The 55,732-nt window shown below is 70.9% G+C and carries 57 protein-coding genes (2 of these 57 running past the window's edge); 27 read left to right on the top strand and 30 right to left on the bottom strand.

All coding sequences use genetic code 11. The annotated features are described in order from the left end of the window. The 4 genes in view from ACZ6MZ_RS17965 to ACZ6MZ_RS17950 are tightly spaced (at most 7 nt apart) and all read right to left on the bottom strand, a layout consistent with a single transcriptional unit that may run on beyond the window. Positions 1-664, bottom strand: the 5' portion of a protein-coding gene (locus ACZ6MZ_RS17965) for an LLM class flavin-dependent oxidoreductase (RefSeq protein ID WP_469352869.1). 542 nt of this gene lie to the left of the window's left edge; the window shows 664 of its 1,206 coding nt (coding positions 1-664); its start codon is at positions 662-664; its stop codon lies beyond the left edge, outside the window. Next, positions 661-1,539: an arylamine N-acetyltransferase family protein gene (locus ACZ6MZ_RS17960; RefSeq protein ID WP_469352867.1), complete on the bottom strand. Its 879-nt coding sequence runs from the start codon at positions 1,537-1,539 to the stop codon at positions 661-663. The genes ACZ6MZ_RS17965 and ACZ6MZ_RS17960 overlap by 4 nt, the downstream gene beginning before the upstream one ends. 7 nt (positions 1,540-1,546) lie before the next feature. Continuing rightward, positions 1,547-2,860: an FAD-dependent oxidoreductase gene (locus ACZ6MZ_RS17955; RefSeq protein WP_469352866.1), complete on the bottom strand. Its 1,314-nt coding sequence runs from the start codon at positions 2,858-2,860 to the stop codon at positions 1,547-1,549. Further along, complete coding sequence (locus ACZ6MZ_RS17950) at positions 2,853-3,425, bottom strand: flavin reductase family protein (RefSeq protein ID WP_469352864.1); 573 nt, start codon at positions 3,423-3,425, stop codon at positions 2,853-2,855. The genes ACZ6MZ_RS17955 and ACZ6MZ_RS17950 overlap by 8 nt, the downstream gene beginning before the upstream one ends. 382 nt (positions 3,426-3,807) lie before the next feature. Here ACZ6MZ_RS17950 and ACZ6MZ_RS17945 point away from each other — a divergent pair, with 382 nt between their 5' ends. From ACZ6MZ_RS17945 to ACZ6MZ_RS17900, 10 genes are all read left to right on the top strand, one after another. Further along, on the top strand, positions 3,808-4,635 hold the full coding sequence (locus tag ACZ6MZ_RS17945; RefSeq protein WP_469352863.1) for a 2-amino-3,7-dideoxy-D-threo-hept-6-ulosonate synthase: 828 nt from the start codon (positions 3,808-3,810) through the stop codon (positions 4,633-4,635). Positions 4,636-4,681: 46 nt separating this feature from the next. Beyond that, positions 4,682-5,833 (top strand): 3-dehydroquinate synthase II family protein, encoded by a 1,152-nt coding sequence (locus tag ACZ6MZ_RS17940; protein ID WP_469352861.1) that lies wholly within the window; start codon positions 4,682-4,684, stop codon positions 5,831-5,833. A 68-nt stretch (positions 5,834-5,901) separates the two neighbouring features. Then, positions 5,902-7,335, top strand: a complete 1,434-nt coding sequence (locus ACZ6MZ_RS17935; protein WP_469352859.1) for a class I adenylate-forming enzyme family protein — start codon at positions 5,902-5,904, stop codon at positions 7,333-7,335. A gap of 11 nt (positions 7,336-7,346) precedes the next feature. Further along, the gene (gene fabV, locus ACZ6MZ_RS17930; RefSeq protein WP_469352857.1) at positions 7,347-8,603 is read left to right on the top strand and encodes an enoyl-ACP reductase FabV; all 1,257 of its coding nucleotides are present in this window, start codon (positions 7,347-7,349) and stop codon (positions 8,601-8,603) included. A gap of 31 nt (positions 8,604-8,634) precedes the next feature. Beyond that, positions 8,635-8,907: an acyl carrier protein gene (locus ACZ6MZ_RS17925; protein WP_384327855.1), complete on the top strand. Its 273-nt coding sequence runs from the start codon at positions 8,635-8,637 to the stop codon at positions 8,905-8,907. Next, on the top strand, positions 8,904-9,194 hold the full coding sequence (locus tag ACZ6MZ_RS17920) for a hypothetical protein (RefSeq protein WP_469352856.1): 291 nt from the start codon (positions 8,904-8,906) through the stop codon (positions 9,192-9,194). Before ACZ6MZ_RS17925 ends, ACZ6MZ_RS17920 begins: the two co-directional genes overlap by 4 nt. Next, complete coding sequence (locus tag ACZ6MZ_RS17915; RefSeq protein WP_469352854.1) at positions 9,184-10,377, top strand: beta-ketoacyl-[acyl-carrier-protein] synthase family protein; 1,194 nt, start codon at positions 9,184-9,186, stop codon at positions 10,375-10,377. The genes ACZ6MZ_RS17920 and ACZ6MZ_RS17915 overlap by 11 nt, the downstream gene beginning before the upstream one ends. After that, positions 10,374-11,126: a beta-ketoacyl synthase chain length factor gene (locus tag ACZ6MZ_RS17910; RefSeq protein ID WP_469352852.1), complete on the top strand. Its 753-nt coding sequence runs from the start codon at positions 10,374-10,376 to the stop codon at positions 11,124-11,126. Before ACZ6MZ_RS17915 ends, ACZ6MZ_RS17910 begins: the two co-directional genes overlap by 4 nt. Beyond that, positions 11,123-11,548, top strand: a complete 426-nt coding sequence (locus tag ACZ6MZ_RS17905) for a PaaI family thioesterase (protein ID WP_389786428.1) — start codon at positions 11,123-11,125, stop codon at positions 11,546-11,548. The genes ACZ6MZ_RS17910 and ACZ6MZ_RS17905 overlap by 4 nt, the downstream gene beginning before the upstream one ends. A 59-nt stretch (positions 11,549-11,607) precedes the next feature. Then, a complete protein-coding gene (locus ACZ6MZ_RS17900) occupies positions 11,608-12,477 on the top strand; it encodes a MaoC/PaaZ C-terminal domain-containing protein (protein WP_389786426.1) in 870 nt (289 codons plus the stop codon). Positions 12,478-12,526: 49 nt separating this feature from the next. Here the strand turns inward: ACZ6MZ_RS17900 and ACZ6MZ_RS17895 are convergent, their stop codons facing one another. The 5 genes from ACZ6MZ_RS17895 to ACZ6MZ_RS17875 all read right to left on the bottom strand — a co-directional run bounded on the left by ACZ6MZ_RS17895 (position 12,527) and on the right by ACZ6MZ_RS17875 (position 16,803). Then, positions 12,527-13,186, bottom strand: a complete 660-nt coding sequence (locus ACZ6MZ_RS17895; protein ID WP_469352850.1) for a TetR/AcrR family transcriptional regulator — start codon at positions 13,184-13,186, stop codon at positions 12,527-12,529. Positions 13,187-13,289: 103 nt separating this feature from the next. Further along, on the bottom strand, positions 13,290-14,027 hold the full coding sequence (locus tag ACZ6MZ_RS17890; protein WP_469352848.1) for an SDR family NAD(P)-dependent oxidoreductase: 738 nt from the start codon (positions 14,025-14,027) through the stop codon (positions 13,290-13,292). A gap of 86 nt (positions 14,028-14,113) precedes the next feature. Further along, positions 14,114-15,052, bottom strand: a complete 939-nt coding sequence (locus tag ACZ6MZ_RS17885) for an alpha/beta hydrolase (RefSeq protein ID WP_469352846.1) — start codon at positions 15,050-15,052, stop codon at positions 14,114-14,116. A 205-nt stretch (positions 15,053-15,257) separates the two neighbouring features. Continuing rightward, positions 15,258-15,896, bottom strand: a complete 639-nt coding sequence (locus ACZ6MZ_RS17880; protein WP_469352844.1) for a maleylpyruvate isomerase family mycothiol-dependent enzyme — start codon at positions 15,894-15,896, stop codon at positions 15,258-15,260. Continuing rightward, positions 15,889-16,803: an alpha/beta hydrolase gene (locus tag ACZ6MZ_RS17875; protein ID WP_469352842.1), complete on the bottom strand. Its 915-nt coding sequence runs from the start codon at positions 16,801-16,803 to the stop codon at positions 15,889-15,891. Before ACZ6MZ_RS17875 ends, ACZ6MZ_RS17880 begins: the two co-directional genes overlap by 8 nt. A gap of 85 nt (positions 16,804-16,888) precedes the next feature. Here ACZ6MZ_RS17875 and ACZ6MZ_RS17870 point away from each other — a divergent pair, with 85 nt between their 5' ends. Beyond that, positions 16,889-17,524: a TetR/AcrR family transcriptional regulator C-terminal domain-containing protein gene (locus ACZ6MZ_RS17870; protein ID WP_469352840.1), complete on the top strand. Its 636-nt coding sequence runs from the start codon at positions 16,889-16,891 to the stop codon at positions 17,522-17,524. 54 nt (positions 17,525-17,578) lie between these two features. Here the strand turns inward: ACZ6MZ_RS17870 and ACZ6MZ_RS17865 are convergent, their stop codons facing one another. Continuing rightward, a complete protein-coding gene (locus tag ACZ6MZ_RS17865; RefSeq protein ID WP_469352837.1) occupies positions 17,579-18,514 on the bottom strand; it encodes an AfsA-related hotdog domain-containing protein in 936 nt (311 codons plus the stop codon). 553 nt (positions 18,515-19,067) lie between these two features. Then, complete coding sequence (locus ACZ6MZ_RS17860) at positions 19,068-19,775, bottom strand: SDR family NAD(P)-dependent oxidoreductase (protein WP_469352835.1); 708 nt, start codon at positions 19,773-19,775, stop codon at positions 19,068-19,070. 102 nt (positions 19,776-19,877) lie between these two features. Here ACZ6MZ_RS17860 and ACZ6MZ_RS17855 point away from each other — a divergent pair, with 102 nt between their 5' ends. Continuing rightward, positions 19,878-20,714 carry a helix-turn-helix transcriptional regulator gene (locus tag ACZ6MZ_RS17855; RefSeq protein WP_469352833.1) on the top strand — a complete coding sequence of 279 codons (837 nt, stop codon included), beginning with the start codon at positions 19,878-19,880 and terminating at the stop codon, positions 20,712-20,714. A 27-nt stretch (positions 20,715-20,741) separates the two neighbouring features. Here the strand turns inward: ACZ6MZ_RS17855 and ACZ6MZ_RS17850 are convergent, their stop codons facing one another. Next, entirely contained in the window at positions 20,742-21,230 is a 489-nt protein-coding gene (locus tag ACZ6MZ_RS17850) for a hypothetical protein (protein ID WP_469352831.1), read from the bottom strand. 407 nt (positions 21,231-21,637) lie between these two features. On the opposite strand from ACZ6MZ_RS17850, the gene ACZ6MZ_RS17845 reads away from it, so the two are divergent. The 6 genes from ACZ6MZ_RS17845 to ACZ6MZ_RS17820 all read left to right on the top strand — a co-directional run bounded on the left by ACZ6MZ_RS17845 (position 21,638) and on the right by ACZ6MZ_RS17820 (position 28,765). After that, positions 21,638-22,696, top strand: a complete 1,059-nt coding sequence (locus ACZ6MZ_RS17845; RefSeq protein WP_469352829.1) for a WD40 repeat domain-containing protein — start codon at positions 21,638-21,640, stop codon at positions 22,694-22,696. A 361-nt stretch (positions 22,697-23,057) separates the two neighbouring features. After that, positions 23,058-24,845, top strand: coding sequence for a hypothetical protein (locus tag ACZ6MZ_RS17840; RefSeq protein WP_469352827.1), 1,788 nt, complete (start codon positions 23,058-23,060; stop codon positions 24,843-24,845). A 74-nt stretch (positions 24,846-24,919) separates the two neighbouring features. Then, positions 24,920-25,636 (top strand): GntR family transcriptional regulator, encoded by a 717-nt coding sequence (locus ACZ6MZ_RS17835; RefSeq protein WP_469352826.1) that lies wholly within the window; start codon positions 24,920-24,922, stop codon positions 25,634-25,636. An 85-nt stretch (positions 25,637-25,721) separates the two neighbouring features. Further along, positions 25,722-27,050, top strand: a complete 1,329-nt coding sequence (locus ACZ6MZ_RS17830) for an MFS transporter (RefSeq protein WP_469352824.1) — start codon at positions 25,722-25,724, stop codon at positions 27,048-27,050. A 33-nt stretch (positions 27,051-27,083) separates the two neighbouring features. Further along, complete coding sequence (locus tag ACZ6MZ_RS17825) at positions 27,084-28,445, top strand: acyclic terpene utilization AtuA family protein (RefSeq protein WP_469352822.1); 1,362 nt, start codon at positions 27,084-27,086, stop codon at positions 28,443-28,445. Positions 28,446-28,447: 2 nt separating this feature from the next. Then, complete coding sequence (locus tag ACZ6MZ_RS17820) at positions 28,448-28,765, top strand: DUF4387 domain-containing protein (protein ID WP_386875318.1); 318 nt, start codon at positions 28,448-28,450, stop codon at positions 28,763-28,765. A gap of 464 nt (positions 28,766-29,229) precedes the next feature. Here the strand turns inward: ACZ6MZ_RS17820 and ACZ6MZ_RS17815 are convergent, their stop codons facing one another. Next, positions 29,230-29,994 carry a hypothetical protein gene (locus tag ACZ6MZ_RS17815; RefSeq protein WP_469352820.1) on the bottom strand — a complete coding sequence of 255 codons (765 nt, stop codon included), beginning with the start codon at positions 29,992-29,994 and terminating at the stop codon, positions 29,230-29,232. After that, a complete protein-coding gene (locus ACZ6MZ_RS17810; protein ID WP_469352818.1) occupies positions 29,903-30,559 on the bottom strand; it encodes a HEAT repeat domain-containing protein in 657 nt (218 codons plus the stop codon). The genes ACZ6MZ_RS17815 and ACZ6MZ_RS17810 overlap by 92 nt, the downstream gene beginning before the upstream one ends. A gap of 223 nt (positions 30,560-30,782) precedes the next feature. Between ACZ6MZ_RS17810 and ACZ6MZ_RS17805 the strand changes: the two genes are divergently transcribed. After that, positions 30,783-31,391, top strand: a complete 609-nt coding sequence (locus ACZ6MZ_RS17805; RefSeq protein ID WP_469352817.1) for a TIGR04222 domain-containing membrane protein — start codon at positions 30,783-30,785, stop codon at positions 31,389-31,391. On the opposite strand, the gene ACZ6MZ_RS17800 is transcribed toward ACZ6MZ_RS17805, so the two are convergent. From ACZ6MZ_RS17800 to ACZ6MZ_RS17790, 3 genes are read right to left on the bottom strand one after another with little or no spacing between them, the layout of a single operon-like run. Beyond that, entirely contained in the window at positions 31,320-31,682 is a 363-nt protein-coding gene (locus ACZ6MZ_RS17800) for a hypothetical protein (protein ID WP_469352815.1), read from the bottom strand. The genes ACZ6MZ_RS17805 and ACZ6MZ_RS17800 overlap by 72 nt on opposite strands. A 17-nt stretch (positions 31,683-31,699) precedes the next feature. After that, the gene (locus ACZ6MZ_RS17795; protein WP_469352813.1) at positions 31,700-33,007 is read right to left on the bottom strand and encodes an SWF or SNF family helicase; all 1,308 of its coding nucleotides are present in this window, start codon (positions 33,005-33,007) and stop codon (positions 31,700-31,702) included. Beyond that, the gene (locus tag ACZ6MZ_RS17790; protein ID WP_469352811.1) at positions 33,004-35,976 is read right to left on the bottom strand and encodes a DEAD/DEAH box helicase; all 2,973 of its coding nucleotides are present in this window, start codon (positions 35,974-35,976) and stop codon (positions 33,004-33,006) included. Before ACZ6MZ_RS17790 ends, ACZ6MZ_RS17795 begins: the two co-directional genes overlap by 4 nt. Before the next feature lie 280 nt (positions 35,977-36,256). Between ACZ6MZ_RS17790 and ACZ6MZ_RS17785 the strand changes: the two genes are divergently transcribed. Together ACZ6MZ_RS17785 and ACZ6MZ_RS17780 are read left to right on the top strand one after the other, a co-directional pair. After that, complete coding sequence (locus ACZ6MZ_RS17785) at positions 36,257-37,336, top strand: fatty acid desaturase family protein (RefSeq protein ID WP_469352809.1); 1,080 nt, start codon at positions 36,257-36,259, stop codon at positions 37,334-37,336. Between the two features lie 69 nt (positions 37,337-37,405). Continuing rightward, positions 37,406-37,588, top strand: a complete 183-nt coding sequence (locus ACZ6MZ_RS17780) for a hypothetical protein (RefSeq protein ID WP_384181913.1) — start codon at positions 37,406-37,408, stop codon at positions 37,586-37,588. An 82-nt stretch (positions 37,589-37,670) separates the two neighbouring features. On the opposite strand, the gene ACZ6MZ_RS17775 is transcribed toward ACZ6MZ_RS17780, so the two are convergent. From ACZ6MZ_RS17775 to ACZ6MZ_RS17760, 4 genes are all read right to left on the bottom strand, one after another. Beyond that, a complete protein-coding gene (locus ACZ6MZ_RS17775; protein ID WP_469352807.1) occupies positions 37,671-39,050 on the bottom strand; it encodes a tannase/feruloyl esterase family alpha/beta hydrolase in 1,380 nt (459 codons plus the stop codon). A gap of 166 nt (positions 39,051-39,216) precedes the next feature. Continuing rightward, positions 39,217-40,101 carry a hypothetical protein gene (locus tag ACZ6MZ_RS17770; RefSeq protein WP_469352805.1) on the bottom strand — a complete coding sequence of 295 codons (885 nt, stop codon included), beginning with the start codon at positions 40,099-40,101 and terminating at the stop codon, positions 39,217-39,219. A 106-nt stretch (positions 40,102-40,207) separates the two neighbouring features. Further along, a complete protein-coding gene (locus ACZ6MZ_RS17765) occupies positions 40,208-40,498 on the bottom strand; it encodes a hypothetical protein (RefSeq protein ID WP_469352804.1) in 291 nt (96 codons plus the stop codon). Positions 40,499-40,680: 182 nt separating this feature from the next. Further along, on the bottom strand, positions 40,681-41,280 hold the full coding sequence (locus ACZ6MZ_RS17760; protein WP_469352802.1) for a class I SAM-dependent methyltransferase: 600 nt from the start codon (positions 41,278-41,280) through the stop codon (positions 40,681-40,683). 166 nt (positions 41,281-41,446) lie between these two features. Here ACZ6MZ_RS17760 and ACZ6MZ_RS17755 point away from each other — a divergent pair, with 166 nt between their 5' ends. Further along, on the top strand, positions 41,447-41,848 hold the full coding sequence (locus tag ACZ6MZ_RS17755) for a YciI family protein (protein WP_384181899.1): 402 nt from the start codon (positions 41,447-41,449) through the stop codon (positions 41,846-41,848). A 42-nt stretch (positions 41,849-41,890) separates the two neighbouring features. Beyond that, on the top strand, positions 41,891-43,126 hold the full coding sequence (locus ACZ6MZ_RS17750) for an RNA polymerase sigma factor (protein WP_469352800.1): 1,236 nt from the start codon (positions 41,891-41,893) through the stop codon (positions 43,124-43,126). A gap of 31 nt (positions 43,127-43,157) precedes the next feature. Here the strand turns inward: ACZ6MZ_RS17750 and ACZ6MZ_RS17745 are convergent, their stop codons facing one another. Further along, positions 43,158-43,781 carry a CGNR zinc finger domain-containing protein gene (locus ACZ6MZ_RS17745; protein ID WP_469352799.1) on the bottom strand — a complete coding sequence of 208 codons (624 nt, stop codon included), beginning with the start codon at positions 43,779-43,781 and terminating at the stop codon, positions 43,158-43,160. Positions 43,782-43,926: 145 nt separating this feature from the next. Here ACZ6MZ_RS17745 and ACZ6MZ_RS17740 point away from each other — a divergent pair, with 145 nt between their 5' ends. After that, positions 43,927-44,628, top strand: coding sequence for an SDR family oxidoreductase (locus tag ACZ6MZ_RS17740; RefSeq protein ID WP_469352797.1), 702 nt, complete (start codon positions 43,927-43,929; stop codon positions 44,626-44,628). A 45-nt stretch (positions 44,629-44,673) separates the two neighbouring features. Here ACZ6MZ_RS17740 and ACZ6MZ_RS17735 read toward each other — a convergent pair whose 3' ends face one another. Continuing rightward, complete coding sequence (locus ACZ6MZ_RS17735; RefSeq protein ID WP_384181888.1) at positions 44,674-45,102, bottom strand: PPOX class F420-dependent oxidoreductase; 429 nt, start codon at positions 45,100-45,102, stop codon at positions 44,674-44,676. A gap of 140 nt (positions 45,103-45,242) precedes the next feature. Here ACZ6MZ_RS17735 and ACZ6MZ_RS17730 point away from each other — a divergent pair, with 140 nt between their 5' ends. Further along, entirely contained in the window at positions 45,243-45,656 is a 414-nt protein-coding gene (locus ACZ6MZ_RS17730; RefSeq protein ID WP_384181885.1) for a roadblock/LC7 domain-containing protein, read from the top strand. A 121-nt stretch (positions 45,657-45,777) separates the two neighbouring features. Then, a complete protein-coding gene (locus tag ACZ6MZ_RS17725) occupies positions 45,778-46,749 on the top strand; it encodes a DUF6397 family protein (protein ID WP_469352794.1) in 972 nt (323 codons plus the stop codon). Between the two features lie 69 nt (positions 46,750-46,818). Here the strand turns inward: ACZ6MZ_RS17725 and ACZ6MZ_RS17720 are convergent, their stop codons facing one another. Then, positions 46,819-47,790, bottom strand: coding sequence for an NADP-dependent oxidoreductase (locus tag ACZ6MZ_RS17720; RefSeq protein WP_389786327.1), 972 nt, complete (start codon positions 47,788-47,790; stop codon positions 46,819-46,821). A gap of 199 nt (positions 47,791-47,989) precedes the next feature. Continuing rightward, positions 47,990-48,964: a fibronectin type III domain-containing protein gene (locus tag ACZ6MZ_RS17715; protein ID WP_469352792.1), complete on the bottom strand. Its 975-nt coding sequence runs from the start codon at positions 48,962-48,964 to the stop codon at positions 47,990-47,992. A gap of 216 nt (positions 48,965-49,180) precedes the next feature. Between ACZ6MZ_RS17715 and ACZ6MZ_RS17710 the strand changes: the two genes are divergently transcribed. Beyond that, positions 49,181-49,975 (top strand): SDR family NAD(P)-dependent oxidoreductase, encoded by a 795-nt coding sequence (locus tag ACZ6MZ_RS17710; protein WP_469352791.1) that lies wholly within the window; start codon positions 49,181-49,183, stop codon positions 49,973-49,975. Between the two features lie 56 nt (positions 49,976-50,031). Here the strand turns inward: ACZ6MZ_RS17710 and ACZ6MZ_RS17705 are convergent, their stop codons facing one another. The 5 genes from ACZ6MZ_RS17705 to ACZ6MZ_RS17685 all read right to left on the bottom strand — a co-directional run. After that, on the bottom strand, positions 50,032-50,775 hold the full coding sequence (locus tag ACZ6MZ_RS17705) for a carbonic anhydrase (protein ID WP_469352789.1): 744 nt from the start codon (positions 50,773-50,775) through the stop codon (positions 50,032-50,034). Between the two features lie 107 nt (positions 50,776-50,882). Beyond that, positions 50,883-51,917: a phosphotransferase family protein gene (locus tag ACZ6MZ_RS17700; protein WP_469352787.1), complete on the bottom strand. Its 1,035-nt coding sequence runs from the start codon at positions 51,915-51,917 to the stop codon at positions 50,883-50,885. Further along, positions 51,914-52,969 (bottom strand): LacI family DNA-binding transcriptional regulator, encoded by a 1,056-nt coding sequence (locus tag ACZ6MZ_RS17695; RefSeq protein ID WP_469352785.1) that lies wholly within the window; start codon positions 52,967-52,969, stop codon positions 51,914-51,916. The genes ACZ6MZ_RS17700 and ACZ6MZ_RS17695 overlap by 4 nt, the downstream gene beginning before the upstream one ends. 105 nt (positions 52,970-53,074) lie before the next feature. Next, a complete protein-coding gene (locus ACZ6MZ_RS17690) occupies positions 53,075-54,577 on the bottom strand; it encodes a rhamnulokinase (RefSeq protein ID WP_469352783.1) in 1,503 nt (500 codons plus the stop codon). 158 nt (positions 54,578-54,735) lie between these two features. Further along, on the bottom strand, positions 54,736-55,732 hold the end of the coding sequence (locus ACZ6MZ_RS17685; RefSeq protein ID WP_469352782.1) for a bifunctional aldolase/short-chain dehydrogenase. Its footprint extends 1,055 nt past the window's final position; 997 of the gene's 2,052 nt are visible here — the last part of the coding sequence; its start codon lies beyond the right edge, outside the window; it ends in the stop codon at positions 54,736-54,738.

Raw genomic sequence — 55,732 nt, 5'->3', positions numbered from 1 at the left:
CCTCCTGCGCGTACGCCCACTGGCGGCGCAGGTCCGGCGCGGTCCCGCCGGGCCGGGGCGAAGCGAAGGACAGCGGGCTCAGCCCATGACGGCCGGCCAGTTGCATGCTGTGCGGGGACGCCGCGCTGGAGATGGCGACCTCGATCCCCTCGCGGTGGTACGGCCGGTGCTGCAACCGCGCGTCGCGGACGGTGAACCAGTCCGTCTCCCGGGTCACCGGCGCCCGGCCCGCGAGCAGTCCGAGGACGACTTCGAGCGACTCCCCGGTCATCCTGCGCTGTTCGCCGGGTGCGATGCCGAGCATGTGCGCGTCGCCGGGGGAGGAGCCCGCGCCCACGCCGAGCATCACCCGGCCGCGCGTCATGTGGTCGAGCTGGACGATGCGCGAGGCCACCATGAACGGATGGTGGTAGGGGAGGCTGGTCACGCCGGTGCCGAGCTTGATGTGCCGGGTGCGTTCCGCCGCCGCCGCGAGAAAGATCTCGGGTGAGCCGATGGTGCCCCAGCCGCCCGAGTGGTGTTCCCCGACCCAGGCTTCGGCGAAGCCGAGCTGGTCGAGCCACTCGACCAGCTCCAGGTCCCGCCACATCTGGAGGGTCGGGTTCTCGCCGGGCGGGTGGAGGGGCGACAGGAAAGCTCCGAAGCCGATGTGCGGCCTGGTCATACGCGTATCTCCTCGTGGTTTCCTGCCCCGGGGTGCTCACCGGGGGGCGCGGCGGGGATACGGTCCCCGACCAGCCGTTGCCAGATACGTGCGCCGCGCTCCGCGAGCTGCGGATGGCCCTCGAACACCGTCGCCAAGGCGGCGCGGCACGCGGCCGGGGTCTCCACCTTGCTGCTGCGTTCCGTACCGTGGGCCGTCTCGATGAGCAGGTCGTTGACGAGGGTGACCTTGCCTTCGGACGTCACGCGCGAGCACATCAGGGTGCGCGGGATCGGTGAGTCGTTCTCCGGCTTCAGGTAGAGATCCAGGATCTCGCCGAAGTGCCGGGCGCCGCGCGGGTCGAGGGTGAACCGGTGGATGGGGGCCCACCGGCCGCTCGTGCCCCTGCGCTGCGCGGTGAACTCCGCACCCTCCTGGTGCACACGGAAGTCCCATCCCCGTTCGCGCCGTACGGCGCCGTCGAGGCCGACCGGTCCGACCGCCGTGAGCTGCGAGTAGGCGACGTCGACGAGCCAGCGTGCGTGGTCGAGGCGGACCAGGAGCACCATGTGGTCGCCGGTGTCCGTGTACGTGCGGTCCTGCGGCAGCCACGGCCGCGAGGCCAGGGTGGTGACGTCGTACCCGAGGGTGGCGAGGAGGGCGGCGAAGAGGTTGTTGACCTCCATGCACGCCCCGCCCTGACGACGGGTGACCACCTTCTCGAAGACGCCGGCGGCGTCGATGGCGGGCTTGATCCCGTCCGGCCCGTCCAGCAGCTCGAAAGGGACGCTCCGTACATGCGCCCAGCACAGGGCCCGCAGCACCTTCATCGTGGGCTCCAGCGGGCCCTCGTATCCGATGCGCGCCAGGTACGCGGTCAGATCCAGGTCTGCCACGCGCCACTCACCTGCCAGCACCGGGCAGGTGAGCGGCGCGGGCGAGCGTCTCGCGGATCTCCGGCTGACCGAGGGCCAGCGGAGCGAAGTCCGGCAGGTGGCCACCGCCTCCGGAGCTCTGGTCACCGCTTCCGGAACTCTGGCCGCCGGTGCCAGAACTCTGGCCGCCGCTCTGGGGATTCCGCGCGGCCAGTGCGCTCAGGTGCGCTTCCTGCATGTCCTGGAACGCCGACACGAACGGTCTGCGCTTCTGTTCGAACCGCTTCAGCGGAGCGCTGTCGGAGCGGGCCAGCGCCTCGTCACAGGCCTCGGCGAGACAAGCGGCGTCCTGGAGCGAGAGATTCAGCCCCTGTCCGCCGTAGACATGGACGCCGTGCGCGCTGTCGCCGACGAGCAGGACGTTCCCGGCGACCCAGCGTTCCGGGCGGACGATGTGGTGGGGGAACTCCCTGATCTGATCCCAGCCATGGGTGTGGGCACGGATCCAGTCGGCCGCCTCGGGGACACCCTCCGCGTAACGGTCCACCAGCGCCGACAGCTCTCCCCCGGTGGCGCGTTCGGCCTGTTCGGGCCCGGTGATCCAGACGAAGAGAAGCTGACCGTCCGCGATGGGCGTGCCGAGCATGTAGCCGTCGGCGGTGAAGAAGGCACGCATCACCCCGCCCCAGAACGCCGGCATGGGCACCCGGAGTTCGAGATATCCGCGGGGGAACGCCTTCACTTCCGAGGAGATGCCGGCCATTTCACGGACCGCGGAGCGCTTGCCGTCGCAGCCGACGACCAGGGAGGGGTGGAGCGTACGCGTCCCCTCACCGGTCTCCAGCCGTACGCCTCGCAGGCCGGGGTCTTCTCCGTCGCGCTCGGGCAGGCCGTGCACCGTGGCCTCGTAGACGATGTCGACGCCGGGGGTGCGGCGCACGGCGTCGGTGAGGACGTCCCGCAACTGCGTGATGGACACGGGCAGCGCGTAGGCGACCGGGGCCGCGGGCAGGTCGGCGTAGGCATACGCGGCGACGGTCGAACCGCCCGCGGACACCTCGCCATGCGTCACGGGCGTCGTGTTCTTGGCCAGATCGGGCAGCAGCCCGAGGCCGTCGAGCACTCCGAGGGTGGCCGGCTGGAGGATGGGGCAGATTCCGTTACCGGGCGACGGCTCGGGAGCGGGCTCGCGCTCGATGAGCAGCACGCGCCGCCCGCGCTGCCCGAGCAGCAGCCCGAGCAGGAGGCCGGCCGGTCCCGCACCGACGATGGCGACCTCCGGACCGGCCTCGCCGGCTTCCGGGAGAGGACTCGTCGCGGAGTCCGTGAACGGTTCAGGCATGGGTGCTCTCCACCTCGCGTGGCCGGCCGAAGGCCGGTACGGAAACGTTGTCGGCGAGCCGGGCGTACCCGCTCGTGTAGAAGACGAGCGGCTTGCGTCCGGCCCGCCCCTGATGGACGGCCGTCACCCGGCCCAGGACGAGCGTGTGGTCCCCGCCGGGGTATGTGGCTTCCACACCGCACTCGAACGCGGCCAGCGCCTCGGCGGCCAACGCGTCCTCACTGGCTCCGGTACACGAGCCGAGCCGGTCGAACGCCTCCGCACCACGGGGCCGGTCCTGGCGCGAGAAGAGCACCGACAGATGCTGCTGCTCCTCGGAGAGCACGCTCACGGAGAACGTGCCCCCGTCCCGCAGCCGCTGGTGCAGCCGGCCGGCGGTGCGCACACTCACCAGGAGCAGCAGGGGGTCGAGCGAGACCGACGTCATCGAATTGGCGGTCATCGCCTCGGTGGACGCTGCCGTGCCGCAGGCGACGACGGTGACACCGGTGCAGAACCGGCCCATGGCCTGACGAAAATCTGCCCGTTCCGACCGGATTCGCTCGTGGTCAATGGCCGAACTCATAGGGCGCCCACCTTCCTCTCAGTCGTGGACGCCATCCTTCATTACCTGCGAAAGAGCACAAGTCCCATCGGTACAGGTCGAATACACAGGCATATTCAGCGCCTCCATAACACCTGCCCGACCGGATGAGTACGGGGTACCCGTTCAGGGCGGCCAATTGGCCTCACCGGCCGGCCACTCACGTCCAGTCAGCCCTTTGTGCCGCACGGAGGAGGGGGGTTTGCCTCCTTGACCGGGCCCCGCCGGATTACCTAAATTCCTCGGCATCCGCTGCGCCACAGGAACAGGAAGCGGTCCTACCCGAATGCGTGGCGCCATCGGCCGAAAGTCAGCCCCGGGTGTCCGCGGAAGAATTTATCGTCCATGAAGGGCGGCCATTCACATGCCCAGATCCCTTTCCAGCGGAAGGGAACTACGTTTCAGTCGGCTCTCCCGCAGAGGCGACGAGCGGTATCTGTTCATTCCGCTGGACCACTCCGTTTCCGACGGACCGGTCGTCGACGCCGATGGATTCGACCGTCTCATGGGCGCGCTCGTCGCGGGCGGCGCCGACGCGGTCATCGTCCACAAGGGCCGGGCCCGCGCCATCGATCCGCGCCACCTGCGGGAGTGCGCACTGATCATCCATCTCAGCGCGGGCACGGCCCGGGCGGCCGACCACCACGCCAAGGTGCTCGTCGGCAGCGCGGAGGACGCGGTGCGGCTCGGCGCCGACGCTGTCAGCGTGCACGTCAACGTGGGCTCCGAGACCGAGAATCAGCAGCTCGCCGACCTCGGCCTGATCGCGACCGAGTGCCAGCGGTGGAGCCTGCCGTTGCTCGTGATGATCTACGCCCGCGGACCGCGGGTCGTGAACTCCCACGATCCCGACCTGCTCGCCCATGTGGTGAACATCGCCGCCGACCTGGGCGCCGACCTGATCAAGACGTCCGCCGCCGTACCGATGAGCAGGATGGCCGATGTCGTGGCGAGCTGCCCGGTCCCGGTCCTGGTGGCCGGCGGCCCGCAGGACGGCAAGGACCTCCTGCTGTACGCCCAGACCGCACTGGACGCCGGGTGCAGCGGACTGGCCGTCGGCCGACGGGTGTTCAGCAGTCCTGACCCCGAGCGTCTCGTGCGGGAACTCGCCGACACCGTTCACCCGCGGCGTGACCAGGTCGGGCTGCCGCTCTCCGTGTCCGAGCTGTACGACACGGCCACCTCCTCCTGATCCGGCCCGCGCCCCGCGTCGCTTCCACTCCTCCTGAGGGACTCCTATGAAATTCGCCTGGATCGACATCCGTTCCGTCGCCCCCGCACAGGTCGCCGCCGTCGTCGACGCGGCCATACACGCCCGGCTCGACGGTATCGTCGACTCCCGCACCGAGATCCTGGCCACCCTGCCGCCCACGATGAGGAAGGTGCTCCTGCCGGCCGGGCCCGACGCCTGGAAACACCAGGAGCCGGACAGCACACCGGCCGAGGACGGCCCCACCGCCTCGCCCGTGGACCTCGTCGCCGTCCCGGTCACCGACGACGCCGATCTCAACGGCCTGCGCCTCAAGCACCTGTCGGGCGAGAAGGGCGCGACCGCCTATGTCGAGGTCATCGACCAGTACACGCTCGACCTCGCCTGCGGCGCCGCCAGTGTCCTCCCGTACACCGTGGTGAACTTCCGCGACCCGACCAAGATCCCGCTGGAGATCGTCATCGCGGCCGCCGACCGCTCCGAGGGCCAACTGGTCTGCGAGGTCACCTCGCTGGAGGAGGCCGAGATCGTCGTCGGCGTACTGGAGAAGGGCTCCGAGGGCCTGATGATGGCGCCGACGGGCGCCGATGACGTCTTCCGGCTCGCCGAGCTGCTGGCGATCAGGACCGAGCCGCTCGACCTCACCGCGCTGACGGTCGAGTCCATCGAGCACTCCGGCATGGGTGACCGCGTGTGCGTCGACACCTGCACCCACTTCGAGAAGGACGAGGGCATCCTCGTCGGCTCGTACGCACACGGTTTCGTGCTCTGCGTCAGCGAGACCCACCCGCTGCCCTACATGCCGACGCGCCCCTTCCGTGTCAACGCCGGCGCCCTCCACTCCTACACGTACGGAGTGGACAACCGCACCAACTACCTCAGCGAGCTGCACGCCGGGTCGACGGTCCTGGGCGTGGGCGCCGACGGCCGTACCCGCCGAATCGCCGTCGGCCGGGTCAAGCTGGAGTCCCGGCCGCTGCTGACCATCAGGGCGACGTCCCCGGACGGCATCGAGGTCAGCCTGACCGTCCAGGACGACTGGCACGTACGGGTCCTCGGCCCCGGCGCCACCGTCCTCAACGTCACCGAACTCAAGGCCGGTGACCAGCTGCTCGGTTACACGCCGACCGACAAACGGCACGTGGGCTGGCCCGTCGCCGAGTTCTGCATCGAGAAGTAGCCGACCGCTCGGGTGCGCCCCGCTCCGGGCGCGCACCCGCGGCACCGAGTCCGGAAAGTGGGATCTCCATGGAGAACGCGCCGCTCAAAAGCTGGATCGCGGACAGGCTGGCGGGGCAGGCCGAGGAAACGCTCTGGGCCCACGCGCGGTCCGGGGTGACCTGGGGCCGACTGCGCTCGAAGGTGACGGAACTGGAACGGCTCTTCGAGATCCAGGGCGTCAAGTCCGGCTCGACCGTGGCCGTCCAGATGGTGCCCAGCTTCACCTATCTGTGGACGGTCCTCGCGCTGTGGTCGCGCGGGGCGCAGATCATGCTCATGGATCCACGGCTCACCAGGATCGAGGTGGACCGGCTGCTCACCCTGTGCGAACCGCAGTATCTGATGAGCTCGGGGTCCTCCGGAGCGGTCCGCGTCGTCTTCCAGGACGAGTGCGAGATCCAGGTCGAGGTCCGTCGCGGCGGCCACCCGGCTGTCACCCCGCACGCGCTGCTCCAGTTCAGCTCCGGCTCCACCGGCCACCCGAAGATCATCGGCCGCACCGCCGGCTCGCTGCTCGCGGAGGTCGGCCGCTTCGGCGGGCTGCCGGAGATGCCCCGGGCCGGAGAACGGGTACTGCTGGGAAACTCCCTGACGCACTCGTTCGGACTGATCGGCGGTGTGCTCCACGCACTCGCCGTGGGCGCCGGCCTTCTGTTCACGGTCAACGGCCGGCCCCGGACGCTGCTCTCCACTCTCGCCGACGCCGAGGCGCAGGTCCTGTTCGGCGTCCCGTTCCACTTCGAGCTTCTCACCCGGATCTCCGACGAGGTGCCTCTCCCGCACCTGCGGCTGGCCGTCTCCGGCGGTGAAGCCATCCGCCCCGAGGTGTACCGGCGGTTCAAGGAGCGGTACGGGGTACGGATCGGCCAGGCGTACGGCATGACAGAGACCGGGATCATCGCCACCGACCTGACGGGCGCGCACGAACCGCCCGCGGTGGGCTTCCCGGTCCCCGGCACCGAGATCCGGGTCCGCTCGGGCGAGCTTTACGTCCGTACGGACGAGTCCCCCTACCTGTACGCGAACGACGTCGGCAGCCGGTACACGGACGGCTGGCTGCGCACCCACGATCTGTGTGACGTCGACGACAGGACCGGTGTCCTGTCCGTCCATGGACGCACCGACTCCCTGGTGGTGATCGGCGGGCTCAAGGTGGACCTCGGGGAGGTCGAACTGGCTCTGGCCGAACACCCGGACGTCACCGAGGCCGTGGTCCTCTTCACCAGCACCATCGAGGCGTTCGTCGGCACGAACGGCAGGACCACCGCCAGAGAACTCCACACCTGGTGCTCCGAGAGACTGAGCCAGTACAAGATCCCGCGCCGCTTCCAGCTCGCGCCCGCCGTTCCCCGTACGAGCAACGGAAAGCTCGTACGCAACCGCGAGCTGCTGCTGACCCGGATGAGCGCGCAGGCATCGTCGCCGTCGTCGCCGCTCGGACTGAGCGAGGCCGGAAAGTGATCGTCACTCCCATGCTGCGCGGCGCTCTGTGCGCCAACGCCCATCCGGACGGCTGCGCGGAGCGCGTACGCCGGGACATCGCGTACGTACAGCGGCGGCCGGAGCTCACCTGCGCGGACCGTCCGCGTTCGGTCCTCGTGGTCGGGGGTTCGGCCGGCCTGGGGCTCGCCACCCGGATCGCCGTCTCCTTCGGCGCCCGCGCCGCCACCCTGAACGTGTGCCAGGAGAGCCCCGGCACAGCCACCCGCACCGGGACCGCCGGCTGGTACAACACGGCCGCCCTGGAGAAGGAGTCCCGCCGCGCCGGGCTGTATGCCCGTACCGTCGTCGGCGACGCGTTCAGCGACGAGGCCAAGGACCGAACGGCCCGGACCATCCGCGAGGACCTCGGCACGGTGGACCTGGTCGTCTACAGCGTGGCGGCGCCGCGGCGCACCGATCCGGAGACCGGCCAGGTGCGGCGCTCCGCTCTCAAGACGCTCGGCAAGCCGTTCACCGCCAAGACGTTCGACAGCTCCACCGGCACGGTCGGCCTGGCGACGGTGGAGCCGGCGTCCGACGAGGAGGTCCGCGACACGGTCGCCGTCATGGGCGGCGACGACTGGCGCCGCTGGATGGACACACTGGGCCGCGCGGGCGTCCTCGCGCCCGACGTCACCACGCTCGCGTTCAGCTACATCGGCAACGCCGCGCTCGCACCGACGTACCGCGCCGGAACCCTGGGGCGGGCCAAGGAGCACCTCGAAGCGACCGGACGCATACTCGACGCCGGACTCCGCCCCGGTGGACGCGCCCTCACCGCCGTGATGCGGGCCATGGTCACCCAGGCCAGCCAGGTCATCCCCGCCCAGACGCTCTACACCGTGGTACTCGGCCAAGTGATGAGCGAGCTCGGCCTTCAAGAAGGTCCGATCGAGCAGGCACACCGGCTGCTCACCGAACGGCTGTACCCGCGCACGGCTCACGGGATGACGGCCGGCACCCACCGTCCCACGACGGACGGGCTGGGACGGCTGCGGCTGGACGACCTGGAACTGCGGCCGGACGTTCAGGCGGAGGTCGACCGCCGGCTCGGGCTCGCGGACAGCGCCACCATCGGACAGCTCGGCGCCCCCGCCTCGTACCGCGCGGAATCGCTGGCCCTCAACGGCTTCGGACTGCCCGGTGTCGACTACGCGGCGGACACGGATCCCGTCCGTGAACTCTTCAACCACGTGCGGGTGAACGGCGCGCCCGCGGTCGCGCGGCGCCACGTCCCCCGGAGCTGAACCAACTCGCCCACCGACAAGGAGAACCGCTGTGGAGTCACAGATCCGCTCGTTCGTCATCGGCATCATCGGCGAGATCGACCCGACCGTGGACGACACGGTCTCCGACGACCTGCCGCTCGGTCCCGGCGGTCTCGAACTGGAATCTCTCGCCCTCGTTGAACTCCTTGTGCAGGTGGAGCACGAGTACGGGGCCGAGATCCGGGACGAGGATCCGGCCGCCCAGCCGACCGCCACGCTCGGAGAGTTCGTCGCGGCGGTCGCCCGGAGCAGGGACGGCGTGTCCACGGAGACGACCGCGTGATCACGACCGACGAGATCCGCAGGCTGCTCACACACCATCAGATCGTGCCCGCCTCGCTGGAAGAGCTGGGCGAGGACACACCGATCACACTCGACTCGCTGGCACTGGTGTGGTTTCAGCACGTACTGGACGAGGAGCACGGTATCGGCGTCGACCCGTACGGCGCGGACCTCGACCACTTCACCTCGGTACGCGGCATCCACACGTTCCTTTCGGCAGCCGGGCCCGCGGGGAACGCCGCAGAGCCACACGCCGGGACCGCGAACGGTGGCCCCGATGCCCACTGACATCAGGATGCCCACTGACATCAGGGTGACGGGGTATCAGACCTTCACCGCGTTCGGCGCCGGCGCCGGTGTGCTGCGGGACCATGTGTTCACCGGACGCTCCGCGTTCGCGCCGGTCGAGCGCTTCGACACCGGCCCGTTCCGCAACGCGTACGGCGCCACCCACGGCGGCCGGGACACTCCGCCCCGGCAGCTCGAGACCATCCTCGACTGCGCGCGCGGGGCGCTGGCCGCGGCCAAACTGGCCCCGGCGGCCGTGGACGGGCGGCGGGCCGCGGTACTCATCGGCACCCAGGGCGACTTCACCGGCATCCACCACTTCTGGCAGGACACCGCGGCCGACCGGGATCCTGACCCTGCCGACACGCACCGCAGCTTCGCGGGAGGCATACCCGCGGCGGTCGCCGCGGCACTCGGATTCACCGGAGCCAGGCTGGCCTTCATCAACGCGTGCGTCGCCTCGGCCAACGCGGTCATCCACGCGTGCCGTCTGATCGCGGCCGGCCAGGCCGATGTCGCCGTCGTCGGTGGTGTGTATCTGGTCGACGAGGAGCAGTTCGCCAAATTCGACTCCGGGCGCACCTTCGCCAAGGACGGACGGCTGCGTCCGTTCGCCCGGGGACGCAGCGGGATGCTGCTGGGTGACGGCGCCGCGGCCCTCGTCCTGGAGTCGGAGGAGCACGCGCTGCGCCGTGGGGCCAGGAGCCTGGCCCGTATCCCCGGCTTCGGCATGGCCGCCGACGCCCACCATGTCGTACAGCCGCATCCGAAGGGACTCGGGATGAGCCGGGCGATCGGACGCGCCCTGGACAGGGCGGCTGTCGCGCCCGAGGAGATCCCGTACGTCAACGCGCACGGCACCGGTACCCGGCTGAACGACCCGGCCGAGACCGCGGGCCTGCACGCCGCGTTCGGCGCGCACGCCCCCCGGCTCATGGTCAGCTCCACCAAGAGCATGACCGGACACATGCTGGAGGCCACCGGCGCGGTGGAACTCGTCATCAGCCTCATGGCGCTGGAATCCCAGACCGTGCCGCCCACCGCCGGATTCGACGAGCTCGACCCCGAGTGCGATCTCGACTACGTGCCGAACGAGCCGCGGCCGGCGGAGCTGCGCCGAGTGCTCTCGCTGAACGCCGGTTTCGGCGGACTGAACACCGCGATCATCCTGGAGCAGTTGTGAGAGCACCCGCAGTCCCGCACCCCGCCGACCCCGGAGAAGCCCGCGCCGGCGGGCCGTCGCCGCGCGTGGTCGCGGCGGCGAGCCTCGCACCGGGCGCGGAGGGGACCGAGCTGCCGGCGGTGCCCGGGTTCATCGCCTCCAGCTTCAACCCGCTGGTGCGGGAGACCGTACGGCGCTGCCTCGGCGAGCCGGGAGACCCCGCGCGTCCGAATCCGCTCATCGCGCCGTACGCCGACAGGACGGCGCTCGTCCTCGCCACCGTGGCGGGCGACGCCACGACCTCGGACCTGGCGAGCCGGAAGCTGGTGAGCGGACGGGTACACAATCCGCTCCTCTTCTTCCAATCGGTCACCACGTCGATCCTGGGACATCTCACCATCGAGTACGGACTCACCGGACCGGTCTCCTGTCTGGCCGCGGACAGCGACGTCGGCGAGGAGGCGCTGCGGGCGGCCGAGCTGCTGCTGGAGGACGAGGACCTCGATCAGGTGCTCGTCATCGCGGTGGAGCTGGCCGCCAACCCCCGTACTACGGCCGCCTTCGGCCATCTCGCCGCCTCGGGCGGCACAGGACGGCCGCCGGAGGGCGATCACGCGGTGGCGCTCCTCCTGCGGGGCGCCGGGGGCGCGGGCATCGCGCTGCCGGGGCCCGGGGACAGGCAGGGGTGGCCCGACCCCGGATCGTTCCGGGCTCTGGCCGCGCTCGCCGAGCGGGTATCAGCACAAGCCGCGCGAGGAGAAGAGGCATGAAGCAGTCACTGGCTGAGCTCATGGCCGGTTTGCCGACGGAGCTGGCGGCGGAACAGCTCATCCACCGGCTGGGCATAGAAGTCACGGAGTGGACCCGGGAGCGCGTGGTCGCGACCATGCCCGTGGCCGGGAACCGTCAGCCGTACGGACTCCTGCACGGCGGCGCGAACGCCGCGCTCGCCGAGACGCTCGGTTCCCTCGCCGCGGGCGCGTATGTGGCGCCGGACGGGATGCTCGTCGGGCTCGAACTGAGCTGCACGCATCATCGGGCCGCCCGCCAGGGGCTGGTGACGGGTGTCTGCGAACCGCTGCACCAGGGAACCCAGGTCGGCACCTACCAGGTGACGATCAGGGACGACCGGGACCAGCTCGTCTGCACCGCGCGGCTGACGTGCCTGCTGCGCAAGCGGCCGGGGCGCTGACCCGTGGCCGGGCTTTCTCGAGGGCAGCAGCGTGAGGACCACAGCATGAGGACCACAGCGTGGTGACCGGCCGGCATCAGGTGACCGGTCCCGATGTCGTACGGTTCCGCTCCCTGCTGGCCGGGGCGGACAGATCGCTCCTGGGCGGACCGGGGCGCGCCGGGGGTGCCGGCGGAGCGCCGTCACCGCTCGGGCTGCTGGCCGCCCTCGCGCTGCGTGTGAGTGACCGTCTGCTGTCAGCTACGGGGCTTCGCGACGGCGTGGTGCCGATCCACGGTGCGCAGCGGCTCCGGGTGCTGCGGCCCGTGCTCGCCGGGGACGTGCTTCTCTCCACCGCCTCCGTCGCGTCGGTGAAGCCGCTCGGCGCGGGGATCGCCACGGAGGTGGTCGTGGGGTTCACGGCCGAGACCGGCGATGTGCTCGCGGAATCCACCGCGCTGCTGGTGCACGGCCCTCCGCCGACGGGCCCGACTCCTGCCGCCGGGCCTGCCCGGCCGGGCGGCACGCCTGCCGCACGTGCCGAGAGCGCCGCCGGGGAGGAGGCCCCACGGACCTCGTCGTTCGCCGTGACCCGTGCGCTCCTGCGGGAGTACGCCGAGGTGTCCGGGGACCACAACCCCATCCATCAGTCGGAATCCGCCGCCCGTGCGGCAGGCTTCCCCGACGTGATCGCCCACGGCCTGCTCACCTTCGCCCTGGCCGGTCACCACCTCGCCGGCTTCGCGGGGGAGGACCGGGTGAGCGAACTCCGGCTGCGCTTCGCCAGGCCCCTGGTCGTCCGGCCCGGCGGTGCGGTGGTCTCGATGACCGACAGCCCGGTGCCGGGCCACGACCCCGACGGCCTTGTCCTGAGAGCCATGGACGGCGACGGCACGACGTTCGCCACGGGACGGGCTGTGCTGCGGCGGCACGGCCCGGACAGCGCCTAGACGATCAATTCCAAGGGGCCAGTGATCGTACGTTCCTGGTCCCGGACCGTCACGAGGCGCTCAAGCGGGCCATCGCCTGGTAGAGCTGCTGATTGGTGAGCGGCGGGTCCTCAAGCGTGCTCTCACCGCGGTAGCGGAGGGACTCCAGGATCAGCATCAGCTGTCGGCGCCACGCTTGGGGAGCGATATCGGCAGTGGCTTCGATGATCCGGCTGTTCGCCCACGTCACCGCGATGAGGTCGCCGATCGTCAGGTCCTGGCGAGCGACCTTCGCGTCCTGGGCTCGCTTCAAGATGCTCTCCATCGCCTCGCAGACCCGATCATGCATCACCTCGGTTTCCTCGCTGGAGGGAAACCGCATCGAGACGAAGTCGTTGAAGCCGCGGTCGCCCGCTTGCATCCCGCAGAGCGCCTCAAGGTAGGAGCTCAATCCGACCCAGGGGTCTTCCGCTGTGAGCGCGACCTCCGCAGCGGCCATGAAGGATTCAAACTTCTCTTCGAAGGCTGCCAGGAGCAGGTCGACCCGCTTGGGGAAGTGCCGATACAGGGTTCCGATCGCGACGCCCGCGTTCTTGGCGATGTGCTCCAAGGGGGCATTGATGCCCTGCTCCGCGAACGCCGACCGCGCGGCCTCGATGATGCGTTCACGGTTGCGCGCCGCGTCGCGGCGGAGGCGTGGAGCGGCCGAGTCCTGAAGCGCTTTTCTCACCGGGCCAGGGTACAAGGTGAGGCATCCCTCACCACGGCACCGTCACGGCGCTGGTCACGGACGGATGGGCGCCGCGCCGCCTCCGCCGGAGCCCGACGCGCTCTCATACAACGGTGCGGCCACCGTTCACATCCAGCGTCGCGCCCGTCACGAACCGCGCCTCGTCGCTGACGAGGAACACGATGGCCGCGGCGATGTCTTCCGGGTCGGCGACGAAACCCAGCGGGGCCTGCGCAGCGAGCTGCCGCAGCCCGTCTCCGAGGGCCTCGGATCCCGGAGTACGGGTCGGGCCGGGGCTCACGGAGTTCACCCGTACCCCGGCCGGGCCGAACTCGGCCGCCCAGCTCTTGGTCAGCAGGTCCAGCGCCGCCTTGCTCGCCCCGTAGACGGCCAGGCCCGGGAGCGCGAGTTCGGCGGCCAGCGTGGACACGTTGACGATCGCTCCACCACCCCGTGCCGCCATCGCCGGCGCAATGCTCGCAACCAGGTAGAACGGGGCCTTCAGGTTGGTGGCAAGCACCGCGTCGAATGTCGATTCATCGGTGCCCGCGGTCGGTCCACCGGCCCCGATCGCGGCGTTGTTCACCAGGATGTCGAGGGATCCGCCGACGGACTCGGTGGCCTTGGCCGCGAGTTCCGCCGCGGACCGTGCGTCCCGCAGGTCGGCGCCGACGAACTGCGCTGCTCCTCCCTCGGCCCGAATCTGCTCCACTACCTGCAGCCCGCGTTCAGCGTGGCGGCCGGAGACCACGACCCGGACGCCGCCGCGGGCGAGCTTGAGTGCGGTGGCGCGACCGATTCCACTCGTCGAGCCGGTGATGAGGGCGGTCTTGGTCTCCACGGGGTATCTCCTAGTGCGAATGAGTTCGGACGGGCTTGATGGATGGTGACCGGGGTGCCTGTCGCGGGCTTGCCGGCGGTCCGACGTCACAGGTTCCGAAGGAAAACGACACGATCTGCGAACGCGCTCCGTGCCACGCGGGAGTCGGGTGCGAACTGATCGAAGCCGTGGAATGCGCCGGGGCGTACGGAGAGGTGCACGGCCACGCTGTGTTCCATGAGCCGCTTGGCGTAGGCGACGGTCTCCGCGCAGAAGAGGTCCAGTTGGCCGACCTCGAGGTAGGCCGTCGGCAGATCGTGCAGCGAGCCCGCGCGGGCGACCGAAGCGGAGGGAGGCACGTTGTCGGCGCCGTAGGTGTCGCCGAGGTAGGCCTGCCAGCCGGTGGCGTTGTCAGCGACCGACCAGGTAAGGAATGGCTCGGCAGCAGGGTCGGCGAGCGCCGTGCGGTCATCGAGCATCGGGTACACGAGGATCTGTGCGGCCACGGGCCCGATCCCACGGTCACGGCACACCAGCGCCGTCGCGGCCGCGAGGCCACCCCCGGCGGAGTCACCCATGAGCGCGACACGAGCCCCGGGCACGCGCTCAGCGGCATGCTCGATTGCCCACTCAACGGCGGCGACACAGTCCTCAACGGCTGCCGGGTACGGCGCTTCGGGCGCCAGGCGGTAGTCGACTGCGATCATCGCGACCCCGGCCTGCGACACATAGCGGCGGCAGACGTGGTCGTATCCCTCGACGCTGCCGGCGATGAGACCACCGCCGTGAACATGGACGACCAGGGCATTCGGCACGTTCGATGGCTTGTACAGGCGTAGCGGGAGGGTGTGCCCGTCCGAAGACGGCACGGTGAAGTCGACCACTTCGACGCGGTCATCGTGTGCCGCAGCGGCGGCCAACCCTCCATAAAGGGCGTCGATGTTCGCCCGCCGGGTTTTCCAGTCGCGCACCGCGGGCGGTGTCGGTGGGGCGGCCGCTGCCATCGCGCCGACTGCCTCGAAAAGTTCGTTGTCGATGCTGAGCACGGTGATCCTCCAAGTCGTCGTGAGAGGTGTCCCGGGTCCGCCCGCCCCGCTGTTGCTGGAGCGACCGCCAACTGGGGGCGGAGCGAAGTCGAGGCATGCCTCATGTTGTGCTGAAACATAACATGAGGCATGCCTCCGATTCGACCCCCGGTCCCGTGCGCTCCGCGCGGCCGGCTGTTCGTACTCGTCGGCCGGGGAATCGCGCTCACAGCCGGGTTCGCAGGGCGGTGGTGCCGTTGCCGGTGAGGTCGGGCAGGGCGTGGCGGCGGCCGGCGAGGACGGAGATGAGGTGCTCGGCGGCGCCGGCGACGTCGAGGTTCTGGTCGCCGGGGCGGTGCCAGTCGGTGTCGGTGGTGCGGAGGGTGAGGCCGCGGGCTCGGGCGCGGGCCGGGATGAAGGGGTTGGGGAGGGTCGTCTCGATCTTCAGGACGGCGTTGGCGACTTCGGGAGTGATGCGGGCCGGCCGGTCCAGGGCGAGGGCGATGTCGAGGTGGTGGACGGTGTGGTCGCCGAGCATGAGCGGGGTGGGCAGGAGCCGTCCGATGCCGCGGGGCCGGGCGCGGGCCCGGTCGAAGGCGTCGAGGAGCTCATGCGGAGTGTGACGGTGGCCGTGGCGGCGGGAGAGGTCCTCGTTGGCGCTGTCGAAGGATCCGCGGTGGCTGCCCATGGCGACGAGCAGTCGTGGCAGCGGAAGTCGCAGTCCGAGGACGAGGTGGGCGAGGACGTCCTGATTGGTCCAGCCGGCGCACAGGCTGGGGCGGTGCCACTCGTCGTCGGTGAGGGTGCGGGCGAACGAGGAGAAGTCGTCGTCCTGGCGGGCGAGGAGCGCGGTGTGGTCAGTCACGGCCGGCCTCGCTGAGCGCCGTCAGCCGCAGGTGCCGGGTCAAAAACGCGACCTGGTCGCGGATGATGCCGTCGACGAGCGGCGGGTGGTAGACCTCGAAGTGGTCGGCGGGGTAGTGCAGGGCGGTGCCCCGGGGCGCCCGCTGCGCCGTCTTCGCGGCAATCCGGGGGTCCATGAGGGTCTCGTGGTCGGAGACGCAGACCAGGAGTGGGGCCCGGATCGACGCGGCGCGGCGGGAGGCGTTGAGCTTGACGAGTTCGAAGCCGACCGAGGCCGTCACGCGGTTGTCGAACGACGCACCGGGCGGAATCATGCCGTACCAGCCGTCCTTGGCCCCGGGTACGGTCACGATCGCGGTCTTTCCGGGGTCGTCGACGAGGGGAACGTAACGGCGCGGCAGGCGGAGTGCGGCGCGGATCAGGTCGCTGGTGATCGGGCCGGCGAGCTTCGCGATGGCGCCGAGGCCGGAGCTGAATGCCGCGTTCATGGTGTTCATGACGGGGCACTGCACGACCGCGGCGGCGAGCTCGGGATGTTCGGCTGCCGCGAGCAGGACGTGGGTGGCTCCCATCGAGGTCCCCCACAGGGCGATCCGCGTCGGATCGACGCGCGGGTCCTCGGCGAGGAAGGCCAGCGCCGCGTCGATGTCGGCCAGCTGCCGGGGGATCGAGACCAACTGCCGGGGCATTCCCTCGGAGGCGCCGATGTGCCGGAAGTCGAAGGACAGGACGACCATGCCGGCGTCGGCGAAGGCCTGCTCGTACTGGTCGAGCCGCATGTCGTGGGTGGCGCCGAAGCCGTGGACGAGGACTACGGCCGGGTGGGGGCCGTCGCCGGCCGGAGGGGTGATCCACGCGGCGCACCGCTCCCCCTGGGAGAGGAACGAGGTGTGGTGGGTTTCGGGCATGGGAGGGTGTCCTCACTCGGATACGTACGCTGTACGTGTAGTAGATTCGAATACGTACGGCGTACGTGTCAAGTGGAGAGTGACGATGAAAGCCCGGTTCACACTGGCGGAGATCCAGCAGCAGGCGCTGGCCATCGTCGATCGCGACGGCCTGGCCGGGCTGTCGATGCGCTCGCTCGCGGGAGCACTGCGGACGGGCCCGATGACGCTCTACAACTACGTCGATGGCCGCGAGGCCCTTGAGGAACTCGTGGTCGACGCCGTCGCCGCTTGCGTGGACACACCGGAACCCACCGACGACTGGGCCGCCGACACGCGGGCCGCCGCCACCGCCCTGTGGCGCGCGGTCCGTGCGCACCCGGCCGCCGTGCCGCTCCTCCTCACACGCCGTACGTCCAGCCCGGCAGGTCTGGCCCCGGCGGAGGTCCTGGCCGCCGCCCTCACCCGCTCAGGCCTCGACGGCGCCGATCTGCTCGCCGCCTTCCGGGCCGTCATGGCCTTCGTGATGGGCCTCGCCCAAGCCGAACTCGCCGGCCCTCTCGCGCCGGAGGGTGCCGCGGCCGCCGAGGCCCATCGCATCGGGGCCCTCGCCGAGGGCACCCTCCCCGCCCTCTCCCGACTCGCCGCGGTCAGCGCCGACTACGCCGACGAGGAGTTCGACCGGGGGCTCGCCCTCGTCCTCTCGGGCATCCAGCAGGCCGCGGAGCGCGCGCACGCCTGACCCGGCGCCGTAATCGGTTCCCCCGGCGCCGACCGGCGCCGGGGGAGCGGGGTGTCATGGCCTTCGGTCGGCGACGGCCGGTGAGCGAGTGGACGAGCGGGTGGACGAGCGCGTGGTGGTCACGGAGCCGAGCAGCGCCGCCGTGGCCAGGATGTCGTCGCCCTGCCGGGCGGCGACCCGTACGGCGAACTGCTCGCCTCTCGGCTGCTCACCGGCGGGCGTGGCCGTGATGATCACGGGAGTGCCCGGCTCACCGAACTCCTCGAAGGCCACAGCGCCGGAAGCAAGGGCCCATGTCCGGTCGGCGGACTCCGCGCCCCCACTTCGTGAAGCCATCAGCGACGCGGCCCGGTGGAAGGCTTCGAGCAGGGTCATGCCCGGGATGTGACCACAGCCGCTGCCGAAGCCGGCTGAACATCCGGTGCCCGGTCTCAGCTCCCAGGAATTCTCCCCGGCGGCGGCCAGCGTCACGTCCCGGTCGTGGAGACCGATGACGGCGGGAGTCGACACGCGGTGGACGACGTCGCAGCGGCCGGGGCTGAGTGCCTGCCAGCCCATGCCCACTTGGCCGACGCGCTGTCCCCCGACGTACACGCCGGCGTCCAGCGACATGCCGAACAGATCGGGGTGGTCGGTATCGACGGTGCAGGTGATGTCGATCCGGACGGTCCGGGAGCTGCCGGCCTCCGTTCCGGCTCTCCGTCCGGCCGGCTCCGACGTGTAGTCGACGCTGGTCAGCACGGAAGGACGATGATGCGGAACCCCGTAGTGCAGGTGCGAGAGGTAACAGCTCGCCCGCCGGACGGTCTCGACCAGCAACAGCGGGTCCGCGGGCGCGCCCGGGTCCGCGGACCCGCCAGGGCCCGCCCCGGACGTGGCCCGGTAGTACGGCCAGTGCGCTTCCACGGAGTACCGGTCGGTCTCCGTGCGCGTCGCTTCGGTGAGCAGGACGTTCGCGACGGCGCTCGGGTCCGCCGACGCGCGGATCACGCACGCGCGCCGCGTGAGGTCCGCCGGTAATTCTTCGGTCGCGGTGTTTTCGGGTGCAGCGGCAAACTGTCTCGTGGTGGTCACGGTCAGATCCCCCCAGGGACGTCCTTGTTTTCGAGGCAGCGCACGGGCAACGGGCGTGGTGGGTGGCGAACTGTGCTCGCGATGGCTCGAAAACATACAGACTGGTCGGAATGTTGGACGCTATGATCCGAGCTGCTCAAGAGGAGTGGCCGCGGCGCGGTCAGTCGGAACCGGCAGCCTTCATAGCTTCCCCCTGTACGTGCGCAACGTGTTGCCCGGATTGCCTCCCGGAAAGCTCTACGCTGGCATGTCCCAGACAGGTCGTCAACGGCACTCCAAGGTCGCGGCGGGGGGCGGTCGCGGACAGGCGAGCCGCCCCACGCGGACCGTAAAGAGGGCAGGTGGACGGTTTCCCTTGTGGGAGTCCAGGGGCCGGGACCACCGACGCTCCGGTTACTTCACCCAGAATTTACTTGGGGCCCCGGTGAACCGCTCCCGACACCGGCTTACCAGCGGCTTACCGACCGGCTTACCAGGGGAGGGGGCCCTCGGCGTCGAAGTAGCCTCCGGTGGGGCCGTCGGGCTCCACCTGCGCCATACGGACGATGATCTCGGCGCCCTGCTCGACGGTCTGGATGCCGGTGTTCCCGTTCAGGTCGGTCTTGGTGTAGCCGGGCTCGACCGCGTTGATCCGCATGTCCGGGAAGGCCTTCGCGTACTGCACAGTGATCATGTTGACCGCGGTCTTCGAGGCTGGGTAGGCTACGCCCGGGTAGGCGTACGTTGGGGTGCCCGCGTCGGTGACCCGGGTCAGCGAGCCCAGCCCGCTGCTGAGATTGACCACGACCGGGGCGGCGGAGCGCCGCAGCAGCGGCAGAAACGCGTGAGTGACGCGCACCATGCCGAAGACATTTGTCTCGAACGTCTGCCGCATCATGCCGGCGGTCACGTCCGCGGGGCCGATCACATTGTTGTCAGTGTCCCTTTCCTCGATTCCCGCGTTGTTGATCAGTACGTCCAGCCCTCCGCCGGCCTCGATGGCCTCGGCGGCAGCCGCCACGGACGCGTCGTCGGTGACGTCGAGCTGGACGGTCCGCGCGCCCAGCCGCTCGGCGGCCCGGCGGCCGCGTTCGGCGTCCCGGCTGCCCAGGTAGACGGTGTGGCCCGCCGCGACGAGTCGGCGGGCGGTCTCGAAGCCGAGACCCTTGTTCGCTCCGGTGATCAGGGTTGTCGTCATGCCTCCAGGTTCCGGCCGCGCGGTGTGGTCAGCCAGCGCTCGGATCTTCCTGGGACTGCCAGTACCAGGGAGATCAGCGGTCGGCGGTACACACTGGTGACCATGGCGAAAGCGGAGTTCGGGCAGGCGGTGCGCCGCTGGCGCGACCGGGTCTCACCGGAGGCCGCCGGGTTGCCCGCCGGCGGGCAGCGGCGCGCGGCCGGACTGCGCCGTGAGGAACTGGCCCTGCTGGCCCAGATCTCCGTCGACTACGTCACCCGCCTCGAACAGGGCAGGGCGACCAATCCGTCGGCGCAGGTCGTCGAGGCCCTGGCCCGGGCACTGCGGCTGTCGGGAGACGAGCGCGTACACCTGTTCCGGATGGCCGGCCTCGTACCGCCGGGACCGGACACGGTGCCCTCGTACATCACCCCGAGCGTCCAGCGCCTGCTGGACAGACTGGCCGGCACCCCGGTCGCTGTCTACGACGCTGCCTGGACCCTGCTCACGGCCAACCCGCCGTACGCGGCGCTGATGGGCGATCCGTCCAGGTGGCGCGGCAACGAGCGGAACGGGGTGTGGCGGAACTTCCTGGGCCCGGGCAGCCGGGTCCGGCACACACCGCGCGAACAGCGCGCGTTCGAGGCCGGACTCGTCGCCGACCTCCGGGCGACCGCCGGCCGGTACCCGGCCGACCAGCACCTGCGGCGCCTGGTCGCGGAACTGCGCCTGAACAGTGGCCGGTTCGCCGAACTGTGGGACGCGGGCGCCGTCGGCCACCACGCGGCCGCGCGCAAGACCGTCGAGCACCCGCACGTGGGCCCCCTGACGCTGGACTGCGATGTGCTCACCGTGGCGGGCAGCGATCTGCGCATCATGATCTACACGGCCGAGCCCGGCACTCAGGACGCCGAACGCCTTGCGCTGCTCGCCGTGCTCGGTACCCAGTCACTCGTCTGATATCCGCGCCACTCGGCGCCGAGCCGGTTACCCGGGCCTGACCGAGGTGTACAGCAACTGCCCTTTGCCGAGTGGTTGTTCCGCGACCGCGCCCCGCCACAGCAGCAGGCCGTGCTGCCGCTCCCAGCGGGCCGCAACGCAGGCCCGCGTCAGCCACTCCACCGACAGCGGCAGCGGGTACAGGGCAGCCCACGGGGACCAGAAGAGGGCGGCGATCAGCGACGGCACGAGGAGCATGAGGAGGAACGGCCAGCTGAAGAGGCGTTGGCGCACCGGGGCGTTGCCACTGGGCAGGACCGCTTCGGGATCGTTCAGCGGCACCGCCGCCTTGAAGGTCCGCACCTCGCCGACCCCCGGGACCGGGGACGCCGCGAAGAGCGCCCCGAGTGCGCCGAGGCCGAACAGGAAGAGGACGACCAGCCGCCCATGGCTGTCGTCCTCCGCCGGAATCCCGCGCACGCTGAACGCCACCAACGCGCCAACGGCGGAGGCACACACCGCCGTTGTGACCCCCATCAGTTGATGGTGGACGTATCTGACCATCGAAGCCCCCCTCCACGGCCCCGAAGCGGAGGGCCACCCCACCCCGACACACCCGCCCCGCCCCGCAACCGCCGCCCACCGTAGTTCGATCCCACCCGGCCCAACCACCGGCCGACCTGAACGGCCGATGAACGCCAAGAGATCCACCCGGGCTCGGCGGCCCGCTCGCCCGCACCGACGGCGCGGTGTTCCTACGCGACCCAGTGGGGCCGGTGCCCTAGCCACTGCGCCTGGACGAACCTTGGCAATGCCCACCCCCGAATGCCTTGAAAGGAGCCATGATTGACGTCGCATCAGTTCTGCTGAGGGGGGCAACCGCAGTGGCGCTCAATATGAATCTTCTGCGTGGCTTGCACGTGTTGACGTTCCGGATCCTTCGGGTGCGTGTGCTGTTGGGTGTGGTCCTCGTACTGGCTCTGCTCCAGGTGCTCTCAGTGGGGCAGGCGCTTCTCACCGCGACGGGGGTCGTGGTGGTGCTGGTCGCCCTCAGGCTGGTGATCCGGAAGAAGCTCGCTCCCAGGTTCAGTGCCGTGTGCCAAGTCCGCGTGGGTGAGAGGACCTTGCTCGCATTCGCCCGCTCCCAACGGGTGATCAGGGTCGGCGATCCGCTCTCCGGCGACGTGGTCAGCATGCTGATGGGACACCGGGGGTGGGTGAACGCCCTGTGCGAGGTGGAGATCGGCGGCAGGATCCTGCTGGCCTCCGGCGGGAGGGACCGGACGGTACGGCTGTGGGATCCGGGTACGGGCAGGCAGGTCTCCGTCCTCAAGGGGGCGAGCGCCGCATTGAGCGGGGTGTGCCACGTGCGTGTGGGGGACGGGACACTGCTGGCCGCCGGTGGGGAGGACGGGCTGATCCATGTGTGGGAGCCGGGCTCCGGTGAACACGTTCGTGTCCTCTCGCCCGGAGCCGGCGAGGTCCTGGAGGTGTGCGCGGTGCGGTCCGAGGGCCGGGACCTGCTCGCCTCGGCACACGTGGATCGGAGCGTACGACTGTGGGAGCCGAGCACGGGGGAGCAGGTGCGGCAACTGAGCGGCCATGAAGGCTGGCCGAACGCCCTGTGCCAGATAGAGACCGCGAACGGGATCCTGCTCGCCTCGGCCGGCACCGACGAGAAGATTCGGCTGTGGAATCCGGCCACCGGGGAGCAACTTCACGTCATGGAGGACGACTTCGGCTGGCTGCACGCCCTCTGCCAGATCACGGTGGGCGAGCGGCACCTGCTGGCCTCCGGCGGTGACGGGCCGGGCGTGAAGCTCTGGGATCCGAACACCGGAGAGCAGACGGGCACCGTGGGCGGTGCCCCGTTCCTCCTGGGGCCCTACGGCTGCGGGTGGGTGCGAAGCCTGTGCCAGATCCAGGTCGACGGTGAACCGAGGATCGCCACAGGTGGGTACGACAAGCGGGTGGAGACCTGGCGCCTCGGGGAGCAGAACTAGGCCCTGTCCGGTCGATCTTCGCGGGCCCGCGACGCCCGGCACGGCACCTCGCCGCGTTGTCGGAGTCGTCCAAGTACGTCCAGTACGAGGACGATCCTCCGCCTTGCGATCCACCGCACCAGACGCCGCGGGCTGATCCACGAAGACCGACCGGACAGGACCTAGCCCGTGTCGCGCTCGGCCGGGCCCAGGAGTGAATGGGTCCGGTCGGCGTTCGGTCTGGGCCCAGATCTGGGCCTTACCTGGGTCTGACCTGGGCCTTGACCTGGGTCCACGGACCCTCCCGTGATCGCTTCCTGCGCTCCTACGCTGCCCACGGCAGACGGGGGTCGCTCGAGCGCGAAGCGCAGGGGGCACACGTATGACGTCAAGACGCGTAGCGGACCGAGGGCAGACCGCGGTCGAATACATCGGCCTCATAGCCGTGGTGACTCTGCTGATCGGCGCCATCGGGGCCGTGTCCATCTCGACCGGGTTGCACGACAGCTTCGAAAGAGCCTTGTGCCGCCTGGTGCAGGGCGCCGGAGACGGTGGTTCCTGCGACTCCGGCAACCTCGCTGATGGTGGTCAGGGCTCCCCCGGATCGCAGCCGCCCGGATCGAAGACCGGGCCGGACGAACCGGTCACCGATCCGGAATCCGCTCCGTCCTCCGGACCGACGGACGATCCGAGCGCGAAGGATCCGTTCCAGCCCGCCAAGTGCCTGCTTGCCGTGGATGACACGAAGGACACCGTGGTCGTCCAGATCCTGTTCATCAAGATCAGCTCCTCGGAGCAGGTCAAGCTCTCGCAGTGGTCCGACGGATCGGTCACCCTGGAGCGAATGAGTACGACCGGTGGCGGCGTCACCGCGTCGATCGACGCGAGCATTCCGGGTCTGAAGAAGTGGGGCGGCGGCGCGTCGCTCAGCGGCAGCTACATGCGCGGCAGCGGCAGCGGCGGGCAGTGGATGTTCAACGCGCACAAGACGGACGACCCGAACGCCGACCTCGCGGCGAACCTCGAAGAGGCGAAGCAGTTCTCCGAATACCTCAAGGAGGCTGAGAAGTGCCGTAACAAGCCGGGCCCTCGCGCGGCCGAACTGGGCATGCTCTGCAGTTACCACGCCGACAAGGACAAGCCGGACGTGGAGCCGGAGCGCGCTCCGGACGTCGACATCACCAAGACCACCACCGAGGCGTCGGGGAGCGTCAGCTTCGGCGGCACCTACGCGAAGAACGACAAAGAGGTCGCGGCGCTGCGGAAGACCATCGCCGACGAAGTGACCAGGAACAACCCGGGCGTCAAGGGAGAGGCCCTGGACAAGCTCATCAAGAACGCCCAGTCCAAAAGCATCATCAAGGACGTGCCGGAGACCAAGAGCGTCGGCAACATCTCCGCCGAGGGCGTGTCGGGCGCGCTCAGCAAGGATGTGGTCGTCATGCGCCACAAGACCGGCCCGAACGCCGGCAAGATCACCTTCGTTTACACCTTCTCGCTCAACGGTTCGGTCGGCCCCGGCGGCCAGGCGAGCGGATCGCGGATGCAGCAGGTAGCCGTCACCTACGACGCGGAGGCGTACGACCGCGAGGAGAAGGACGGCCTGTCGCACCATCCGCAGAAATTGAAGATCACCACGAGCCAGGAGAGCGGTGGAAACGAAGGGGTCTCCCTCGGCGGCGGCGCCAACGCGGGCCCGGTGACCATCGACGTCGGCGGTGGCGGCGGCAAGACCGAGTCGGAACTGCACACCGAGGCGGCCGAGGTGGACCTCTCCGACGAGAAGGACAGCACCACGGCCGAGGACTGGCTGCGCGGACGCGGCAGCAACCCGGCCGACGAGGCCATGCCGTCCCCCTCCTCCATAGCCGAGCCGCTGCCGGCGGACGCCTCCGCGCTCCAGCGCCTGCTGCACGACAAGGGTCAGTTGCAGCGACTGGACTACAAGGTCAACACCGACTGGTGGAACGCCTCGCTCGGTATCGGATTCGGCTTGTCGGCAGGACAGTTCAGTCTCGGATTCAAACTCTTCGGTATCGACATCACCCATGAGCACCGCCGGCAGACCCTGACCGGCAACCCGACCTACGCGAGCGCTCCGCTCGCCGACGGCACCCGGCCCTGGAAGGACTTCACCAACTGCTCCCGGACCAAGCCCGTCGCAAGCTGAGGCGCGGGCGGCGTCCCCGAAAGGCGCCTGGAACCTATTGACTGTTTGCTATAGCAGCGGTCACTCTTGCGACCATGAGCAACAACCCCCTCGGCCCCATGGAGACCACGTCGCTGGCCGACCAGGCCTACCGGCGGCTTCGCGACGCGGTGCGCGAGGGTACCCTGCGGCCCGGTGAGAAGATCACCGAACGTGATCTCGCCGCCCGCCTCGGCGTCAGCCCCACCCCGGTGCGCGAGGCGCTGCGCCAGCTCGTACACGAGAAGGTCGTAGAACGGGTCGGGCCCCGGGCCCTGCGGATCGCGGACCATTCCGCCTCCGCTCTCTCGGAGGTCGTGGAGGCCGAAGTGCGGCTCTCCGCCCTGATGGCCCGTCTGGCCGCCCGCAACGCCACCGATGCCCAGCTCGCCGAGCTGACCGAGCTCCTTGACCGGGCTGACCGCCTGGTCGCACAGACGGAGCGGACGGTGGCCGAGCACGGGCCGGATGCCGAGGTGGCCGAGCGGCTCACCGCCGTCTTCCGACTGCTGCGCCAGTTCCACCACCAGGTGGAGGCCTCTGTCGGGAACCCCGTCCTGGAGGGCCTGCTGCACCAGGCCCGCGCCTTCAGTGACGAGGAGCGCCTGGACCTGACCATCAAGCTGGCCCCGGAGCGGGCCGAGTCGTTCCGCCGCCGCTACCGCGAACACCGAGGTCTGCTCGACGCCTTGCTTGAACGGGACGAAGAGCGGGCCGAGCAGCTCGCCATGCATCACCACCGCGAAGCGCTGATTCAGCTCTCCAGCAGCTGATTTCCCAGCCGCCCGCTCGTCGGCCCCGCAGGACGCGGTCGATGAGCCGGCATTTTGTTGCTATAGCATATGGCAAGGAGCCGCCATGATGCACGACACGCGTCCGCCCTCCCCCGGCGGAGCACCGACCACTCTTCCCCCAGCGGCCACCACCTCCACGCGGATGAGCGGCAGCACGGTCCTGTGGGTGACCCTGGCGGTCTTCGCCCAGGAATCGGTGTGGAACTTCTACGACGCCCAAGTTCCCTCCCAGCTGCGCCACTACCTCACCTCGGCCGGACTGGTGGGACTGATCATGGGCATGGACAACGTGCTCGGCGTCATCGTCCAGCCGTGGATGGGCTTCCTCTCCGACCGCCGGGCGGGCGGCCGTCTTGGGCGCTGGCCGATCATCCTGGCCGGTGCCTGCCTCGCCGCGGTGCCCTTCGCACTGATCCCATGGACAGGCAGCCTGCCGGCCCTCATGGCCTGCGTCGTCTGCTTCGCACTCATCGCCAACGCCTTCAAAGGCATCACCGAGACCCTGGTCTCCGACTACATCGCGCCGGAGAACCGCAGCAAGGCCCAGGGATTCGTCAAAGCCGGCGTCAGCCTCACGATCGTGATCTCCTCACTGGTCAGCCTGCTGGTGGTCGACCGCAGCCTCACCCTGGCCTTCGCCATCCCCCCGGCGCTCATGCTGATCATGCTCGGTGTGTCCTGGACCTTCCTGGGCCGCCGCCACACCCGGACGGTTCTGCCCACGCACACTGACGCCTCAGATGGTGCCGACACGAGTACGGCGGTGGAGTTCTCCTCGCCATGGGCAGTGGTCAAAGACCTCGTCCGGGATCCCTCCGGTTCCCGGATGCTGCTGATGGTCGGCATCTTCTGCTTCGCCGGCATGTGGTCCGCGCTGCGCTCCCTGCTCACCCCGTACGGCACCGAAGTGCTGGGCCTGTCCCGCGGAACCGCGGGCGGCCTGGCGCTGCCCGGTGCGGTCGCCTTCCTGATCGCGGTCGTGCCCATCGCCTACGTGTCGGGACGCCTGGGCCAGGTGCGCGCGATCCGGTACGGCGTGGGTCTGTTCGTCGTGGGGCTGGTGGCCGGATCCATCAACCCGAGCCCCACGACGACGATCGTCTCCATGGTCCTGAGCTCGACCGGGTACGCCGTCTTCGCCGTCAACGCCTTGGTCGCGCTGTGGAATCTGGCCCCCAATGACCGCGTGCTGGGCACCTACACCGGTCTCTACACCGTCGCCTCGGCCACCGGGATGGCGTTGGGGCCCGCGCTCCTTGGGATCACCGTCGACCTCACGGGGTGGCGCTTCATGTTCCTGAACGCCGCCGTCTTCGGCGCCATTGCCTTCACCGTCTTCACCCGCCTCGCCCGCAAAGCCGCCGGGGAGAACACCACCCCCCGGGCAACCTGACGCCCCCGCACAGAGCGCACAGAAAGACCTCTCATGGACTTCCGTATCCTCGCCCCCACTGGCGCCCTGGGCGCCGGGTTCGACGCCGACGCCTTCCGGCGCGGCGTCGCCGCCCGACCGCACGTCATCGCCTGCGATGCCGGATCCACCGACTCCGGCCCCGCAGCCCTCGGCTCCGGAACCCCCAAGCTCTCCGCCCAGGCCGTCACCCGCGATCTGCGCCTGCTACTCAAGGCCCGTGACGAACTCGGTGTACCTCTCATCATCGGCTCGTGCGGCACCAGCGGCCGCGACGTGGGTGTCGACTGGGTGGCAGGTCTCGCCCGCATCATCGCGGCTGAGGAGAACCTGCACTTCAAGCTCGGCCTGCTCTACGCCGACCAGAGCGCCGAACGCCTCCAGACCCTGTACGACGAGGGCCGCATCCAAGCCCTGCCCAACGCCCCGGAAATCGAGCGGGAGTTGTTCGCGCGCAGCCACACCGTCGCGATGATGGGTGTCGAGCCCATCCAGCAGGCCCTGGCCACCGGCTGTGAGGTCATCCTGGCCGGGCGGGCCAGCGACACCGCGCTGTTCGCCGCACTGCCGCACATGCAGGGCGCCGACCCGGGCCTGACCTGGCACATGGCCAAAACCATCGAGTGCGGAGCGGCCTGCGCCATCCCGCCCTCCGCCAACGGCCTGCTGGTCCACCTGCGCGAGGATCACTTCGACGTCACCACCCTCACCGAAGGCACTCGGCTGACCCCCCGCTCCGTGGCCGCCCACACCCTGTACGAGAACGCCGACCCGTTCCGCATTCTGGAGCCGTCCGGCACCCTGGACACCACCCACGCGACCTACGAAGCCATCGACGAGCAGACCGTCCGGGTCTCCGGCGCCGGCTACTTGCCGGCCGACGGCTACACCAACAAGCTCGAAGGCTCCGAACTCGTCGGCTACCAGACCGTCATCATCGGCGGCGTACGCGACAAGGTCGTCATCCAGCGCCTGCCCGAACTGTTGCCCTTCGCCGAGAAGTACTTCGAAGCGAAGATCCTCGACGTCTTCGACGGCCAGGTCGACCCCGCCACCATTGACATCAACTACCGGCTCTACGGGGCGGGAGCAGTCCTCGGCGACCGCGAACCCGACACGCTCGCACCCGAAGAGCTGGGCGTACTTATCACGGTCACCGCGCCCGACCAGGCGACCGCACACGCCATTTCCACCTTTGTGGCTCACGCCTCCAGCCATCTGCCCATCCCCGAGTACGACGGCCTGGTCTCCACCCTGGCCTATCCCTACTCGCCGCCCGAGATGGACCGCGGCCCGCTGTACCGCTTCACCCTCAACCACGTCGCGACCGGTATCACGCCCACCGAACTGTTCCGCACCACCACCGAAGAGGTCTGACCATGGCCACCCTGCTCGACTACTGCTCCCTGGTCCGCTCCAAGAACGCCGGACCCTTCACCCTCACCTTCGACTTCATGTGCCGTGACGAACACACCTACCAAGCGCTCGTCGATACCGGCTTCCTCACCCCGGGCTTGTTCGCCGAGATCTTCAAGCGCGACGAAGACCAGATCCTCGTCGTCAACCACCCCGGCGCGCTGGCGGTCAAGGTCTCCCTGCCGCGCCCGACCGGCCAGGGCGACCTTCGCGACAGCGACTGCTACGCCGGGCAGCAGTACGCCCCGCTGATGGCGATGAATCTGCCCGACCTGTGCTGAGGCGCCGACCGTCGCCACCACAGAGCAGCGCGGGTTCGCCCGCTGGGCGGGAGGGGGTCGAGGGGGAATTTCGCCCGACGGGCTGGGGTTTGCTCGACGACGCGCTCTTGGCGACCCTCGTCTCTTCCCTGTCCCCGACTGAACCGCCCGCGTGGCCCTGCCCTCCAGCCTCCCCGGAGGGCTCCTGGCATTGCCGACGAGGTTGTTCAGGACCTGCTGGAGACGGGGCTGATCACCGCTTACGTAGGCGGGTCCGGGGGCGTTCAGGATGATGACGCGGTCAGGTGCCACGACGCGGGCGTCCTGGACGACGGCAGTCGCCATGCGTCGCAGGTCGACACGCTGGGACGCCAGGGGCCGTCCGGCGTCGAGGCGGGCGAGCAGGGAGAGTTCTTCGACCAGCAGACGCATTCTGCCGACTTCGCCGACGCGTTCCAGGGCGCTGTTGAGGTCGGGTGAGCGGGTTAATGGCTCCGCGTGAGGTCAACGAGCTGGTGCATTAACGCTGGCGGCAGCGCCGGATTGGCCGCGGCGGCGAATGCGCTGTTGGGCAGGGTGAGCCGCCGCAGCAGCTCGGTGGCGGGGAGTCTGGGATCCCGTACCGCCCAGACGCCGATGTCCGGATCGTCGGCGAGCCGCAGCGGCAGCTCCGGGCCGGCTTCCGGGTCGTCCAACGCGGCGTGCCGCAGCCGGGGATTGGGGTCGTCCGTGAACCGGGCGAGACCGGGACGGGCGAAGTTCCGGTGGTGGCGCAGGGCCGACCAGTTCCGGTCCTGTGCCGTGGCGTACTCCTCTACGAGTAGCTCGTGCGGCGCGTCCTGGCACGCGCAGAGGTTACGCCGGACCCCCGGGTCCTCGTCCGCAGCCAACCGCGCCACCACGTCGGCCGGCAGATGCGGCTGCATGGCCAGTGCCCGCCGCAGCCCGGCGTGTGCCGACGCGGCGATCCGCTGTGCCGTCCCGGGATCCGCTGCCCGCTCCTGGATCCAGCTCGGCCGGGGACACCGGTCCGGCATCAGGTACGGGATCGAGGCGCGCTGCTCTTCGGACAGGTCCTCCCGCATCGACAGGGCGAGCCGGACCTCGTCCTCAGGGTCCTCGGCGAGGCGCAGCACCAGTGCGAGCGGGACCGCCGGATCACCGGCGGCGTCGCGCCGGACGTTCGCGTCTGCGTGCACCACCCGCGCCTCGGCCGTCAGTGCCTCCGGCTCCTCCTCCGTACGGAACAAGCTCGGCGATCTTCTCGCGCACCCGCGGGGAGGGATCGTCGAGCAGCCGCTCCCGTACTGGCTCCGGGAGCCGTTCCCACAGCTCCCGGGTCAGCACCCCGGCCCGAACATCAGGGTCCTCGTCCTCAACAAGCCGGTGCTGAACGGCGGCGGGTATTCCCGGAGCTCTGGTGATCATCCGCCGGACCTTCGGGTTCGTATCCCCGGCCAGTGCCATCAGCGCCTCCGGGGGGCTCGGTCGCCCGAACTCGGAGAGCAGGACCGCGTACACGAACCGGACCCGGGGCTCCACGTCGTACGCGAGCCGCGCCAGCACGTTGACATCCGCAGTCGGGTTTTCCGCGACGTCCAACCGGTGCTGAGTCCACGACGACGCCACCGCGATGGCAGTCGCCTCCTCATCGAGCTGGCGCCAGGTGAGCCACAGCCGGTGCGCCGGCAGCTCCTCGAACTGCAGCAGCCGCTCAAGCACCGTCCCGGGCAAGGCCGGATTGCACGTCAGCCCACGCAGCCACTCCCGCACCACGGTCTCATCCGCACCAGCCTGCTCAGGTGCCTCATTCACCCCACGCACCTGGCCATCCCCACCTGCCGGCGCTGCACCATGACCACTTGTATGCCGTGCGGTCTCAGCGTCACAGCGTAAGCGCCGTCCCTCCAGCTCGGGCCGGACCCTCAAATCCTGCTCTGAGAACGGCTCCGGCGGGGTTGGCCCGGGGCGGATCCGACGACACTGATGACAGGGGAAGCGGCAGGGCGGGGAAGACAGCAGGACGGGGGGATCACCGATGGGGACCATATTCCGGCGGCGGGCCACGGCGGCCATGCCGACACTGGACCGGTACGACATCGCCCATCTCGCGGGCGGTGCAAGGCGCGTGGCGGAGACGGCGCTCGTGGGACTGCGGGGGCGGGGCGTCATCACGGTCCTCGGCCCGCGGGTGCGTGCAGCGGAGAGCACGGACGGGCCGGCGGGGGAAGCGGCGGACCACCCCGTCGAACAGGCCCTCGTCGCGCTCTGCCCCTCGAGCAGGAGCGTGGCCTCGGTACTCACCGACGTGGCACGCTGCGCCGAGACGGCCGAGATCGAACGCCGGCTCGTCGCATACGGTCTGCGCACCCGCTACCGGCACCGCCTCACCCACGCGGGCCGGCAGAGCCTGGAGACCGCCACCCGGGAGGGAACCCTTCCCGCGTACGTCTTCGAGGGCCCCGCGGCCGTCCCGGACCGGCGGCTGAGCCGCGTGATCAGTGAAGCCGAACTTCTCTCCGGGCTGGGCAAGTCCCTGATCCGGCTGGGCAAGGCGCTCGACTCCGACCATGACTCAGGCCACGACGCCGACACGCACAGCGGCTCCGGCCACTCCTGCGGTGGTGGCGGTGGCGGCAGCGACTGAACCCCCGTACGGATCCCGCGGTACGGGACGGGTTCGTACGGGGAACCGGTCGTGCGGAAAAGTGTCTGCGAGGGGGACAGCGCGTCCCGGGCTCAGCAGCCCGCGCAGCCGGGAGAGTTCGGCGCGCAGCGTGACCGGCGTGACCGACCCGTCCTCGTACAGCTCCGCCAGCAGCTCGTCACCCACCACGCCCGCCGGGCGGTTCCCGAGCAGCGTCAGGATCTCGCTGTGCCGGCGACTGAGTCTGACCTTGGGCCGGGGCGTTCCGTCGGCCGTACGGTGGCGCGTCACCGTACGGCCCCGCTCCCTCACCCCTCGTCCAGCACATCCGCCAGGGCCGCCGCCGGATCGTGGTCGGCCGGGCCTGCCGGGGCCCAGCGGCCGCGCTCCTTGCGGTACGGCCACCAGCGGCCGTCGCGTCCGTACCGCAGCTGCGCCGGCGTGTCGGCCACGGTCCAGCGGCCGGCGCCGGCGGGCCGCAGTGGTGGCCGGTCCCCGGCCTGCCAGGCCGCGTCGAGAGCCGCCCTCGCCCGGACGAGGGCCTCGGGCTCCGGCGTCCACTCCTCTTCCAGTACGGCGAGGGCCGCGGGGCCTCCGTACCGCCAGGCGCGCACCGCGAGGTCCAGTTCGGCGGGCCGGCGTCCGGTGCCCGAGGCGAGCCGCGCCGTGAGCTGGCTGTCGGTGGTCGAGGCGGCGAGCCGTACGCCGTCCTGATGAGGCGTCAATTCCACCTCAGGCGGCTGCTGTTCATGACCCGGTGCCAGCGCTTCCGACAGCAGCCGCAGGGCCCGCGCCGCCGCGTCGGCGGCCAGCAGCTCCAGGGCGTCCGCGTCGACACCGGGGGGCGGCGCGGCCTCCGTGTCGAGGGCCGGAGGCTGTCCCGGCTCCGGCGGCGGTGACGCCGGAGCGGGCAGCGGCGGCAGGATGTCGCGCGCCGCGAACGCCTCGACGGCCGGCACGCCCGCCGCCGTCCCGCCGGTCCCGGCCTCCGCGCCCGGCGGCTCCTGACGCGTACGGGCGGCGCGGGCCACGCTGCGTACCTGCAACTCGCCGAGAAGCCGTCGCTCGCTCCTGCCGCGCATCAGCAGCAGGATGAACGGATCCTGGTCGAGCAGCCTGGCCACCTGGTAGCAGAGCGCCGCCGAATGCGGGCAGTGGTCCCAGGCCTCGCAGCCGCACTCCGGTTCCAGATCGCCGATGCCGGGGAGCAGTTCGACCCCGGCGCCCGCCGCGTCCTCCACCAGATGCGGCGGCATCTCCCGGTCGAGCAGCGCCGCGATATGACCCGCCCGGTCGACCGCCATGCCGAGGAAGCGGTCCCACTCCTCCTCGCTCAGCTGCTGGAGCAGGACATCGCTGCGGTGCGCGGTGCCGTCCCGGTCCTGTACGACCGCGGTGATCCGTCCCGGCCGTACGGACACGGCGCCGACGGCGCCCTCGCGGGCCTGCCTGCGTCCCCTCCTCAGCTGCTCGCCGTCGAGCGCGGTGTCCTCCAGCGCCTGCAGCCAGGCGCGGCCCCACCAGGTTCTGGCGAAACCCCGGCCCCCGGCGGGCGCCAGCGCGGCGAAGGTGCGTTCGGTGTCGTCCGTACCGCCGTTGGCATCCGTACCGCTCATCGCGCGCTCCCTCGCAGCTCCACCAGATCCGCCAGTTCGGCGTCGGTCAGTTCGGTCAGTCCCGCCTCGCCGGAGCCGAGCACCGCGTCGGCCAGCTCCTGTTTGCGGGCGAGCATGTCGGCGATCCGGTCCTCGATCGTGCCCTCGGTGATCATCCGGTGCACCTGCACGGGCCGGTTCTGTCCGATGCGGTACGCGCGGTCCGTCGCCTGCGCCTCGACGGCCGGGTTCCACCAGCGGTCGAAGTGCACGACGTGTTCGGCGCGGGTGAGGTTGAGCCCGGTGCCCGCCGCTTTCAACGACAGCAGGAAGACCGGGACTTCACCGTGCTGGAAGCGGTCCACCATGGACTCGCGCTCGGCGATCGGCGTGCCGCCGTGCAGGAACTGGGCCGGCACGCCACGCGCCGCCAGATGCTGTTCGAGCAGCCGCGCCATCTGTACGTACTGGGTGAAGACCAGCACACTCGCGCCCTCCGCCAGGATGGTGTCGAGCAACTCGTCCAGCAGCTCCAGCTTCCCGGACCGGTCCGCGATGCGCGGCCGCTCCTCCTTCAGATACTGCGCCGGGTGATTGCAGATCTGCTTGAGCCCGGTCAGCAGCTTGACGACCAGCCCCCGGCGCTCCATTCCGGCCGCCTCCGAGATCGCCGCGAGGGTCTCCCGTACCACCGCTTCGTACAGCCCGGCCTGTTCCCTGGTGAGGGAGACGGCCCGGTCGGTCTCGGTCTTGGGCGGCAGTTCGGGCGCGATCCCGGGGTCGGACTTGCGGCGGCGGAGCAGGAACGGGCGGACCAGCGCGGCGAGGCGCTCGGCCGCCGCCGGGTCGTCGCCGTTCTCGACGGACCGTGCGTAGTGGGTACGGAAGGCGCCGAGGCGGCCGAGCAGTCCGGGAGTTGTCCAGTCGAGGATCGCCCACAGCTCGGAGAGGTTGTTCTCCACGGGGGTGCCGGAGAGCGCGACCCTCGCCTTCGCGCCGATGGTGCGCAGCTGCTTGGCCGTGGTGGAGTACGGATTCTTGATGTGCTGCGCCTCGTCGGCGACGACCATGCCCCAGGACGTGCCGGCGAGCTTCGGCGCGTCCAGCCGCATGGTGCCGTAGGTGGTGAGGACGAACTCGCCTTCCCGCAGGTCCTCCAGGGCGCGCGAGGCGCCGTGGAAGCGGCGTACCAGCGTACCGGGCGCGAACCGCTCGATCTCGCGCTGCCAGTTGCCCATCAGGGAGGTCGGGCAGACGACCAGGGTCGGTCCCGCGGCCGACGCGTCGGTCTGCCGGTGCAGATGGAGCGCGATGAGGGTGATGGTCTTGCCGAGGCCCATGTCGTCGGCGAGACAGCCGCCGAGGCCGAGCGAGGTCATGCGGTGCAGCCAGTTGAGACCGCGGAGCTGGTAGTCGCGCAGCGTCGCGGTGAGCGCGGCTGGCTGCCCGATCTCCTGCTCCGCGGACCCGGTGCCCGCCGTGCCCTCGGGGTCGGCGAGGCGGTCGCGCAGCTGGGCGAGCCAGCCCGTCGCCCGCACCTCGACCCGGCGTCCCTCGATCTCCGTGGAGCCGGTCAGTACGGCTCCGAGCGCGTCGACCGGGGTCAGCTTGCGGTCCTGGCTCTCGCGGGCGCGCCGGGCCTCCGCCGGATCGATGAGTACCCACTGGTCGCGCAGCCGTACCACCGGGCGGCCGGCCTCGGCGAGCTGGTCCAGCTCGGCGCGGGTGAGCCGCTGATCGCCCAGCGCGAACCGCCAGTTGAAGGCGAGGAGCGCGTCGGCCGACAGGAAGGAGGGCAGATCCGTCGCCTTCCGGCGGGAGCTGTCGCCGCCCTCGCCGTCGCCCTCGTCACCGGGTTCTGACTCCGTGTCCGACTCCGTGTCCGAGGGTCCGATGACCGCGCGTGCCGTGAGCGTGCGCGCCAGTTCCTTGGGCCAGTGCACCCGCACGCCGGTCGCGGCGAGCGCGCCCGACGCCTCGCCCAGCAGCTCGGTGACGTCCTCGTCCGCGAGGTCGATGACATCCGGCACGGCGGCCGAGAGCAGCGGGGTGAGCGGCGGCCACGCCCGGGCGGCGCGGCGCAGGGCGAGCAGGGCGTCCATCCGGGCGCGCGGGCCGAACGGCGCTCCGGCGGACCGCGCGCCCGACCACACATCGGCGGCATCGGCGACGACCGTGGGATCGCTGACACTGTGCATCTGGAGTACGGCGCGGAAGACGGGTCCGGGCCCGGCCGTGCCGCCGCGACTGCCCTCACTGTCCGGCGGACCGGCGGCCGGCGGATCGCCGTCCGGGAGGCCGGGCAGCTCGATGCGCAAGGAGAGCCGTACGCCCGCGTCGTGCCCGGCGGCCACATCGGCGGCCCAGCCCCGCAGTTCGGGAAACCGCCCCGGTGACGCGGCGGCGAAGGCGGGACCGGCGGCGGCGATCGGCGCGGCGGGCGTACGCGGCAGCGCGTCGGCCACCGCGTCGAGGAAGTCCCGCAACAGCCGCTCGGGCTCGGGCAGGAGCAGCGCTCCCGGCCGCGCCGTGCGGAGCGGGACGGCGTGCGCGGTGGGCGGCATGGAGGCGGCGAGCGTACGGACCCGCTCCAGATCCTCGGCGGTCAGCGGTCCGGCCCGCCAGGCGTCGTGATCCGTACCGGTGAGACCCGGCAACAGCAGCCCCCGGGCGGCGAGTTGCAGAGCGAGCAGCGTGGCCGCGCCCCAGAAGGCGGCCGACGGTGAGGCGTCCGCCGAGGCACGTGCCCTGGTCAGGACCGCGAGCGCGTCCGGCACAGGCATCAACAGCGCCCTGACCGTGAGAGGGTGGGCCTCGGTGTCGACGACGGCCAGCTCCTCCACGGAGCCCGGAGCGGACGGTGGCTCCGCGCCATCGGGGTGCCAGTAGGCGATCCGGCCGGTGCGGGCCGGATCCGCGGGGAGAAAGACCGTGGAACAGCGGGCGAGTTCGGAGATCCGGGAGAGCGTTGCCGCGGGAAGCCTGTGCACAGCGAAGACGCATTCCTCAAGTTTGACTACTGCTGGGTCGGAGCCGCCGAGGGTACCCCACCGCGAAGCCACGCGGGCGCGGCGCCACCGTGATCTGGCTCATTCCGGGACGGCCGGGTGTAGCCAGCACCACCGTCGCCCCCCCGGGAAGCCCCCAGCGTTTCCGGGTGGTGGCCTCATGGTCGCCCGCGGTCACCTCCCCGTACGTTTCAACAGGTCAAGCGCGGTTCAGCGCGACCCTTCCCCAGCCAGCACCTCGGCCTACAGACCGGAGACCGACATGCCCCAGGCCGCCACCGCCCCCGTCGCGGAGCCCATACCCGACCCCGCTGCCTGCCGCGCCGCGGGCAGCGACTTCGCGCCTCTCCTGCGGACGGTCAGGGAACAGGGTCTCCTGGAGCGCCGGGTCGCCTGGTACGCCCGGGGCATCACCGTCAATCTGGTCTTCCTGGCCGCCATCGTCGCCGGGACGGTGCTTGTCGGACCCTCCTGGTGGGCGCTGCTCCTCGCGCCGCCGCTGGCCGTCGTGTCGGCGCGGATGGCGTTCGTCGCCCATGACGCGGGACATGCCCAGATCGCCGCCGACCGGGGCAGGGGCCGCCTGGTGCAGCTCCTCCACGCCAATCTGCTGCTCGGTATGAGCCAGGACTGGTGGAACGACAAGCACAACCGGCACCACGCCAATCCCAACCACATCGACAAGGACCCGGACGTCGCCGCAGACATCCTCGTCTTCACCCAGCACCAGACCGCGGGCCGCTCCGGACTGCGCCACTGGCTCACCTGCCACCAGGCCTGGATGTTCTTCCCGCTGACCACCCTGGAGGGCATCGCCCTCAAGGTGTACGGCTTCCGGGCCGTCTTCTCCCGGCAGGACAACCGGATGACCGTCCGCCGGCGCGTGCTGGAGGGCTCGCTGCTCGTGGCCCATGTGGGCGGCTATCTGACCCTGCTGCTGACCACCCTGACCCTGGGCCAGGCCGTCGTCTTCGCCCTGATCCACCAGATGCTCCTGGGTCTGCACCTGGGCATGGCCTTCGCGCCCAACCACAAGGGCATGGAGATGCCCGACCCGGAGAGCAGCGAGAACTGGGGCCATCTGCGCCGGCAGGTCCTCACCTCACGGAACATCCGCGGCGGAGCGCTCACGGACTGGTTCCTGGGCGGACTGAACTACCAGATCGAGCACCATCTCTTCCCCAGCATGCCGCGCCCCCACCTGCGGCTCGCCCAGCCGCTGGTGCGCGCGCACTGCCGCTCCCTGGGGGTTTCGTACACCGAGACCGGGCTGATCGACTCGTACCGGCAGGCCCTCAGTCATCTGCACCACGTCGGCGAACCGCTGCGCGCGAGCGCATAGTGGAACTGGCAGGCGTCCATGTGCGTTCACTCAGCAGGGAGCGGCCAGGGCCGCGGAGGAGGCGTCGAGATGTCGACAAGAGCAAAGATCGCCATCGGGGGAGTGGCCGTGGGCCTTCTTCTGATTCCGCTGATCGGATTCTGGTTCTCGCTGCTGCTGGTGCTCGGAGTGCCCGCGGTCGCGTATCTGATGCTGGACCCGTCGCAGCGGCGCAGGCTGCGCCGGATCAGCCGTAAGGAGATCGGTCGCTGATCCGGGGGCTCCGCTGATCTCCGCGGAGCCCGCCGGACCGAGGCAGGTCCCCCGCCCGCGTGGCCGGGGGACCGGAGCCGCCTCAGCTCAGCGCGCAGGAATTGACCACGTCACCGCCCGCGGGCCTGCGGATCGTACGGTCCGCGGGCGGGGCCGTGCCGTCCTCCACCCAGGCCGTGAGAGCCGTGAACGCCGAGCGGTAGCACGGCAGGATCGGACGCAGCCGGTCCGGATAGGTGTCGTAGAGGCCGTCGGTGTGGGTGCCGTTCTCGACCGTGTAGTAGCGGTGCAGCCGGCCGCGGCCCTGGCCGTCGATCATCCGCGCATACGCATCGGAGTCGGTGGCGATCGGCAGCAGTGAGTCCAGGTCACCGTGGAGCGTGATCATGGGTTTGCCGATCCGCCCGGTCAGCGCGACCTTCGCCACGGCGCGGTGGACGGACGCGGGGCGGGAGGCGTAGTCGTACGTGGCGTCGGAGGGGCAGGCCGCGAAGATCTCCTCGGTCGTCGAACCGGCCGACGCTCCAGGGCACTCGGGGTCGTACGACGGGTCGAACTCGGCACGGAACATCTTCTGGGTCAGTCCCCAGTAGGCCGCCTGGTGATAGGCCCAGAGAAACTGGGAGCCGTCCGCGAAACCGGCCGCGAGGAGATCCTCGTCGTCCGCCGTACCGAGGCTCCTGGCCACGGTGACCGGCAGACTCGTCAGCAGATTGGGCCCGCGGGTGGTCCACAGCGTGCCTTCCCAGTCCACGCCTCCGTCGTAGAGCTCCGGGCGGTTCTCCAGCTGCCAGCGGGTCAGATATCCGCCGTTGGAGATGCCGGTCATGTACGTATGGCGCGGCCCGTGCCCGTACCGCTGCTGTGCGGCCTTCTTCGCGGCGCGCGTCAGCTCGGTGACCCGGCTGTTCCATTCGGCGACGGCGTCACCCGGCCGTCTGCCGTCCGCGAAGAAGTCGGCGCCCGTGTTGCCCTTGTCCGTGCTGGCGTAGGCGTATCCCTGCGCCAGCACGGCGTCGGAGATCAGGACGTCCGTGGAGTACTGCTTACGGGTGCCCGGCGCACCCGTGACGACCAGACCGCCGTTCCACCGGTCGGGCAGCCTGATCACGAACTGGGCATCGTGCTGCCAGCCGTGCGTGGCGTTGGAGCGCGAGTCGTCGGGGAAATAGCCGTCGATCTGGATCCCGGGCACGCCGGAGGGCTTCTTCGTGCCCGCCGCGGACAGTCCGGCCTGGTCGGCGGAGTCGGTGTACGGCGTGCCGGCGAGCGCCGTCGTCGTGAGATCGCCCAGACAGGCGTTCTGCTGGTAGCCGGCTCCCGGCACATCCAGCCGGTGCTGCCGGGCGCAGTGCCCGTCCGCCCGGTCCGGTGGCGCCGCGCCCATGGCCCCGGCGGGGCCAATGGAGGACAGGCCCATCAGAAGGGCGGCAAGAATCGGGATGCCTCGGGACAGGCGCATATGGGCCTCCGGTGAGCGGCGATAAGGGGTGGGTGCGCCGCCATATCGTGCTGGGGCCGTTCCCGTACGGCCATGGGGTCGGCCCACACCTCGTAAGGCCCAGTCATGTGTGTCTCACCGGTCGGCCGTCGGGTCGGTCGGTTGCCCGGTCGGTCGGCTGCCGGGCTCAGGCGGGGCGTACGGCCATGGCGTCCAGCGCCTTGAGCAGTCCGGGCAGCTCATTGCCGCGACCGACGGGCAGTACCTCGCCCGGCTCGTCGTCCAGCAGGACGAACGCGAGGTCGTCGGTCCTGGCGACCACGGACCAGCCGGGGCCGTCGGCGCGCAGCATGCGCGCCCCGTCCTCGGCGAAGCTGGACCGGACCCGGCCGAGCGGCGGAGCCGTATCCACATAGGCGCGCAGTTCCTCCAGGACCCGCCGCACACCGGGGTGAGAGGGCGCCGGTGGTTCCGTAGCGTCGGAGGACTGCGCGCTCTCGCTGCTCGCGCTCTCCGCCGGTGCCGGTCCCGGCGGCTCCACGGTCACACCGCCGTCCAGCCGCTCCCGCCAGGCCGCCCACTGCTGGGCGATCCCGTCCGCGCCGAGACGGCGCTGGGCCGGACCCCACGTCTCGGTGTCGGGCGGTGCGAGCGGCGCCGGGCCGGCGTCCCCGGCCCCTTCCCCGGCCTCCTCCCCGGAGCCGGGCTCGGGCTCGGGGTCGTGCGGCGCGGGCAGGCCGGGTGCCGCGACCGCGAGAGCGAGGGGCCAGCCCGGCAGCGCGGAGACGATGGTGTGGTCCCCCGGGGACAGGTCGTACTCCATACCGCAGTCCCAGGACGCGATGGCGACCGCGACCAGTGACACGTCGTCCACGACCACCGTCCAGCGAGCACCGCCGCTGTCCTGGCCCATGACCAGGCCGTATCCCTCCGGGTGGGGCTCAAGGCCGAGCGCCGCGCACGCCTCCGGATAGTCGTCACCGAGCACGGCAGGGAACTGCGCCGGTGTCAGCAGCGCGGCGGTCAGTACGTAGAGCGCGTCCTCGTCCGCGGAGTCGTCCGTCCCGGCCACGGCACCTCCCCATCCGACTGGTTGTCGGCGCACCCTAACCAGTGGGTAACCCGGACGTCGAGAGTCCGGTACGGGCCGGTCTCCCGGGCGACGTGGCGTCCGGGCGTCAGGCAGTCGGCAGACCGAGCAGGCTGCGGGCCACGGTCTGTGGTGACTCGTCCCGTTCGCGGGCCAGCGCGATGACCGCCCGGCACGCGAGCTCGCTGACGCCGAAGGAGAGCGCCTCCGGCGAGACCCAGGCCGCCGCCTCGTCGCTCTGCTGCTCGTCGTCCTCCGCGCACGCCGACACATACGTGGCGGCGGCCTCGAAGATGTTGTGCTGCCTCGGCCGGGGCTGGTTCGCGGACGGCGTGGTGACACGCTCCGCCACAAGGATCCTGCGCAGTCTGCTGAACATCGGGTCCACCTTCCCCCTGCTGCCTTGCGTGGTGCGAACCGCGGGGTCGTCCGGGTCCGCTACTCCAACGTACGGTCGCCGGGCCGCAGGCAGAAGAGGCCCTGCCCCACGACCGGCCAGGGCCCGGGCACGACCGGCCCCGGCCCGGGCTGTCGCATGGGCGGCCGCCCTCCGGTTCCGGTTCAGTCCTGCCGGGTGGCCAGGGCCAGGAAGCGGCTGTCCTCGTCGGTGTACGACTCCAGCCGCCAGCCCGAACCGGCCAGCAGTGGACGGAGGTTGGGCTCCGCGCGCAGATCGTTGTCCGTGATCTGCCGGCCCTGCCGGGCGGCCAGCGCGGCCCGGCCGATGGGGTGGAACAGCGCCAGTTGGCCGCCGGGCCGTACGACCCTGGCCAACTCCCTCAGATTCTCCGCTGGTTGCGGCAGATGAGCGATCAGTCCCGCCGCGAACACCGCGTCCAGCGCCTGCGTGCGTACCGGAAGCCGGCTCACATCGGCGAGCAGCAGCCGGCCGCTGCGCTGACGGGCGGCCTGTACGGCGGCCACCAGCATCGCCGGGGTCAGATCCGCGCCCAGCACCGTGCCCCGCGCGCCCACGGCGTCCCGCAGGGGAGGCAGCGCGCGCCCCGTCCCGCACCCGGCGTCCAGCACCGCGTCACCGGGGCGCAGCCGGAGGTCGGCGACCGCGGCGGCATAGGCAGGGCCGTCGTCCGGGAAGCGCGCTTCCCAGTCCGCCGCCCTGGCGCCGAAGAATTCCCGCACCTGCCTGTGATCGTGGGCCATGGGGACATGATCCCGCAGCGCCGCTCGCGGGCCGCGGGGCTCCCCGGTATTTTTCGACCGGAGAACTTTTTCGGAGTATCTCCGCCGGGGATGTCGAAAACGCGTCGCGTGCTTCTACCTGTCCATGAGAGGCGCCACACGGGCGCGACAGCGTGAGGAGAACGTCATGAAGTACATGCTGCTGATGCAGTTCAGTGCGCAGAACGCCGGCTTTCCGCAGATCACGGAGTGGACTCCGGAGGAGATCGAGGCCCACATCGCCTTCATGCGCGACACGAACCAGAAGCTCTCCGAGGCGGGCGAGCTGGTAGCGGCGGAAGGGCTGGCGGGGCCGGACCAGGCCAGGATCGTCCGGGCCGGCCGCGATGGCGCCGCCCTTGTCACCGAGGGTCCTTACCCTGAGACCAAGGAGTTCCTCGCCGGATACTGGATCGTCGACTGTGACAGCGCCGAGCGGGCGGTCGAGTTGGCCGCGCACGTCTCGACGGCTCCCGGCCCCGGTGGTGCGCCGCTGAACATGGCGATCGAGGTGCGCCAGGTGATGGCGGCACCGACCGAGGAGATGTGAGCCCTGACTGATCCACGGACGCCCCCGGAGGTCTGTCCTGAGGTGACGGCCGAGGACCTGCTGCGCATGCTGGCGCCGCAGGTCGTCGGCGTGCTCACACGGCGGTTCGGGGACTTCGCCGCCGCGGAGGACGCCGTACAGGAAGCGCTGCTGGCCGCGGCGACACAGTGGCCCAACGAGGGCGTGCCCCGCAATCCGAGGGGCTGGCTGATCCAGGTCGCGAGCCGCCGGATGACCGAGCAGGTGCGCGGCGAGCAGGCACGCCGCCGCCGCGAGGACCTGGTGGCCGGGCTGGTGCCGGCGGACCGGCGGACGGCGCCGCCCGCGGACACCGACGACATGGCGGACCGGGACGACTCGCTGATCCTGCTTTTCCTCTGCTGCCATCCCGCACTGTCGCCCGCCGCGGCGGTCGCCTTGACCCTGCGCTGCGTCGGCGGCCTGACCACGGCTGAGATCGCGCGTGCCTTCATGGTGCCCGAGGCGACCATGGGGCAACGCGTCAGCCGGGCCAAGCAGCGCATCAAGACCTCCGGGACTCCGTTCCGGATGCCGGACGGCACGGACCGTGCCCGTCGGCTGGACGCGGTGCTGCGGGTCCTCTATCTGATCTTCAACGAGGGGTACACCACCAGCGAAGGGGCCGATCTGCAGCGGGTCGAGCTGTCCCGGGAAGCGATCCGGCTGACCCGGGCCGTTCACGGACTCCTCCCTGGTGACAGCGAGGTCACCGGGCTGCTGGCGCTGATGCTGCTCACCGACGCCAGGAGCGCGGCGCGCAGCGGTCCGGCCGGTGAGCTGATCCCGCTTGCGGAGCAGGACCGCGGCCGGTGGGACACCGACGCCATCGCCGAGGGCGTCGCGCTCATCACCGCCGCCCTGCCCACGGGGCCCGTCGGCCCGTACCAGGTCCAGGCGGCTGTCGCCGCGGTGCACGACGAGGCGGCGAGCGCCGAGGAGACCGACTGGCCGCAGATCCTGGCGCTGTACGGCGTGCTGGAGCGGCTGTCCCCCAACCCGGTCGTCTCGCTCAACCGGACCGTCGCTGTCGCCATGGTGCACGGTCCTGCCGCGGGGCTCGACATCCTCAAAGCCCTTGACGCCGACGGCGCTCTGGCGGGGCATCACCGGATGTATGTGGTACGGGCCCACCTCCTCGACATGGCAGGCGACCGGCAGGCCGCGATCGAGAACTACCGGGAGGCGGCCCGGCGTACGACCAGCATTCCGGAACGGCACTACCTCATGATCCGCGCCGCCCGGCTCGCCGGGTCCTGACCCGGACCACCGGGGCGCGTCGGGGCCGGGCTCAGAAGTCCTTCGGGGCCTCTTCCGCGGCCGCCCGCATCCGCTTGCGCAGGCGCGAGGCGCGGAGGTTGGCCGCGTTGCCGCAGATGCGTACGTCGTGCCAGACGGCGCTGTTGTTGCGCGAGGCGTCGTAAAAGGCCGACCGGCACTCGATGTTGCGGCACATCTTCAGCCGGGACCAGGTGCCGGCCCGCTGGGCGAGCAGCGTCTCGGACCACAGCGCCGACTCCAGCCAGGTGCGCCCCTTGCCGACCGGGACCATGCGGACCTGGCCGTGGTCGTCAGGGGCGAGCCGCACCATGACGTCACGACCCGAGGCGGGCGGGGCGGCCGGGGGAGGTGGCGTGTCACTCCCCGTGGCGGTCAGCATCTCCTCGAACGCCGCCCTGAGCTCGCGGAGCGCCCGCGGATCCGTCGCGGACAGCGAACAGCCGGGCGGGTCGAGGCCGTGGATACGGGCCCACTCGCCGGCGGCGCCGGTCAGCCATCGCTCGGCGGCTTCGCGGCCGGCCAGCAGATCGGGGGCGTACTCCTTGATCGCACGCGTGTTGATCAGCTCCTGCACCAGAGCGAGTCCGGCGGGAGCCTCACGTACGCCGTATCGCTCACTGGCCACCCAAGACATAACCGAATCGTACTTGACTGTGTCGCTTGACTCCGGCGCAGCGAGCCAGCACGCTGGAGACAGAGGCTATTTACCGACGCTTCTGTCAATCGGAACGTGGAACTGCCGTCACCCGGCGTGATAGCCGGTGCTTGAGGAGAGCGACATGACTACCGTCAACGGAGCAACCGTCCTGGTCACGGGCGGACAGCGCGGCCTGGGCCGGGCCTTCGTACAGGGCGCGCTGGAGGCCGGGGCCGCCAAGGTCTACGCCACGGCCCGCACGCCCGCCCCGGAGAGCGACCCCAGGATCGTTCCGCTGCCGCTGGAGGTGACCGACGCCAAGTCCGTCGCCGAGCTGGCCCGCCGCACCGGCGATGTCTCCATCGTCGTCAACAACGCGGGTATCGGCAGCGGCGCCCCGCTCGCCGAGGCCGACATGGACGAGGTCAGGGCCGTCTTCGACGCCAATGTGTTCGGTGCGCTGCGTGTGGCGCAGGCCTTCGCCCCGATTCTCGCGGCCAACGGCGGCGGCGCCCTGATCGACATTCACTCGGTGCTGTCCTGGGCGGCCGGCAGCGGCGCCTACGGCGCCACGAAGGCGGCGCTGTGGTCGCTCACGAACTCGCTCCGCCTGGAGCTGGCCCCGCAGGGCACGCAGGTGCTGGGCGTCCACCTCGGATACACCGACACCGACATGGTCCGCGGGCTCGACGTCCCGAAGAACGATCCGCGGGCGGTGGTCCGTGACGTTCTCGCGGCGCTGGAGAACGGCGAGACCGAGGTCCTCGCGGACGATGTCAGCCGTGCCTTCAAGGCAGCCCTCTCCGGACCCGTGGAAGGGCTGAGTGTGGCGTCCGCCGCATGAGGGGCATGGAGTGAGTCCTCGGTCCGGTCGTGGCGGAGCGAGGACTCAGGCCGACACGTCCGCCAGGGCCGAGACCTTGTCGATCCGTACCCGCACGACCAGTTCGCCCGGCACACCGTTGCGCTCGCCGAACTCCTTCGCCCGCTCCTCGCCCATGTACCGCGCGGCGACCCGGGTCGCCCAGACGCGCAACTGTTCCGGATCCTCGTCGATGTCCGCCCGCCCCTGGATCACCACGAAGGCGAACGGCGGCCGTTCGTCGTCCACGCACAGCGCGACCCGGCCGTCACGCAGCAGATTGCGTCCCTTGACGGTCTCCTTGCCGGTATTGAAGACAAGATCGTCACCGTCCAGAACGAACCAGATGGGCGCGATATGAGGGCTCCCGTCGGCTCGTACGGTGGACAGCTTGCCGGTGCGCGTGCCTTCGGAGACAAAGGCGTGCCACTCGTCCTTGCTCATGTTTTTCGCCATGCCCGCATTCTCCGTCGCCACGGCATCCGGCGCGCTTCGGCGGCCCCGGACTCCCGGGATCGCTTGCCCGCGAGCGGTCGGTGCGGAAGGCTACGGGCGTTGCGGGACCACGGGGAACATCTGAACGGGGAGGAACGGCAATGCCGCTGGAAAAGGGACTTGACTGGCTGCTGGACGACCTGACCGAGCGGGTCGAGCACATCAAGCACGCGCTGGTGCTGTCCAACGACGGCCTGGTGACAGGGGCCAGTACGGGGCTGGCGCGCGAGGACGCGGAGCACCTCGCGGCGGTCTCCTCGGGGCTGCACAGCCTCGCGCGGGGATCGGGGCGCCACTTCCGGGCGGGCAAGGCCCGGCAGACCATGGTCGAGTTCGACGAGGCGCTCCTGTTCGTCACCGCGGCGGGTGACGGCAGCTGCCTGTGTGTGCTGACCACGGCCGAGGCCGACGTCGGCCAGGTCGCCTACGAGATGACCCTGCTGGTCAACCGGGTCGGTGAGCACCTCGGTGTGGCGGCCAGGCAGCCGGGTCACACCAGTCTGAGCGGCCTCTGAGTGGTCTCTCAGCTGGATGTTCCGCTCGGCCCGATGAGTTATCCACAGGCCGGGCGAAGAGGCCCGCTGTCGCGCTACGGTCGTCACCGAGAGTAGTTACGCCTCACGGGGGAGGACCATCATGTCCGTCAGCGATGCCCGGATTCAGGACCGGGCACAAGCCGTCGGCGTCGTGCGGGCCGCACAGGAACTGCGGCTGAAGCGCGGCGAGTTCGAGCTCGCCGCGCAGCTGGGGCACATCCGCACCACGGCGGGGGCGGGCGCCGGCCGGCGTCAGGTCACCCGGCAGGAGATCGACCGCCTGCGAGCCGCGGAGGGATTCCCGGACGCGCTGCGCGAGCGGGTGCGGACCGTGGGCACGGCCGAGGGGGCGGAGCTGATGCCCGTCAGCCCCAGCCGGTTCACCCGGCTGGCCAGGGCGGGGTATCTCGCGCCGGTCACGTTCTATCTGAACCGCTATCGCGTGGTCGTGTGGCTGTATCTGGCGCAGGAGCTCAGGGCCTTCGCCGCCAGGGAACCGGCCCTGCTCACCGGCCGACTGCCGCACGCGCCGCGCGCCGGTCACGACGTGGGGGAGGACCTGCGTCCGCGCAACTGGCGGGGCCGGCGCATCGGCCATCTGCTGCACGGCTGTGAGGACCCTTGGGAACGGGCGGCCGTCGCCGGCTGCGTGCTCGACCAGGTCCACCTGGCCGAGCTGGTACCTGACCCGTACGAACGCGCCTATGTGAACCGGCTGCGGCCGCGGCTCGCCCATGGCCACCCGGCGTCGGAGGCCGCGCAGGAGACGGTGCGACGCCTGCTGGTGGCGGAGCATCCCGACGAGATCCGGTGGCACCGGGCCAGTCTGTGCGCACTGCTGGAAGAGGCGCGGCGCGCCCGGCCGGCCCCGCGCCCCGACGCGGTCGCCGAGTGCCGAGCGGCCCCCGCCATGGCTTCAGGCGGCTCCGACCCCCTTGCTGACGGGGCGGAGCCATCGCCGGAGGGGGCGCCCGGGCCGCCGGGCGGGGACGGCCGCAGAGGTCTGCTGACCCGGCTGCGGATCAGAAGGATCAGCAGGGACAGACGCGTGGGAATCGCGGTCCGGAGGTGAGGAGGGGTGCCGGCCGGGCGCGGTCCTGCCGTACCCCCGGCCGGAGGGCGACGGTGGCCCGGCCGGGCGTCAAGGGGCCACGTGCAGAACGAGCTTGCCGCGCGTCCGTCCCGCCGCGCCCCTGCGGTGGGCCTCGGCGGCCTGCTCGAGCGGCAGGACCTCCTCGACCTCGACCTTCAGGACGCCCTTGTCGATCAGTCCCGCGATCCGGGTCAGCGCGGCGCCGTCGGGCTCCACCAGGAAGGTGCTCGCCCGCAGTCCCTGGGCGCGGGCCGCGTCCAGCAGTTCGGGAGAGACGCCCGAGGGGACGGCGACGAGGACGCCGCCGGGCCGCAGCGTCCGCAGCGAACGGGTGCTCGTCGCGTCGTGTCCGTCCCCGACCAGGTCGATGACGACATCGACATCGCTGACCACGTCCTCGAACCGGACCGCGGTGTAGTCGATGAGTTCATCGGCGCCGAGCGAGCGCAGCCAGTCGTGCTTGGCGGCGCTGGCGGTGCCGATGACATACGCCCCGAGGTGCTTGGCGAACTGCACCGCCAGGTGCCCCACGCCACCGGCGGCGGCGTGGATGAGGACCCGCTGTCCCGCCTCCACCCGCGCGGCGTCGACCAGCGACTGCCACGCGGTGAGCCCGGCCAGCGGCATCGCGGCGGCCCGGTCGTGGTCGATCGTGGTCGGCTTGAGCGCGAACTGCCGGGAGGGCGCGGTCACATACTCGGCGTAGGCGCCGGCCGGCCGGGGGAACCACGGCATCCCGTACACCTCGTCGCCCACCTGGAGCGTGTGCACACCGAAGCCGGTCTCCGTCACGACGCCGGAGACATCCCAGCCCAGTACGAAGGGGGGATCGCCCAGCAGGCCCGCGATTCCGCCGCTCTCGCGGCTCTTCCAGTCGACGGGGTTCACACCCGCCGCGTGGACCCGGACCTGCACCTCGGTCGGCAGGGGCTCGGGGCGTGCCACTTCGGCGAGCTGGAGCACCTCGGGGCCGCCGAGGGTGTATTGAGTGATCGCGCGCATGGTCGTCTCGCTGCTCATCACGGTCTCCTGCTGGTGCGTGCCGGGGCACTTTCGCACCGACCGGCCGGGTGGTGGTCGACACCTGCACGCTATTCCCTGGGTACTGGTATCCCGCAAGGGTGATTGCTACCCATCGGAAAGCATGCAGCTCGGAACCAGTATGGAGGGTGTCATGAGCGCCACGCGTGGACGGCGGACCGACACGCCGTACCCGTCGTCAGGGCTTGCCGTCGCCGGTGACGACGGTGCGTTCCGCGGAGAACCGGCCCCAGTTGCCGTCGGGCAGCTTGGCGCGGATCTTCACCCGGTAGGTCTCGCCGGCCTTCTTGCTCACGTACACGCTGTACGTGGCCCGGCCCCGGGGCACGTCGCCGCCCCAGACCAGCGTCGTCGCGAACTTCCCGTCCAGATAGATCTGGTACGAGGGGACCTCGGTGCCGGTCTTCGGCGCCAGCCAGGACAGGTCGGCGTAGTACGCGCCGTCGGCGGTGTGCGTCGCGGCCCGGAAGTCGATCGGCGCGGTATCGGGATCGTCGCCGGGGCCGCGCGGGGTGGTGACCTCGATGGCGCGGCTGGCGGGCGAGGTGTTGTCCGCGGCGTCCCTGGCGGTGACGGTGAAGCTGTAGTGGGTGCCCGGCCGCAACCGGGTGATCCGCGCCGTCGTGGCGTCCGCGCCGACGCTGTGGATCTTGGAGCCGCCCTGGTAGATGTCGTACGAGGTGATGCCCTGGTTGCCGGCCGCCTGGTGCCAGCTGAGCCGCGCGGCCCGCGCTCCGTCGCTCCTGCCCGCCAACTCGGTGGGCGTGGCGGGCGCTTCCTTGTCCTCGGCGACCGCGGCCGGTGTGGTGACGGGCTTTTCGCCGCTGTGCGGCGAGAGCGTGCCCTCGGCGTCCCGGGCCCTGACGGTGAAGGTGTAGGCGGTCGACGGCTTCAGCCCGGTGATGTCGATCATGTTCTTCCCGGCCGGCACGTCCTTGACCTTCGTCTCGCCCCGGTACACCTCGTACCCGCTGATGCCGTCCTGACCGGTGGCCTGGTCCCACATGACATGGACGGAGGTCGCGCTGCCGGCCTGGACCGTGACCCCGGCCGGCGCCGAAGGCGCCTTCGCGCCCACGTCGTTCGAGCCGCACGCGGCCAGAGTGAGCACGGCGGCGGACGCGAGCGCGGCAAGGCTGGAGATCCTTCTCATGGCCGTGTCCTCCATCAGGGGGCAATGGTCTAGACATATATGACACAGGTGTCGGGTCCACATCAAGAGGGCGGCGCGCACGGGTGTGCCGCGACGAGTAGGAAAGTCTGTGGTCGAGGGGGGCGACACACCGGCGGGTTCCTCCGGCCGGGGCACGGAGAGGCCCTGGCGGACAATGACCATGGCTCAGCGAAGACGTGGGGAAGGACTGGAATCGTGCATATCGACCTGGCCGGAAAGACCGCTCTGGTGACGGGGTCCACCCAGGGAATCGGCGCGGCCATCGCGGCCGGTCTGGCCCGCTCCGGGGCCCGCGTCGCCGTCAATGGACGGAGCGCCGAATCCGTGGACAGCGCCCTCGACCGGCTGCGGGTGGAGGTGCCGGACGCCGAATTCCTGGCCGCGCCAGGCGATGTCGCCTCGGACGACGGCTCCCGGCAGGTGCTCGACGTGGTGCCTCAGGTGGACATCCTCGTCAACAACCTGGGCATCTTCGGTTCCCGGCCCGCGCTGGAGATCAGCGACGACGAGTGGCGGCGCTACTTCGAAGTGAATGTCCTCGCCGCGATCCGGCTCACCCGGGCCTGTCTGGGCGGGATGATGGAGCGGTCCTGGGGGCGCGTGCAGTACATCGCCAGCGACGCCGCGATCGTCATCCCCGCCGAAATGATCCACTACGGAATGACCAAGACCTCCCTGCTCGCGGTCTCCCGCGGCTTCGCCAAGGTGGCGGCCGGCAGCGGAGTCACCGTCAACTCCGTGCTCGCGGGCCCGACCCACACGGGCGGCGTCAAGGACTTCGTCTACGAGCTGGTGGATTCCCAACTGCCCTGGGACGAGGCGCAGCGCGTGTTCATGCGCGAACACCGCCCGCAGTCCCTGCTCCAGCGCCTCATTGAGCCCGAGGAGATCGCCAACATGGTGGTCTACCTCAGCTCGCCCCTCGCATCGGCCACCACCGGTGCGGCGATCCGCGTCGACGGTGGATACATCGACGCGATCGTTCCCTGACCGGGGCGCCGCCCACCCCGGCGGGGGCGGGCGGCGGCCGACGCGAGGAGGTGCGGTCAGATCCGGTGGACGAGCTGCGTGGTGAGCTCGTAACGGGCTCCGACGATGGCGAGCTTGCCCTCGGCGATCCTGGCCGCCAGGTCGGGCTCCGCGGCGAGGCGGCTGCGGACCATCGCGACGTTCGCGGTGACGGTGGAGTCGATACGCGCGTCACCCTGCTGGGAGTGATCGATCGCGGGCCGTATCTGGTCCGCCAAGTACTGTATGTGGGCCGGGAGTGCCTCGCCCGTCTCCTCCGCGTGGACAGCGGCGGCGACGGCGCCGCAGGACTGGTGCCCGAGGACCAGGACGAGCGGTATCTCCAGCTCCAGCACGCCGTAGCAGATGCTGCCGAGGACGGCCTCGTCCAGGACCTCGCCCGCTGACCGTACGGTCATCAGGTCGCCGAGCCCCTGGTCGAAGGCGAGCTCCGGAGGTACCCGGGAGTCGATGCACCCGAGGATGACGGCGAAGGGGTGCTGGCCCGACACGAGGGCCTGGCGCACGGTCTCCGTCTCGTGCGGGTGCTGCTCGCGGAAGGTCCGCCAGCGGCGGTTGCCTTCAGCGAGTTCTCTGAGCGCCTCGTCCGGGGTGGCCGGCCGGACGCGCGTCGACCGAGAGTGAGTGGCCGCACCGGCGGACGGTGCGGCGAGCGCCACTCCGGCGGTGGCGGCGGTCCCCGCGAGGGCTGCGCGAAGCAGCGTGCGGCGCGGTGCGCCGGTGGGAGCGGGGGACGTGTTCGTCTGTCTGTTCAATATCACGGCCGGAGACTATCCGTGACAGCCTTGGCCATTGGTTGTCGATGGCGGTTTGTTGACCCTTTCTTGAATCAACTGGCCCTGTACGGACGCGGCCCGTGCCTGATCCGCTACGGCCGGTGCGCTCCGGCCCCCGCGGGGGCCTCCAAGTGCCTCAGCGCCGCTTCGAGTTGCGGGGCCACATGGCGCCATGCCCACTCCCGCCGATCGTCCGGGTAGTCGCGGGGTACCACTTCCACCAACATGATCAGATAGAGATAGCAGCGGTAGAGAGCCAGCCGCAGCCGGGCCGGCGCGTCGAACTCCGCCCGGCCGCCCGCCGCCGCGTATCCGGCGAGGAAGTCCGTGTCCTCCTCGATGTCGCCGAGCAGCGCCAGGGAGACGAAATCCGCGAGCGGATCGCCCCAGAACATCCGCTCGCCGTCCACGATCCCGCTGACCGTACGGGCGCCGGCCCCGCCGTCGAGCAGCACATTGCCCTGCCACAGATCGAAGTGGACGGCGACGGGGACGGTGACCTCGTCGAGGACCCCCGACACCTCGGCCGTCAGAGCGCGGATCACGGCCGGGCTTCGCGGCAGCCGCGCCCCGTAGCGTTCCGCGTCGTCCAGAAGCCCCGCCATCATGGCCGTGAACGCCTCACGCCAGGTTCCGGCGAGCGGACCCAGCGGTAGCGCAGGGTAGCCGAATCCCGGCCCGGTCACCGTATGTGTCCGCGCGACCAGGCTGCCCAACTCCCGCCGCAGCCCGGCACGTTCCTCCGGGGCCAGTTCGCCGTCCCGCTCGTGCCACGGCGCACCCGGAAGCGCCGACATGATCAGGAACGCCCCGGTCGCGGCGGTCGGATCGCCTGCGTACCGCACGACCTCCGGCACCGGCACACCGTCGACCGTGCCCACCGCCGTGTAGAACGCCACCTCGCCACGGAGCAGATCGCGCTCATAACCGAGCCCGGGGCGCGACACCGGCGGCGGGACCTTGACCACCCACTCCCGGCCGTCACGCAGCGAGACCCGGAAGAGCGCGTTGTACGTACCCCCCGACAGCGGCTCGCACCGCGTCACCTCCCCGGCCGGCAGGCCGGCGGCTCCGACCGCCGCGTCGACCGCGGACCTGGCCGCCTCGCTCCGTTGACGGTCCGTCACAACCGCTCCCGCTCCACGACCGGCCCGGCGCCCGGTCCGAGTCGGCGCGTCGAGCTGCGTACCACCAGCTCGGGCTGGAGCACGACGGAGCGATGCGTGTGGCCGTCCGCGTCCGGTCCCGTCTCGTCCATCAGCATCTCCGCGGCCGTACGCCCCATCCGGGCCGCGGGCTGCCGTACGGACGTCAGCGGTACGACGGCCGCCGCGGCGAACTCGATGTCGTCGTAGCCGACGATCGACACATCGCCGGGGACGTCGACCCCGGCCCCGTACATGGCTTGCAGAACGCCCAGCGCGAGCAGGTCGTTGGCGCAGAACACGGCCGTGGGGCGCTCCGCGAGGCCCAGCAGCCGCGCCCCGGCGTCTATGCCCGACGCCACGTCCAGCCGCGCCGTCTCCACCTGGCGCAGGGCCTGTTCGGGCAGCCCGGCCTCGCGCAGGGCGGCCAGCGCTCCGGTGCGCCGGTCCCGGCACTGGGGGAGGGACATCGGGCCGCTGATATAGGTCACGGAACGGTGGCCTGCCGCCAGCAGATGCCGGACCGCGAGCGCGCCGCCCGCCACATCGTCCACCGAGACGGAACAGCCCTCGGCGGCCGGCACGGCGCGGTCGACATGCACGAACGGAATGCGCTGACGCGCGAACTCCCGCACATTGGCGCCGGTCGTGTCGGCCGGGGTGAGCAGCACCCCGCGCACCCGCTGCTCGGCGAAGAGCGACAGATACTCCGCCTCCTCGGCCGTGCTTCCCGCGCTGTTGCAGAGCATCACCCCGAGCCCGGCCTCGCGCGCCGCGCGTTCGGCGCCCTTGGCCACGGCGACGAAGAAGGGGTTCGCCATGTCGAGCACCAGGATGGCCAGGATGCGGCTGGTACCGACCCTGAGCTGCCGGGCCGTCTCGCTCCGTACGAAACCGAGCTGGTCGATCACCGCCCGTACCCGCACGCGGGTGTGCTCCGACACCTTCTCCGGCCGGTTGAGCACATTCGAGACGGTCCCGACCGAGACACCGGCCAGCCGGGCCACATCCTTTATGCCGACCGTCTGCACCACGCGTCCTGCCTGCCCTGTCACTACTCGTCGGAACCCCTGACCGGGTGGACCATCATATGCGCGGTACGCATCGCGAGGACGGTCGCCGTGGGCTCCGCGCATCCGTCACGGCCGTGGCTCCCCGGCGGCGATCAGCGCCGCCGCCCGGTCCCAGGCCCCCCGGTCACCGGCGGGTTCGTACCGGCGCGGGGCCAGCGTGGCGCGGAGCAGGGCACGCAGATCGGAGAGGTCCCCCCGGACCGTACCCGCCGCGCGTGCCTGGACGAGTACGTTGCCGAGGGCCGCGGCCTCCGCAGGGCCGGCCACGACGGGCAGCCCGCAGGCGTCGGCGGTGAGCCGGCACAGCAGGTCGTTGCGGGCCCCGCCGCCGACGATGTGCACGGTGTCCACGGCGCGGCCCGACAGGCGCTGGGCGTCCTCGACCGCGCGCCGGTGGGCGAGGGCCAGGGAATCGAGGACACAGCGGGTGACCCCGGCCGGGCCCTGCGGCGCCGGCCTGCCGGAACGGCGGCAGGCGTCCGCGATCCGCCGCGGCATGTCTCCCGGTGCGAGGAACGCCGGGTCGTCGGCGTCGACGAACGACCGCAGCCCCGGCACGTCGGCTGCCTCGCGCAGCAGCCGGTCCAGCCGCTGGGGTGCGCCGTCCGCCTCCCACGTACGCAGGCACTCCTGGAGCAGCCACAGCCCCATGATGTTGCGCAGATAGCGGACGGTGCCGTCGACGCCGAGTTCATTGGTGAAGTTGGCCCGCCGGCTCTCCTCGGTGAGCACGGGGGAGTCCAGCTCCAGTCCGGCGAGGGACCAGGTGCCGGTGGCGATGTACGCGAACCGGTCGCCGGACGCGGGGACCGCCGCGACGGCGGAGGCGGTGTCATGGGACCCGACGGCCGTCACCGGGACCGGGCCCGTCAGACCGGTCTCGGCCAGGACGTCGGGAAGTAGATGTCCCGCCGGGGCGCCCGGACCGCGCAGGGGTGCGAACAGCGTCAGGTCGATGCCGAGCGCGTCGGCGACGGGCCGGGACCAGTCGCGGGTGCGGGGGTCGATGAGCTGGGTGGTGGAGGCGTTGGTGAGTTCGGTCCCGGTCTCACCGGTCAGCCAGTACGCGATGAGATCGGGGATCAGCAGCAGCCGGTTCGCGGCGCCGAGCGCCGCACTGCCCTGAGCGGCGGTCAGTTGGTACAGGGTGTTGAAGGGCAGATACTGCAGGCCGGTGGCCGCGTACAGGGCGGCCGGCGCCAGCACCGCGGCCACCTTGGCTGCCTCGCCCTCCGTGCGGGTGTCCCGGTAGTGCACCGGATTGCCGAGCAGCGCGCCGGAGGCGTCGAGCAGGCCGTAGTCGACGGCCCAGGTGTCGATCCCGACGCTCGCCGGCGCCCGCCCGGCGCTCGCGCCGGCGGCCCGCAGGCCGTCCAGCACGCCCCCGTACAGGGACAGGATGTCCCACTGCAGCGTGCCGGCGGTCCGCACCGGACGGTTGGGGAACCGGTGGACCTCCTGGAGGCGCAGCGTGCCGGCGCCGTGGCCGGAGACATGGCCGAGCATGACGCGGCCGCTGGACGCGCCGAGGTCGACGGCGGCGAAGGGGACGGCTTCGGTGAGTGGCACGGCGGACCTCGTTGATCGGCGGGCAGCCGGCGCCGCACGCGGACGGACCGCGGGCAGGGGCCGGCGAGGACTGCGGGCAGGCGCGCGGACGGACTGCGGGCAGGCAGCGGGCAGGCGCGCGGAGAGGCCGGCCGGTGAGCGCCCGGCCCCCGCCGCCCTCAGCGCAGGAAGGCGCCCGCCACCCCCGCGTCGACCGGGATGTGCAGCCCCGTGGTGTGGCTGAGATCGCCGCCGGTGAGAGCGAACACGGCGTTGGCCACATGCTCGGGCAGCACCTCCCGCTTGAGAAGCGTGCGCTGCGCGTAGAACTCGCCGAGCTTCTCCTCCGCGACCCCGTAGACCGCGGCGCGTTCGGCGCCCCAGCCGCCCGCGAAGATCCCGGAACCACGGACCACCCCGTCGGGGTTGACGCCGTTGACCCGGATGGAGAGCTCGCCCAGCTCGGCGGCGAGCAGCCGCACCTGGTGGGCCTGGTCTGCCTTGGCCGCGGAGTAGGCGATGTTGTTGGGCCCCGCGAACACCGCGTTCTTGGAGGCGATGTAGACGATGTCGCCGCCGAATCCCTGATCGGTCATCACCCGGGCCGCCTCGCGGGAGACCAGGAAGGAGCCACGGGCCATGATGGCGTGCTGGAGGTCCCAGTCCCCGGCCGTGGTCTCCAGCAGCGGCTTGGAGATGGAGATACCGGCGTTGTTGACGACCAGGTCCACTCCGCCGAAGGCGAGGGCGGCCGCGTCGAACGCCGCCCTGATCTGCTCCTCGTCCGTCACATCGGCGGTCACCGCGACCGCCTGGTCGGCGCCGCCCAGTTCCTCGGCGACCGTCCTCGCGCTGTCGCCGTCGAGATCGGCGACGACGACACACGCACCTTCGGCGACCAGCCGGTGCGCGATGGCCCTGCCGATCCCGGAGCCGGCCCCCGTCACCAGCGCGACCCGCGTGGCCAGCGCCTTCGGGGCGGGCATCCGGCGCAGCTTGGCCTCCTCCAGCTCCCAGTACTCGATACGGAACTTCTCGGCCTCCTCGATGGGCGCGTACGAGGAGACCGCCTCGGCGCCGCGCATCACCTGGACGGCGTTGAGATAGAACTCACCGGCGACCCGGGCGGTCTGCTTGTCCTTGCCGAAGGAGAACATGCCGACGCCGGGCACCAGC

It is taken from the genome of Streptomyces sp. NPDC042201 (assembly GCF_055582185.1).
Note: the sequence above shows the minus strand (reverse complement) of the source record. Positions and strands in the feature narration are given on the sequence as shown.

Coding starts and splice junctions, on each gene's coding strand:
- ACZ6MZ_RS17955 (WP_469352866.1), bottom strand. CDS start 2,860: ATGCCTGAACCGTTCACGGACTCCGCGACGAGTCCTCTCCCGGAAGCC.
- ACZ6MZ_RS17950 (WP_469352864.1), bottom strand. CDS start 3,425: ATGAGTTCGGCCATTGACCACGAGCGAATCCGGTCGGAACGGGCAGAT.
- ACZ6MZ_RS17945 (WP_469352863.1), top strand. CDS start 3,808: ATGCCCAGATCCCTTTCCAGCGGAAGGGAACTACGTTTCAGTCGGCTC.
- ACZ6MZ_RS17940 (WP_469352861.1), top strand. CDS start 4,682: ATGAAATTCGCCTGGATCGACATCCGTTCCGTCGCCCCCGCACAGGTC.
- ACZ6MZ_RS17935 (WP_469352859.1), top strand. CDS start 5,902: ATGGAGAACGCGCCGCTCAAAAGCTGGATCGCGGACAGGCTGGCGGGG.
- fabV (WP_469352857.1), top strand. CDS start 7,347: ATGCTGCGCGGCGCTCTGTGCGCCAACGCCCATCCGGACGGCTGCGCG.
- ACZ6MZ_RS17915 (WP_469352854.1), top strand. CDS start 9,184: ATGCCCACTGACATCAGGATGCCCACTGACATCAGGGTGACGGGGTAT.
- ACZ6MZ_RS17905 (WP_389786428.1), top strand. CDS start 11,123: ATGAAGCAGTCACTGGCTGAGCTCATGGCCGGTTTGCCGACGGAGCTG.
- ACZ6MZ_RS17875 (WP_469352842.1), bottom strand. CDS start 16,803: ATGCCCGAAACCCACCACACCTCGTTCCTCTCCCAGGGGGAGCGGTGC.
- ACZ6MZ_RS17870 (WP_469352840.1), top strand. CDS start 16,889: ATGAAAGCCCGGTTCACACTGGCGGAGATCCAGCAGCAGGCGCTGGCC.
- ACZ6MZ_RS17860 (WP_469352835.1), bottom strand. CDS start 19,775: ATGACGACAACCCTGATCACCGGAGCGAACAAGGGTCTCGGCTTCGAG.
- ACZ6MZ_RS17855 (WP_469352833.1), top strand. CDS start 19,878: ATGGCGAAAGCGGAGTTCGGGCAGGCGGTGCGCCGCTGGCGCGACCGG.
- ACZ6MZ_RS17850 (WP_469352831.1), bottom strand. CDS start 21,230: ATGGGGGTCACAACGGCGGTGTGTGCCTCCGCCGTTGGCGCGTTGGTG.
- ACZ6MZ_RS17840 (WP_469352827.1), top strand. CDS start 23,058: ATGACGTCAAGACGCGTAGCGGACCGAGGGCAGACCGCGGTCGAATAC.
- ACZ6MZ_RS17835 (WP_469352826.1), top strand. CDS start 24,920: ATGAGCAACAACCCCCTCGGCCCCATGGAGACCACGTCGCTGGCCGAC.
- ACZ6MZ_RS17830 (WP_469352824.1), top strand. CDS start 25,722: ATGATGCACGACACGCGTCCGCCCTCCCCCGGCGGAGCACCGACCACT.
- ACZ6MZ_RS17825 (WP_469352822.1), top strand. CDS start 27,084: ATGGACTTCCGTATCCTCGCCCCCACTGGCGCCCTGGGCGCCGGGTTC.
- ACZ6MZ_RS17820 (WP_386875318.1), top strand. CDS start 28,448: ATGGCCACCCTGCTCGACTACTGCTCCCTGGTCCGCTCCAAGAACGCC.
- ACZ6MZ_RS17805 (WP_469352817.1), top strand. CDS start 30,783: ATGGGGACCATATTCCGGCGGCGGGCCACGGCGGCCATGCCGACACTG.
- ACZ6MZ_RS17795 (WP_469352813.1), bottom strand. CDS start 33,007: ATGAGCGGTACGGATGCCAACGGCGGTACGGACGACACCGAACGCACC.
- ACZ6MZ_RS17785 (WP_469352809.1), top strand. CDS start 36,257: ATGCCCCAGGCCGCCACCGCCCCCGTCGCGGAGCCCATACCCGACCCC.
- ACZ6MZ_RS17780 (WP_384181913.1), top strand. CDS start 37,406: ATGTCGACAAGAGCAAAGATCGCCATCGGGGGAGTGGCCGTGGGCCTT.
- ACZ6MZ_RS17775 (WP_469352807.1), bottom strand. CDS start 39,050: ATGCGCCTGTCCCGAGGCATCCCGATTCTTGCCGCCCTTCTGATGGGC.
- ACZ6MZ_RS17765 (WP_469352804.1), bottom strand. CDS start 40,498: ATGTTCAGCAGACTGCGCAGGATCCTTGTGGCGGAGCGTGTCACCACG.
- ACZ6MZ_RS17760 (WP_469352802.1), bottom strand. CDS start 41,280: ATGGCCCACGATCACAGGCAGGTGCGGGAATTCTTCGGCGCCAGGGCG.
- ACZ6MZ_RS17755 (WP_384181899.1), top strand. CDS start 41,447: ATGAAGTACATGCTGCTGATGCAGTTCAGTGCGCAGAACGCCGGCTTT.
- ACZ6MZ_RS17745 (WP_469352799.1), bottom strand. CDS start 43,781: ATGTCTTGGGTGGCCAGTGAGCGATACGGCGTACGTGAGGCTCCCGCC.
- ACZ6MZ_RS17740 (WP_469352797.1), top strand. CDS start 43,927: ATGACTACCGTCAACGGAGCAACCGTCCTGGTCACGGGCGGACAGCGC.
- ACZ6MZ_RS17735 (WP_384181888.1), bottom strand. CDS start 45,102: ATGGCGAAAAACATGAGCAAGGACGAGTGGCACGCCTTTGTCTCCGAA.
- ACZ6MZ_RS17730 (WP_384181885.1), top strand. CDS start 45,243: ATGCCGCTGGAAAAGGGACTTGACTGGCTGCTGGACGACCTGACCGAG.
- ACZ6MZ_RS17725 (WP_469352794.1), top strand. CDS start 45,778: ATGTCCGTCAGCGATGCCCGGATTCAGGACCGGGCACAAGCCGTCGGC.
- ACZ6MZ_RS17720 (WP_389786327.1), bottom strand. CDS start 47,790: ATGAGCAGCGAGACGACCATGCGCGCGATCACTCAATACACCCTCGGC.
- ACZ6MZ_RS17715 (WP_469352792.1), bottom strand. CDS start 48,964: ATGAGAAGGATCTCCAGCCTTGCCGCGCTCGCGTCCGCCGCCGTGCTC.